General features: G+C 61.0%; 58 protein-coding genes (2 of these 58 only partly in view). 24 read left to right on the top strand and 34 right to left on the bottom strand.

The genetic code is table 11. The features are described from left to right. The 7 genes from B2Y33_RS19610 to B2Y33_RS19580 all read right to left on the bottom strand — a co-directional run. Positions 1 to 268, bottom strand: the beginning of a protein-coding gene (locus B2Y33_RS19610) for a metal ABC transporter ATP-binding protein (protein ID WP_027914695.1). Its footprint begins 479 nt before the window's first position; 268 of the gene's 747 nt are visible here — the first part of the coding sequence; it begins with the start codon at positions 266 to 268; the stop codon falls past the left edge of the window. Continuing rightward, entirely contained in the window at positions 265 to 1,167 is a 903-nt protein-coding gene (locus tag B2Y33_RS19605; protein ID WP_027914696.1) for a metal ABC transporter substrate-binding protein, read from the bottom strand. The genes B2Y33_RS19610 and B2Y33_RS19605 overlap by 4 nt, the downstream gene beginning before the upstream one ends. A gap of 17 nt (positions 1,168 to 1,184) precedes the next feature. Then, on the bottom strand, positions 1,185 to 1,754 hold the full coding sequence (locus B2Y33_RS19600) for a DUF6162 family protein (protein WP_197874134.1): 570 nt from the start codon (positions 1,752 to 1,754) through the stop codon (positions 1,185 to 1,187). Continuing rightward, positions 1,751 to 2,071: a hypothetical protein gene (locus tag B2Y33_RS19595; RefSeq protein WP_027914698.1), complete on the bottom strand. Its 321-nt coding sequence runs from the start codon at positions 2,069 to 2,071 to the stop codon at positions 1,751 to 1,753. The genes B2Y33_RS19600 and B2Y33_RS19595 overlap by 4 nt, the downstream gene beginning before the upstream one ends. After that, positions 2,068 to 2,607: a hypothetical protein gene (locus tag B2Y33_RS19590; RefSeq protein ID WP_027914699.1), complete on the bottom strand. Its 540-nt coding sequence runs from the start codon at positions 2,605 to 2,607 to the stop codon at positions 2,068 to 2,070. The genes B2Y33_RS19595 and B2Y33_RS19590 overlap by 4 nt, the downstream gene beginning before the upstream one ends. Beyond that, positions 2,604 to 3,797, bottom strand: coding sequence for a PepSY-associated TM helix domain-containing protein (locus tag B2Y33_RS19585; protein WP_027914700.1), 1,194 nt, complete (start codon positions 3,795 to 3,797; stop codon positions 2,604 to 2,606). Before B2Y33_RS19585 ends, B2Y33_RS19590 begins: the two co-directional genes overlap by 4 nt. A 166-nt stretch (positions 3,798 to 3,963) precedes the next feature. Next, positions 3,964 to 5,298, bottom strand: coding sequence for a lysine N(6)-hydroxylase/L-ornithine N(5)-oxygenase family protein (locus B2Y33_RS19580; protein WP_028686982.1), 1,335 nt, complete (start codon positions 5,296 to 5,298; stop codon positions 3,964 to 3,966). A 165-nt stretch (positions 5,299 to 5,463) separates the two neighbouring features. Here B2Y33_RS19580 and B2Y33_RS19575 point away from each other — a divergent pair, with 165 nt between their 5' ends. Then, positions 5,464 to 5,910 (top strand): hypothetical protein, encoded by a 447-nt coding sequence (locus tag B2Y33_RS19575; RefSeq protein WP_027914702.1) that lies wholly within the window; start codon positions 5,464 to 5,466, stop codon positions 5,908 to 5,910. Positions 5,911 to 5,934: 24 nt separating this feature from the next. On the opposite strand, the gene pbpG is transcribed toward B2Y33_RS19575, so the two are convergent. Beyond that, entirely contained in the window at positions 5,935 to 6,864 is a 930-nt protein-coding gene (gene pbpG / locus B2Y33_RS19570; RefSeq protein WP_110606797.1) for a D-alanyl-D-alanine endopeptidase, read from the bottom strand. 282 nt (positions 6,865 to 7,146) lie between these two features. On the opposite strand from pbpG, the gene B2Y33_RS19565 reads away from it, so the two are divergent. Continuing rightward, positions 7,147 to 7,335, top strand: a complete 189-nt coding sequence (locus B2Y33_RS19565; protein WP_206405283.1) for a hypothetical protein — start codon at positions 7,147 to 7,149, stop codon at positions 7,333 to 7,335. Positions 7,336 to 7,407: 72 nt separating this feature from the next. Here B2Y33_RS19565 and B2Y33_RS19560 read toward each other — a convergent pair whose 3' ends face one another. The 4 genes from B2Y33_RS19560 to B2Y33_RS19545 form a co-directional block, all read right to left on the bottom strand. After that, positions 7,408 to 8,286 (bottom strand): DMT family transporter, encoded by an 879-nt coding sequence (locus B2Y33_RS19560; RefSeq protein WP_027914705.1) that lies wholly within the window; start codon positions 8,284 to 8,286, stop codon positions 7,408 to 7,410. Between the two features lie 128 nt (positions 8,287 to 8,414). Beyond that, positions 8,415 to 8,792 (bottom strand): response regulator, encoded by a 378-nt coding sequence (locus tag B2Y33_RS19555; protein ID WP_027914706.1) that lies wholly within the window; start codon positions 8,790 to 8,792, stop codon positions 8,415 to 8,417. Between the two features lie 166 nt (positions 8,793 to 8,958). Beyond that, positions 8,959 to 10,029, bottom strand: a complete 1,071-nt coding sequence (locus tag B2Y33_RS19550) for an HWE histidine kinase domain-containing protein (protein WP_260507329.1) — start codon at positions 10,027 to 10,029, stop codon at positions 8,959 to 8,961. Positions 10,030 to 10,250: 221 nt separating this feature from the next. After that, on the bottom strand, positions 10,251 to 10,433 hold the full coding sequence (locus tag B2Y33_RS19545; protein ID WP_206405281.1) for a hypothetical protein: 183 nt from the start codon (positions 10,431 to 10,433) through the stop codon (positions 10,251 to 10,253). Between the two features lie 216 nt (positions 10,434 to 10,649). Between B2Y33_RS19545 and B2Y33_RS19540 the strand changes: the two genes are divergently transcribed. Then, positions 10,650 to 11,471, top strand: coding sequence for a shikimate 5-dehydrogenase (locus B2Y33_RS19540; protein WP_206405280.1), 822 nt, complete (start codon positions 10,650 to 10,652; stop codon positions 11,469 to 11,471). A 60-nt stretch (positions 11,472 to 11,531) separates the two neighbouring features. Here the strand turns inward: B2Y33_RS19540 and B2Y33_RS19535 are convergent, their stop codons facing one another. After that, positions 11,532 to 11,774: a hypothetical protein gene (locus B2Y33_RS19535; RefSeq protein WP_027914709.1), complete on the bottom strand. Its 243-nt coding sequence runs from the start codon at positions 11,772 to 11,774 to the stop codon at positions 11,532 to 11,534. Between the two features lie 93 nt (positions 11,775 to 11,867). Then, positions 11,868 to 12,395, bottom strand: a complete 528-nt coding sequence (gloA, locus tag B2Y33_RS19530; RefSeq protein ID WP_028686986.1) for a lactoylglutathione lyase — start codon at positions 12,393 to 12,395, stop codon at positions 11,868 to 11,870. Positions 12,396 to 12,693: 298 nt separating this feature from the next. On the opposite strand from gloA, the gene cobF reads away from it, so the two are divergent. Beyond that, on the top strand, positions 12,694 to 13,500 hold the full coding sequence (gene cobF, locus B2Y33_RS19525) for a precorrin-6A synthase (deacetylating) (RefSeq protein WP_042139299.1): 807 nt from the start codon (positions 12,694 to 12,696) through the stop codon (positions 13,498 to 13,500). Here cobF and B2Y33_RS19520 read toward each other — a convergent pair. Then, the gene (locus B2Y33_RS19520) at positions 13,472 to 13,831 is read right to left on the bottom strand and encodes a response regulator (RefSeq protein WP_110606795.1); all 360 of its coding nucleotides are present in this window, start codon (positions 13,829 to 13,831) and stop codon (positions 13,472 to 13,474) included. The two genes, cobF and B2Y33_RS19520, sit on opposite strands and share 29 nt — an antisense overlap. 235 nt (positions 13,832 to 14,066) lie before the next feature. On the opposite strand from B2Y33_RS19520, the gene B2Y33_RS19515 reads away from it, so the two are divergent. Genes B2Y33_RS19515 through B2Y33_RS19495 form a run of 5 tightly spaced genes read left to right on the top strand, consistent with a single transcriptional unit; the run spans position 14,067 to position 20,564 of the window. Then, a complete protein-coding gene (locus B2Y33_RS19515) occupies positions 14,067 to 17,531 on the top strand; it encodes a response regulator (protein WP_206405279.1) in 3,465 nt (1,154 codons plus the stop codon). Beyond that, entirely contained in the window at positions 17,528 to 18,349 is an 822-nt protein-coding gene (locus tag B2Y33_RS19510) for a CheR family methyltransferase (protein WP_027914713.1), read from the top strand. Before B2Y33_RS19515 ends, B2Y33_RS19510 begins: the two co-directional genes overlap by 4 nt. Beyond that, a complete protein-coding gene (locus B2Y33_RS19505) occupies positions 18,346 to 18,921 on the top strand; it encodes a chemotaxis protein CheB (protein WP_027914714.1) in 576 nt (191 codons plus the stop codon). The genes B2Y33_RS19510 and B2Y33_RS19505 overlap by 4 nt, the downstream gene beginning before the upstream one ends. After that, the gene (locus B2Y33_RS19500; RefSeq protein WP_110606793.1) at positions 18,915 to 20,141 is read left to right on the top strand and encodes a hybrid sensor histidine kinase/response regulator; all 1,227 of its coding nucleotides are present in this window, start codon (positions 18,915 to 18,917) and stop codon (positions 20,139 to 20,141) included. Before B2Y33_RS19505 ends, B2Y33_RS19500 begins: the two co-directional genes overlap by 7 nt. Positions 20,142 to 20,186: 45 nt before the next feature. Next, positions 20,187 to 20,564 (top strand): response regulator, encoded by a 378-nt coding sequence (locus tag B2Y33_RS19495; RefSeq protein WP_027914716.1) that lies wholly within the window; start codon positions 20,187 to 20,189, stop codon positions 20,562 to 20,564. Positions 20,565 to 20,645: 81 nt separating this feature from the next. On the opposite strand, the gene B2Y33_RS19490 is transcribed toward B2Y33_RS19495, so the two are convergent. Next, positions 20,646 to 21,515 (bottom strand): DMT family transporter, encoded by an 870-nt coding sequence (locus tag B2Y33_RS19490; RefSeq protein WP_028686989.1) that lies wholly within the window; start codon positions 21,513 to 21,515, stop codon positions 20,646 to 20,648. Between the two features lie 124 nt (positions 21,516 to 21,639). On the opposite strand from B2Y33_RS19490, the gene B2Y33_RS19485 reads away from it, so the two are divergent. Then, positions 21,640 to 23,022, top strand: a complete 1,383-nt coding sequence (locus B2Y33_RS19485) for a PLP-dependent aminotransferase family protein (protein ID WP_206405278.1) — start codon at positions 21,640 to 21,642, stop codon at positions 23,020 to 23,022. Positions 23,023 to 23,128: 106 nt separating this feature from the next. Beyond that, entirely contained in the window at positions 23,129 to 24,553 is a 1,425-nt protein-coding gene (locus tag B2Y33_RS19480) for an MBL fold metallo-hydrolase RNA specificity domain-containing protein (RefSeq protein WP_206405277.1), read from the top strand. On the opposite strand, the gene B2Y33_RS19475 is transcribed toward B2Y33_RS19480, so the two are convergent. Next, the gene (locus B2Y33_RS19475) at positions 24,526 to 25,437 is read right to left on the bottom strand and encodes a LysR family transcriptional regulator (protein ID WP_027914720.1); all 912 of its coding nucleotides are present in this window, start codon (positions 25,435 to 25,437) and stop codon (positions 24,526 to 24,528) included. The two genes, B2Y33_RS19480 and B2Y33_RS19475, sit on opposite strands and share 28 nt — an antisense overlap. 94 nt (positions 25,438 to 25,531) lie before the next feature. Here B2Y33_RS19475 and B2Y33_RS19470 point away from each other — a divergent pair, with 94 nt between their 5' ends. After that, complete coding sequence (locus tag B2Y33_RS19470; protein ID WP_206405276.1) at positions 25,532 to 26,701, top strand: MFS transporter; 1,170 nt, start codon at positions 25,532 to 25,534, stop codon at positions 26,699 to 26,701. Between the two features lie 32 nt (positions 26,702 to 26,733). Here B2Y33_RS19470 and B2Y33_RS19465 read toward each other — a convergent pair whose 3' ends face one another. Continuing rightward, positions 26,734 to 27,357: a glutathione S-transferase family protein gene (locus B2Y33_RS19465; RefSeq protein WP_027914722.1), complete on the bottom strand. Its 624-nt coding sequence runs from the start codon at positions 27,355 to 27,357 to the stop codon at positions 26,734 to 26,736. Positions 27,358 to 27,524: 167 nt separating this feature from the next. Between B2Y33_RS19465 and B2Y33_RS19460 the strand changes: the two genes are divergently transcribed. Beyond that, on the top strand, positions 27,525 to 27,827 hold the full coding sequence (locus B2Y33_RS19460) for a DUF3077 domain-containing protein (protein WP_027914723.1): 303 nt from the start codon (positions 27,525 to 27,527) through the stop codon (positions 27,825 to 27,827). Between the two features lie 83 nt (positions 27,828 to 27,910). Then, positions 27,911 to 28,633: a hypothetical protein gene (locus B2Y33_RS19455; RefSeq protein WP_206405275.1), complete on the top strand. Its 723-nt coding sequence runs from the start codon at positions 27,911 to 27,913 to the stop codon at positions 28,631 to 28,633. Between the two features lie 7 nt (positions 28,634 to 28,640). Here B2Y33_RS19455 and B2Y33_RS19450 read toward each other — a convergent pair whose 3' ends face one another. From B2Y33_RS19450 to B2Y33_RS19440, 3 genes are all read right to left on the bottom strand, one after another. Next, positions 28,641 to 29,177 carry a WYL domain-containing protein gene (locus B2Y33_RS19450; protein ID WP_027914725.1) on the bottom strand — a complete coding sequence of 179 codons (537 nt, stop codon included), beginning with the start codon at positions 29,175 to 29,177 and terminating at the stop codon, positions 28,641 to 28,643. Positions 29,178 to 29,405: 228 nt separating this feature from the next. Beyond that, positions 29,406 to 31,259 (bottom strand): ABC transporter ATP-binding protein, encoded by a 1,854-nt coding sequence (locus tag B2Y33_RS19445; protein ID WP_027914726.1) that lies wholly within the window; start codon positions 31,257 to 31,259, stop codon positions 29,406 to 29,408. A 126-nt stretch (positions 31,260 to 31,385) separates the two neighbouring features. Beyond that, positions 31,386 to 31,835, bottom strand: coding sequence for a GNAT family N-acetyltransferase (locus tag B2Y33_RS19440; protein WP_206405274.1), 450 nt, complete (start codon positions 31,833 to 31,835; stop codon positions 31,386 to 31,388). A 219-nt stretch (positions 31,836 to 32,054) separates the two neighbouring features. Between B2Y33_RS19440 and B2Y33_RS19435 the strand changes: the two genes are divergently transcribed. The 5 genes from B2Y33_RS19435 (at position 32,055) to B2Y33_RS19415 (ending at position 35,358) form a co-directional block, all read left to right on the top strand. Beyond that, on the top strand, positions 32,055 to 32,960 hold the full coding sequence (locus B2Y33_RS19435) for a LysR substrate-binding domain-containing protein (protein ID WP_206405273.1): 906 nt from the start codon (positions 32,055 to 32,057) through the stop codon (positions 32,958 to 32,960). 84 nt (positions 32,961 to 33,044) lie between these two features. Beyond that, positions 33,045 to 33,749: an SDR family oxidoreductase gene (locus B2Y33_RS19430; protein ID WP_027914729.1), complete on the top strand. Its 705-nt coding sequence runs from the start codon at positions 33,045 to 33,047 to the stop codon at positions 33,747 to 33,749. Between the two features lie 59 nt (positions 33,750 to 33,808). Then, on the top strand, positions 33,809 to 34,051 hold the full coding sequence (locus B2Y33_RS19425; protein ID WP_023536082.1) for a hypothetical protein: 243 nt from the start codon (positions 33,809 to 33,811) through the stop codon (positions 34,049 to 34,051). Then, entirely contained in the window at positions 34,048 to 34,860 is an 813-nt protein-coding gene (xth, locus tag B2Y33_RS19420; protein WP_206405272.1) for an exodeoxyribonuclease III, read from the top strand. The genes B2Y33_RS19425 and xth overlap by 4 nt, the downstream gene beginning before the upstream one ends. Before the next feature lie 270 nt (positions 34,861 to 35,130). Continuing rightward, entirely contained in the window at positions 35,131 to 35,358 is a 228-nt protein-coding gene (locus tag B2Y33_RS19415; protein WP_049696160.1) for a hypothetical protein, read from the top strand. 17 nt (positions 35,359 to 35,375) lie between these two features. Here the strand turns inward: B2Y33_RS19415 and uvsE are convergent, their stop codons facing one another. The 8 genes from uvsE to B2Y33_RS19375 form a co-directional block, all read right to left on the bottom strand. Further along, positions 35,376 to 36,389: a UV DNA damage repair endonuclease UvsE gene (gene uvsE / locus B2Y33_RS19410; RefSeq protein WP_028686993.1), complete on the bottom strand. Its 1,014-nt coding sequence runs from the start codon at positions 36,387 to 36,389 to the stop codon at positions 35,376 to 35,378. A gap of 27 nt (positions 36,390 to 36,416) precedes the next feature. Beyond that, entirely contained in the window at positions 36,417 to 38,609 is a 2,193-nt protein-coding gene (locus B2Y33_RS19405) for a xanthine dehydrogenase family protein molybdopterin-binding subunit (protein WP_206405271.1), read from the bottom strand. Then, positions 38,606 to 39,607 carry an FAD binding domain-containing protein gene (locus B2Y33_RS19400; protein ID WP_110606787.1) on the bottom strand — a complete coding sequence of 334 codons (1,002 nt, stop codon included), beginning with the start codon at positions 39,605 to 39,607 and terminating at the stop codon, positions 38,606 to 38,608. Before B2Y33_RS19400 ends, B2Y33_RS19405 begins: the two co-directional genes overlap by 4 nt. Further along, complete coding sequence (locus B2Y33_RS19395; protein WP_023536023.1) at positions 39,604 to 40,110, bottom strand: (2Fe-2S)-binding protein; 507 nt, start codon at positions 40,108 to 40,110, stop codon at positions 39,604 to 39,606. Before B2Y33_RS19395 ends, B2Y33_RS19400 begins: the two co-directional genes overlap by 4 nt. A gap of 97 nt (positions 40,111 to 40,207) precedes the next feature. After that, entirely contained in the window at positions 40,208 to 41,995 is a 1,788-nt protein-coding gene (locus B2Y33_RS19390) for a thiamine pyrophosphate-requiring protein (protein ID WP_132578774.1), read from the bottom strand. Positions 41,996 to 42,102: 107 nt separating this feature from the next. Beyond that, positions 42,103 to 42,483, bottom strand: coding sequence for a hypothetical protein (locus B2Y33_RS19385; RefSeq protein WP_027914736.1), 381 nt, complete (start codon positions 42,481 to 42,483; stop codon positions 42,103 to 42,105). An 82-nt stretch (positions 42,484 to 42,565) separates the two neighbouring features. Then, positions 42,566 to 44,044, bottom strand: coding sequence for an MFS transporter (locus tag B2Y33_RS19380; protein ID WP_028686997.1), 1,479 nt, complete (start codon positions 44,042 to 44,044; stop codon positions 42,566 to 42,568). Between the two features lie 111 nt (positions 44,045 to 44,155). Then, positions 44,156 to 44,599 carry a hypothetical protein gene (locus tag B2Y33_RS19375; RefSeq protein ID WP_027914738.1) on the bottom strand — a complete coding sequence of 148 codons (444 nt, stop codon included), beginning with the start codon at positions 44,597 to 44,599 and terminating at the stop codon, positions 44,156 to 44,158. Positions 44,600 to 44,815: 216 nt separating this feature from the next. On the opposite strand from B2Y33_RS19375, the gene B2Y33_RS19370 reads away from it, so the two are divergent. Then, complete coding sequence (locus B2Y33_RS19370; protein WP_206405270.1) at positions 44,816 to 48,472, top strand: CheR family methyltransferase; 3,657 nt, start codon at positions 44,816 to 44,818, stop codon at positions 48,470 to 48,472. Positions 48,473 to 48,865: 393 nt separating this feature from the next. Continuing rightward, positions 48,866 to 49,744: a manganese catalase family protein gene (locus B2Y33_RS19365; protein ID WP_110606782.1), complete on the top strand. Its 879-nt coding sequence runs from the start codon at positions 48,866 to 48,868 to the stop codon at positions 49,742 to 49,744. Positions 49,745 to 49,804: 60 nt separating this feature from the next. On the opposite strand, the gene B2Y33_RS19360 is transcribed toward B2Y33_RS19365, so the two are convergent. From B2Y33_RS19360 to B2Y33_RS19350, 3 genes are all read right to left on the bottom strand, one after another. After that, positions 49,805 to 50,929, bottom strand: coding sequence for a mechanosensitive ion channel family protein (locus tag B2Y33_RS19360; protein ID WP_028687000.1), 1,125 nt, complete (start codon positions 50,927 to 50,929; stop codon positions 49,805 to 49,807). 210 nt (positions 50,930 to 51,139) lie between these two features. After that, positions 51,140 to 51,523 carry a low affinity iron permease family protein gene (locus tag B2Y33_RS19355; protein ID WP_042139293.1) on the bottom strand — a complete coding sequence of 128 codons (384 nt, stop codon included), beginning with the start codon at positions 51,521 to 51,523 and terminating at the stop codon, positions 51,140 to 51,142. Between the two features lie 65 nt (positions 51,524 to 51,588). Next, the gene (locus B2Y33_RS19350) at positions 51,589 to 51,738 is read right to left on the bottom strand and encodes a hypothetical protein (protein ID WP_154665190.1); all 150 of its coding nucleotides are present in this window, start codon (positions 51,736 to 51,738) and stop codon (positions 51,589 to 51,591) included. A 127-nt stretch (positions 51,739 to 51,865) separates the two neighbouring features. On the opposite strand from B2Y33_RS19350, the gene B2Y33_RS19345 reads away from it, so the two are divergent. Both B2Y33_RS19345 and B2Y33_RS19340 read left to right on the top strand, forming a co-directional pair. Further along, positions 51,866 to 52,579 (top strand): DUF72 domain-containing protein, encoded by a 714-nt coding sequence (locus B2Y33_RS19345; protein ID WP_110606781.1) that lies wholly within the window; start codon positions 51,866 to 51,868, stop codon positions 52,577 to 52,579. A gap of 73 nt (positions 52,580 to 52,652) precedes the next feature. Then, positions 52,653 to 52,877: a hypothetical protein gene (locus tag B2Y33_RS19340; protein ID WP_027914742.1), complete on the top strand. Its 225-nt coding sequence runs from the start codon at positions 52,653 to 52,655 to the stop codon at positions 52,875 to 52,877. 182 nt (positions 52,878 to 53,059) lie between these two features. On the opposite strand, the gene B2Y33_RS19335 is transcribed toward B2Y33_RS19340, so the two are convergent. After that, complete coding sequence (locus B2Y33_RS19335) at positions 53,060 to 53,305, bottom strand: hypothetical protein (RefSeq protein ID WP_027914743.1); 246 nt, start codon at positions 53,303 to 53,305, stop codon at positions 53,060 to 53,062. Between the two features lie 185 nt (positions 53,306 to 53,490). Between B2Y33_RS19335 and B2Y33_RS19330 the strand changes: the two genes are divergently transcribed. Then, positions 53,491 to 54,600, top strand: coding sequence for a Gfo/Idh/MocA family protein (locus B2Y33_RS19330; protein ID WP_028687002.1), 1,110 nt, complete (start codon positions 53,491 to 53,493; stop codon positions 54,598 to 54,600). Positions 54,601 to 54,642: 42 nt separating this feature from the next. Here B2Y33_RS19330 and B2Y33_RS19325 read toward each other — a convergent pair whose 3' ends face one another. Then, positions 54,643 to 54,768, bottom strand: the end of a protein-coding gene (locus tag B2Y33_RS19325; RefSeq protein WP_027914745.1) for a hemerythrin domain-containing protein. 345 nt of this gene lie beyond the right edge of the window; the window shows 126 of its 471 coding nt (coding positions 346-471); its start codon lies off the right edge, out of view; the stop codon is at positions 54,643 to 54,645.

Genomic DNA, 54,768 nt, shown 5'->3' with positions numbered 1-54,768 from the left:
ACTCCAGCGCCTGAGGCACGTAGCCGATCACCTCCCGCTCGCTGGGCCAGTGCATAGCCAATCGGCCCTGATGAGGCATCTGCCCCAGCAGTGTCTTGATCAGCGAGCTCTTGCCGCCCCCATTGGGTCCGACGATGGCATGCACCGAGCCGGCCGCGACGCTGAAACTGACCTGTTCGAGAATGCGCGTACGGCCCAGTTCGAGGTTGACCGCCTCGAACTCGATGCGAGGTCCACAAACCGGCAGCACCTGAGTGGCGGCGGTCATGCGCGGTTCTCCTCGATGGCGCGCACCACTGTGTCGAGGTTGCGCTTCATTTCGACCTCATACTTGTCCTTGGTGTATTCGCCGTAGGAAATATGCGTCAACGGGTACAAGCGCACGCCGGATTCACGCTGGATCGTTTCCACATAGGCCGAGGGGAAGTCCATTTCCGAGAAGATGACGCGCACATCCAGCGCTTTGAGTTGGTCGATGGTTTTCTTCAGCTGAGCGGGACTGGGCTCGATGCCATGGGCAGGCTCCACCACGGCGGTGACTTCCAGGCCAAAATCACGCACCAGATAATCGTAGGCAGCGTGGATCGTGGCCACCCGGAAGGTGGCACCAGGCGCTTGGCTCACCTTGGCCAAGGCCTCTGCACGCAGGGCACGCAGACGCTTGGCATAGGCCCGCGCATTTTGCGTGTAGAGTTTCGCGTTTTCCGGGTCCAGCTTGCCCAGCTCCCGGGCAATGTTATTGACCTGCGCAATGGTGGTGCTGATGGACAGGAATGTATGCGGATTGACGACCTTACCAGCGCCGCGTGCGGCAATGCCGGTTGCCGCGAGCAGAGGCACGTTCTGGTTCGATTCGATGGTGGCGATGTTCGGTTTTTCGCTGGCCGCGATCATGCGGTCGGCGAAGTCGTCATGACCGACGCCGTTGAGCACGACCACATCGAGCGTGCCGATGCGCTTGATGTCCTCGGCGCGAGGCTCGTAGGCATGCGGGTTGAAGCCAGCCGGAATCAACGGCACCACCTCGGCTTTGTCGCCAACGATGTTGCTCACATAGCTGTAGTAAGGGTGCAGGGTGATGCCGATACGCAGCGGTTTGCCGGCGTCGGCCAGGGCAAAGGCGGGTAGGGCGCAGGCCAGGAGCAGGGCGAGGGCGGAGCGAAGCATGGAACATTCCTTTGGAGTCAGTGACGGTGTTCGCGGGTGACACCGGCGTCGTAGTGGCTGACGACCTGGCGCCAGCCGGCGACGATCAGGCTTGCCGGGGCAAGGTCATCGACCGATGAGCTGGGGCTGTCTCTAAGGAGCCAGACCTCGGCCTCGGCGCCAGCTTCGGCGGGCAGGATCATCAGCAGGTCGCCGGCGATTTCCGGCGCCTGGCTGCGGCCCAGGTAGGCGCCGTCGGCCAGCAACGACCAGTGGTGATTGCCACGGCCCTGGCTACCGGCATCAACGACGAAAGGCGGCAGACCCTCGGCCGCCAGTGTTTGCACGTCGGGCACGGCGCCCTCTTCCTCGCGAAGGTACTGGATTTCGTCGAAGGCCACCCGCAGGTCGGTGTAGAGGCCTTGCTCAGCCGGCGTCAGGTCCCGCCGAGCGTCAATTTGATGGCTGGCGATCGGCTGATCGTCCACACGCTCCCCACGCACCAGCACGACGCTGGCTGCCAGGGCTACGATCAATGCACTGACCATCAGCACATACAGCGTTTCATGCCCGGCGCCGGCCGGGCGAATCACCTGAACCCGGCTCATGGTTGCGAAATGTCGGCGTAGTCGACTTCGACCACATGGCCAGGGCCTGCGTCGAACAACACGTAGAATTCACCATCCGGGCGCTTGAAGGTGAGGGTGGAGTCATCCCCGAGCTTGCCGCCGACCAGCACCTGTTCGTCGTAGCCGATCACGTCCAGGGTTACACCAGGTGCACCGCTACCGTCAGAAAAGCCGCCAGTGCATTTGATCTGACTGCCTGGCACTTCCTCACATTCACACATGGGGTTGTGTGCCATGGCAGCCGTCGCGGTCAACAGCAGTGATGGGAGCATGAGCCTACGCATGAGGTGTTTCATTTGTTGCCTCCTTGTTTCTTGAGCCAGGCCACGGTGGCTGGCGATGCCTGGGCCAAGGGCACCGAGGCTTGATGCATGCTGCCGTCCCAGCCTTCAAGGGTGATCCACACTTGGGCATCTGGCCGAGTACGCGGCGCAATTGGAAGGGAGGTACCCATGTGGTAGGGGGCCCCGAAGAAAATGGTGCCGGCGGCGCGCAGGCTGCGCGGCTTGCCGATGCGCAGGTAGGTGGCTTTCACCTCTTGGGCGCAGCCTTTGCAGAGCGAGGCATTGAACACCTTGAAGTAGCCGGCCGGACCATCGGCCTGGGGCACTTCGTCACGCATTTCAGCCAGGTCCAGGCTGTAGGGCCCTACTTTGATATCACGTATCACGTTCGCGCCCAGCCCGGCTTCGCCGCGAAACAGCTTGGCGTCGGCAAAGTACTGGGGCATGAAGCCCAGCGGGATCAGGACCAGCAGAATGTTCAGGTGAAACCGCCACTTCAACCAGATCTGCTTCAATGGCCGTTGCTCAAGGGTGTGTGCCTGGCTCATGGTTGGGTCTCCAGGGTAGGCTCGCGCTGTGCGACGCGCGGGGCGCGCTCGCTGCGCTTGAGGGCGGCGGCGGTAGCCTGGGCGGTGCGCTTGGTCCAGATGAGCAGGCCGCTGAACACCATCAAGGTCAATACCAGGCCGAAGAAGAACCACACCAGTTTGATCGGCAGCCCGCCGAAGTCGCCGGTGTGCAGCGGACGCATGGATTCGGTGACGAACTCCAGGGGCGTGCGGTCGCTGATGCGGAACTGGCTGTCGACCTGGCGGGTGTAGGGGTTGACCGAGGCATTCTGGAACATCAACGGGTACCACCCCGGCCCCGAAAGGCTGATATGGCTGTACGCCGTGGCGGGCAATATCACGAAGCTGACCTCAAGGCCCGGTACCGCTTGCCCGGCAATGCGCACGGCTTCGTCCAGGTCGATGCGTGGTGCCGGGGTGCCGTCGGTGGTCTGCGGCACGTCCTCGCGTGCAATCACCGGCACGATGGGGCGTGTGGAAATCGTGACGTGGTTATCGCCCAGAATGGCCTGGATCAGGAACCAGGTACCGGTAATGGAAATGACGGCGATGAACCAGATGGACCAGACGCCGGCCAGGCGATGCACGTCCCCCCAGAAAATCCGCGAGCCGTGACCGGTGCGCACCGGCTTGAAGAACCCCCTCCAGAATTTCTTGTACACCACCAGCCCTGTGACCAGGGACGCCAGCATGGGCAGGCCCAGTAGTGAAACAAGGTACCAGCCCCAGCTGTAACCGTTGGTGAATGGCACCAGCCACCACCCATGCAAGGCGCGGGTGAAGGCTTCGAAGTCGAAGTCGGGCGTCTTGCCCTGGATGGCCCCGGTGTAGGGGTTTACATACAGCGTGGGGCTGGTGCCGTCGGGCAGGGTAACGTTGGCAATGACCGCGAAGTGCGAGCCGTCGGGCTGGCGAAGCATGTCCACGATCATCTCGGGCTCGGCCTTGTGCAGCGCATCGAGCACTTGCTGGAAACTCAGGCGGTCCACGTCGGCATCGGGCTTGTTGGCGCGGACCGCAGGGTCGGCCAGCCATACGATTTCCTGGCTGACCACCGCGAGCATGCCGGTGAAACACACGATAAGGACAAAGAACCAGATCGGCAGCGCGAGCCAGCTGTGGACCAGGAACCAGAGCCTGGACTTGGATTTTTTCGGAGTTTTGGCCATCAGACGATCTTCACAATAAGGGGTCGAGCTTAAGCCCAACCCTGGAGAGCTGTATTGATAAGGACGAATGAGAATCGAAATTCCGTCGATTTAAATGCAAGGAAATGTTTCAGGCTGAGGAGCCGGCCCCCGCACCTGAAACGGGGGGGCGGTGGCGAAGCGTCTGTCAGGCGCGGGACAGGACCGCTTCTGGCAGTGGCAGGGTGCGCAACGATGGCAGGTCTTGATAGAGCGCACGGCCAATCTCGGCGGCCCGCGAGGGCAGAACCGACAGCAGCGTGTCGCTCAGACCATGGCTGTTCTCGCAGAAGCCTTGCAGGTACACCGACGCCTTGAGGTCGGGGCTGGTCAGTACGCGGTAGTTGCGATCGACGTTGAAGTCCTCCAGGTAGCCAGCCAGGGGGGCCAGCAAGTCGCGGTGCGAACGGCGCTCGTAGCCGGTGGCCAGGATGACGGCATCGTAGCGGTGGGTCTGTTGCTGGCCGGTGGCCAGGTCGCTGAGGGTCAACTCGATGCCTTCTGAGGTGCCCACCACCGCTTCTACCTGGCGCCGGCACAGCACGTTGTGGCGGAACTGATGGGCCACTTTTTGCCGATAGAGAATGGCGTAGATGCGCTCGATCAGGTTCAGGTCGACCACCGAGTAATTGGTGTTGTGGTATTCATCGAGCAACTTGCTGCGTTGATCGGCCGGTTCGTTGTAGACCAGGTCGGTGTAGTCGGGTGCGAAAATCTCGTTGACGAACGGGCTGTCGTCGGCTGGCTTGAGCGCCGAGGCGCGCAGGATCATGTCCACCTTCACCGACGGGTAGCTGTCGTTGAGATCGATGAACGCCTCGGCTGCGCTCTGGCCTGAGCCGATGACCGCGATGCGCATTGGTTTTCCGGCATTGCAGGGCAGCTGGCTGAGGCTGCTTAGGTAGCGGGAATGGTGGAACACGCGCGGGTCGTTCTTGAAGGCCGCGAACGTTTCCGGAATCTTCGGTGTTCCGCCGCTGCCCACCACGACCGAACGGGCCCTGCGGGTGTATTCCCGGCCTTCGGCATCACGGGACACCAGGCGCAGGTGCTCGACGCGGCCTTGGGTGATTTCAGGTTCGATACGCAGCACTTCTTCACCGTATACCGCCTGGGTCGCGAAATGTTCGGCAGCCCAGCGCAGGTAGTCGTTGTATTCCAGTCGGCAGGGATAGAAGGTGCCCAGGTTGATGAAGTCGGCCAGGCGCTGTTTCTGGTGCAGGTAGTTGACGAAGCTGTAGGGGCTGGTGGGGTTGCGCAGGGACACCAGGTCCTTGAGGAAGGAGATCTGCAACTCGCTCTGGGTGGCGAGGGTTTCACCGTGCCAGCGATAGTCCTGCTGCTTCTCGATAAATAGCGCGTCAAGGGCGCGCCCCTGGCTTTCGGCCAGCTCTTCGAGGGCGATTGCCAGCGCAAGGTTGGACGGGCCGAAGCCTACGCCGATCAGATCTTTGATGGTTTCCTGCTGTGTGGCTTGGGTCATGGCCGCGATTCCATAAGGTCGATGTGGACGCTCACCGGTGATCCGGCTACCGCGCTGGTACATCTTCTGGAACGAGCCAACCGACAGGGAATTTAGCAGGGCTCAAGACAAGCCCATTTGTGCCGATAAATGGGGCACGGACCGGTTTTGGAGCAAGGAATCATCATGGTCGCAATCAACTCGAGCAATCTGTTGATCAACGGCGTCTCAGCCCAGACGCTGAGCGTTGACGCTGCCGCCGAGCGTGAACGGCGTGTGCAGGCGGGCGAAGCGCCCGGCCCGTTGAGCATCACCAGTGACAGCCTCAACGCCACGGCTACGGGCCAGGCACAATCTGCCCAGAGCGACGACAGCGACGAGCCAGAGGCCGTCAAGCAGCTGCGCGAGTTGATCAAGACGTTGCAGAAACAGCTGGCAGAGGAGCAGAAACAACTTTCAGCGCTGATGAACAGCGACATGGAAGAGACCGCGAAGATGGCTGCCATCAGCACCAAGCAAAGCAGCATTGCCACGCTCAGCAGCCAGATCATCGCGGCCTCGGCACAGTTGCTCGAACTGTTGCAGCAAAGCGGTGGTGGCAGTGCCGGTGGCCTGGTCAGCACCCGTGCCTAGCCGGCGCTGACCAAACCGAGAGGGTCAATCGGCGGCCAACCGCGCTTTGTTGTGACGATCGGCCTTGTACTGCATGGCCACCGCTGGGGCTGGCTTGGCCGCGCCCGTCTCCAGCCACTGGCGCATACGGCTGGCATCGGCGAAGTGGGTGTACTTGCCGAATGCATCGAGAATGACCATGGCGACCGGACGGTTGTCCATGCGTGTCAACAGTACCAAGCAGTGTCCAGCCTCGTTGGTGAAGCCGGTCTTGGTCAGCTTGATGTCCCAGTTGCTCTTGTTCACCAGGTGATCAGTGTTGCGAAACCCGAGTGTGTAATTGGGTTTGCTGAACGCTACGGTTTTCTCACGGGTGGTCGACAACGTACTCAACATAGGGTACTTGCGCGACGCCATCAACAGCTTGGTCAGGTCGCGGGCAGTGGAGACGTTCTGAGTCGAAAGACCGGTGGGTTCGATGTAGCGGGTATGGCTCATGCCCAGGCTGCGTGCCTTGGCGTTCATCGCCTTGATGAAAGCCGGGTAACCGCCAGGGTAGTGGTTGGCCAGGGTGGTTGCGGCGCGGTTTTCCGAGGACATCAGGGTGATCAGCAACGTCTCGCGTCGGTTCAACTGGCTGCCGAGCCGAACCCTGGAGTAGACGCCTTTCATGTCCGGGTTGTTGGCAATGGTCATGGTCAGCATTTCGTCCATGGGCAGCTTGGCATCGAGCACGACCATGGCCGTCATCAGTTTGGTCACCGACGCAATGGGCAGCACGCGGTCAGGGTGACTGGCGTACAGCTCCTTGTTGGTGTTGAGGTCGATCAACAAGGCGCTGCCGGAGGCCAAGTGCAGCTTGGCGGGGTCACGTTGCAACTGGGCAGCGGGCTGTGCAGCGACAGCGCCGGTAATAGGGGTCAGGGTACCTGTGAGCAACAACACAAGGCTGAGGGTGGACAGGATCGTTTTCACGTTGAGGCTCACTAAAGAGGGCTATGTCGTTGGCATTGCGAGGGTTTTCCCCAAGCCGGCGCATTCTGGAGTATGGCTCAAGCCGTGTCGATTGCCTTATCACCAATGGGCGCAAGGTGAAGGAAATTTAATCCTGCGGGTACGGCTTCAGCGCGTTGAGTAGGCCAACTCCCCATCCTTTGGTCGTCCCCTCTCACTGAACCGCTTGGGCTGATTTACTGATTCGAGGTGAACTCCGTGGGACTCGGCCCTGTCACCTTTGAACATACGGAGGATCCAGGCATGGTTGTGAAATTGAGAACGTATCGCGGAGATGACATCCCGGAGTGGTACCAGCGTGACGATCTCGATGAACTCTACGAGGTCGAGGACCAGGAGGGGAGTGTACAATTGCTCGAAGATGATGAAGATGCAGTGAAGCTCGTCGTAGACCTTACCTATGAAGATGACACGGCCCCCAAGCCAGAGTGATGGGAAGCAAATGAAGCCTCGCAGCGGGCCTAGCCCCCACGGGCCTGCTGGCACTTTCGGATCGTAAAATACCTATGCCCTGCGCCAGGCACGCGAGGCGATGCGCGTGAGTCGCAGCTCGGTGATGGTCAACCCGACCAATATCAAGCCTGCGCCGGCCAGACGCTCTGCAGGCAAACGATCACCGGCAAGGAAGTAGCCGAACAGGCCGCCGAAAATTGGCTCGCATATGAGTATCAATGCAACCTTTTCCGGGGGCAACACCGCTTGGGCACGGTTCTGGATGGCGTAAGCCAAGGCTGTTGCCAGCAGCGCCAATACCAGGAGGGTGGTGGTGACAGGTAGCGTGGTGGGTACGAAGAACTCGTTGTTCGACCAACTCCATATCAGCGAAAGCACGCCGACGACGCTTAATTGAATCGAAGCCGATGCCAAAGCGAGCGCAGGCGTGGTGAACGTCGATACCATCACGATATGCAACGCGAAGCACACGGCACACCCCAGCACCAGCAAATCGCCGTAGTGCAGGGTAAATCCATCCAGGCTCAGCAGGCCGAGCCCGACTACCGCGATACCGGTTCCGACCCCTTGCTTCAGGCTGGGGCGACCCTTGCCCATGAGGTAGATCAGCACCGGCGTGAACACAGTACACAGGCCCGTGATGAAACCAGCATTGGAGGGCGTCGTCAGGGCAGTACCGGAGGTCTGCAGCGAAAAAGCCAAAAACAGCACGATCCCGGCCAAGCCAGCACTCAACCAAGTGCGTGGGCCCATCAGTCGAAACGAGCGAATCGAGAAGGGGAGCAACGCCAATGCGGCCAGGCTGAACATCCACGCATTCAAAGTGGAGGCAGCCATGATGCTCAGCGTGTCGTGCTTGGCCACGAAGCTCCAGCCCCATACCGCGGTGACAGCCAGAAGCGAAATCGACCAGAGGGTGTTTTTAGACATGACGAATCCTTGGGCAGGCATTTATACCGAATGCCTTGCCGAGAAATGTCTGTCAGCGGTACCTAAGAACGCAAAGATAAAGCGTTGCCTGCCCACTGGCAATTACCAGGTTGGTAGCGCCCTGCGGCCTAGTTGTCGGATGAGTGGTCCGTACCGGTGCACCCCACCAGCAGCATGATCATCGCCTCGATCGACCACGGCTTGGCAATGAATGCAGCGGTGGGTGGTAATGGCACGTCGAGCCTGCTGTGCCCGCCACTGGTCACGATCACAGGCAAGCGCGGCCATTTTTCGTAAGCCGTCCAGGCCAGATCCCAGCCATCGGAAAGCCCCGGTGTGCGCACGTCGGTCACCACCGCCGCCCAGGGCTGCTTATCGAGTTGGCGAATACCCTCTTCGGCGGTATCCACAGAGACGACCGTCGCGCCTGTATCTTCTATGATCATGGCCAAGAATTCCCGCAGGGCAGGCTCGTCCTCGACCACTAAGATCCGTTTTCCCTTCATGAGCGCAGACCATCGTTTCCATCATGTGCTTCCGAGGGCGTGGTCAGCACCGCGTTGCTTCGAATGGATAAGCGGTGCAATTTGTACAGCTATTGGCATGAAACTCGACGGCTGTACAACAGTGGCATGCATGCCATCACCGGTTTCAGCTGCTCGTCCAGGTCGCTCAATAGATGCGTTTGCCTAGCTTTTGGGTAAACGGGGCGGTGATCTGGCAACTGAATCCAGCAGGCTCGTAGTTGAACGTCACCTTGCCGTTGAACGCGTTGCGTAAGCTGCCTTGCATCATCAGAGTGCCATAGCCTCGCCTGGTGGGCGGCGCAACCGCTGGACCGCCGGTTTCATGCCAGTTGAAGGTGAAATGTGGCGGTGAGTCCATTTGCTCTTCAAGCTGCCAGCTGAAGGCCACAACGCCGCCGCATTGGGAAAAGGCTCCATATTTCGCGGCATTGGTCGCCAGCTCGTGCAGGACCAACGCCAATGCAGAAGCCGCCTCGGGCGCCAGGATTATGTGCGGCCCGCTTTTGTCGTCGTGCATGTCCGTCACATAGGGGGCCAAGGTTTCAGTCACCAGGCTGTGCAAGCTGATCGGGACCTTCGCGAGCGCCAGCGTATGAGCCTTCTGCATCGTCACCAGGCGGTTTTGCAGAACACTGCGGAACTCGGTGATTTCTGGATGATGCTTCGCCGTCAGGATGGCAACAGCGCCAATGGTACTGAACAGGTTGCGCATACGATGATCAAGTTCGGTCACGAGTATCGCCGCCGCTTCCTGGGTACGGCTGTAGGCGCAGAGCTGCGCGCACAAACGCAAGGCGCTGGGCATCTGTGCGCGAAAAGCCTTGGTAATCGGGCGTTGCGGGTCATAAATCAGGGCGATCGTGCCTTGTACGGCGCCGTCCTTGTCCTGGGCCGGAAACGACGTCAATGCTTTGAGCCCATGCTCACGAAACAGGCCCTTCCACGCTGCTGCGAAACGTGGATCGGTAGCCACGTCAGGCACATCAATGGCCGCGCCGCTGAGAATGGCCAAACCGCATGAGCCGCGGTTTGTCGAAATGGGGTTGCCAGTGAGCTTGCTGCTGAATGCTTCAGGCAGGCTCGGAAAGACAGAGTGCCTGAAGGTTTTGCCTGGATGGTCCAGGATATTGATGCCGACGTGACTACCCGGCAGTTGCGCAGCCAGTGCAGTGACGAAGGCGCTCAGCAAAGGGAGGATGGATTCACCGTTGGCCATGATCTCGATGGCCTCGTCCCGAAAGCTGTCGACCAGTGCCGTCATGAGCCAGGAAGCCTTGCAGGGAATGGCAACGACGTCTCCTTGGACGAAGTGTCTCGGTGTTTTAAAACGGCAAGGTTACAGCGTTTCGCGGATGCGCGCAGCCTGGCGAGTGACAGGGCACTTAAAAAAAAGCCCGCACGATGGCGGGCAACAGGGAGCAGCACTAAATGTTCGTGTCAGGCGAGTAGGCTGAGGGGTTGCAGCTGTTCGATCAGGGCGCGCGCACTGGCCAGGCTCGGCATCGGCCCGCTGACCGGCTCGCCATTACTGACCAGGTACCAGCAAGCCAGCAGGCCCTGATTGCGCAAGGAGGCCGGTACTGCCGAGCCGATCACGGACATGATCTCGATAGTGGACATCTACAGCCCTCCGCTAAGACATGGCGTTACTGTACCGACGCCTTGGGCGGGACTGAAATCAATGTGCTCAATAGTGCTTATCAGTTTTGCCTAATGTGCTGGCGTCATTGTGCATGGTCGATTCGTAGGGCGTTGCGAGCAGCCTCGAGTCGGTATGCGTGGGGCATCCGCTCTGCTAGGCTCACTCACCGTCTGTACACCGCAAAAGGATCGTGTATGTCCCTTATACCCAGCCGGGATACCGTGCTGTGCATTTCCCTGGCAGGCCGTCCAGGGACCTTCGGTGTCCGCTTCCACAACCACCTCTATGAGCAGCTTGGCCTGGATTTCTATTACAAGGCCATGCGCACCGATGACTTGCCGGCTGCTGTAGCGGGCATCCGGGCGCTTGGCATTCGTGGTTGTGGTGTCTCGATGCCGTACAAGGAAGCGTGCATGGCGTTGGTCGATGAAATTGACCCCTCGGCTGCGGCAATCGACTCCGTCAACACCTTGGTCAATACCGAGGGCCACCTCAAAGCCTATAACACTGACTACCTGGCAGTCCGGCAGTTGCTGACGCAGCACAAGGTGGACCCGGCTACGGCGTTCGCCTTGCGCGGCAGCGGTGGCATGGCCAAGGCGGTGGCCAGTGCGTTGCGTGACGCAGGTTTTGGCGAAGGCATGATTGTCGCCCGTAACGAGCAGGCCGGGCGGGAACTGGCCGATGTGTGCGGCTACCGCTGGCTGCCCGAGCTTGGCGACCTTTGCCCGCCGATGCTGATCAACGTCACCCCGGTGGGCATGGCAGGTGGGCCGGAGGCGCAGCAGTTGGCGTTCAGCGAGATGGCAATTGCTGCGTCCGAGCGCGTATTCGATGTGGTGGCCATGCCCGCGCAAACACCGCTGAACAAGCTCGCAGAGCAGCTCGGCAAGCAGGTGATCACCGGGCTTGAAGTCATCGCACTGCAAGCGTTGGAGCAATTTGTCCTGTACACCGGGATCAGGCCAACGGCTGAACAGGTACAAGCTGCCGTGACCTACGCGCGTCAAGGCTGAGCCAGCTGCAGAGCCTGCGACATGCAGCGACCAGCAAGCAAAGCCGGGTCGCTGCAGCGATCAGCGCACCTGGGTGACTTGATCCAACTGCTTGTCAACCAGCGCACGGCCATACGCCAGCGACACATGCTGGGCATTGTCCAAGTCGCTGAAGAACTTCATGGGCATCGATAGCCGGCGGCTGACATGGCCGTCGGGCGCTGTGATCAGGCAGCCTGCCGCAAAGGGGAGCGGCGAGTCAGGATGAGGCATGACGCTGGCGGTGATGACGTGCTTGCGGTATTCACACTGGAGCGATTGCATGATCGGTACCTCGCTGTGGCAATGAAGCCTCTACTTCATATACCACAGCAAAGGGTATGCGGGCGGTCACCCGACAAGCGTGGCCTGTGAGCCTTAGGCTTTCACCTCGCCAGGCTGGATGACCTCGACCCAGTAACCATCCGGATCCTTGATGAAGGCCAGGTGGTTCATGCGTCCGTCTTGCAGGCGTTTCTGGAACGGCACGCCCAGGGCTTCGAAGCGGGCGCAGGCTTCACGTACGTCCGGCACCGAGACACAGATGTGGCCGAAGCCGCGTGGATCGGTATTGCCATCGTGGTAGGCGAAGTCGGCATCCTGTTCGGTGCCATGGTTGTGTGTGAGTTCGAGCACGCCCGGGATCGACTTCATCCACTGGTGGCGGGCATGGTCGTCCTCTGGGATCTGGGCAGGGTCGACCAGGGCCAGGAAGTACAGGCTGAAAGCAGCTTCCGGGAAATCACGCTTGTCCACCAGGCGGAAACCCAGTACGCGGGTATAGAAATCCAGCGACTTCTGGATGTCCTTGACCCGCAGCATGGTGTGGTTGAAGACGAATTGGGCAGTGGCAGCGTCAGGCTGTGCGGTGACGCCCGGAACGGTTTGCAGATCGTGCAAGCTCATGGAAACTCCTGAGACGGGGCCGGGTGCAAGGACCCGGCGAAACGGACAGGCTGCTCATGATACGGCAGTGAAACGATTGCGCAAATGAAAGCGCCCTGCTGAAGGCAGGGCGCTGGAATTAGAGGCCCGCGTGTGCGGGCGCGTGATGGGGTCGCTAGTCCGTTAGCTGTGTTTATGATGCCTATGGCGCTGTGAAAAAAGTGTGAAGCAAGTGTTGAGGTTTCATCATTGCGCCAACGCGAGCACATTCATGGCCAGTCGCCTTTTAGCGAGTGGGCGAAATGGCACGGGAGGGGAAATGATACAGGTACTGCTGATCGGCATTGGTGCTGGCGATCCTCGTCAGTTGACCTACGAAGCGGTCGAGGCGTTACGCTGCGTAGACGTGTTTTTCGTCATGGACAAAGGTCCCGAGGTCCAGGACCTTCTGGAGGTGCGCAAGGCGATCCTGCAGCGCTACCTACCCGACGACAGCTATCGCATCGTGCAGATTACCGACCCGCGACGCGCCAGGCAGGCTCCAGGGTATGCCGAGTCGGTCGATGTCTGGCACCGTCAGAGGGCCATGGCGTATGCCTCGCTGCTGCAGGCGCAACTGCACCCAGGGCAGACCGGCGCATTTTTACTATGGGGTGAACCAGGCTTGTACGACAGCACGCTACGTGTGATGGAATTGGTCCGCGAGCAGGGCGTGTCGCTTGCTTTGAAGGTTGTACCAGGAATAAGCAGCATGCAGCTGTTGGCCGCCCGTCACCAGATCGCGCTCACACGTGCCGGTGAGCCATTGATCGTGCTGCCAGGACGGCGGCTGGCGGATCTCGAGCAAGTCGACAATGTTGTGGTGATGCTCGACAGTGCCTGCGTCTTTGCTGAGCTGTCCGATCCGGCGCTCACGATCTTCTGGGGGGCCTACCTGGGAACCGCAGACGAGATGGTGATCGCCGGGCCACTTGACGCGGTCAAGGCACGTATTGTGGAGGCCCGGTCAACTCTACGCAGGCGCAAGGGCTGGATAATGGACATCTACCTGCTGCGCCGTGAAGCACGCCCGACAACGGATTATCAAGCCGAACCAACTACCCCGCTTGATGGGCATCAAGGATAGAGGCCACCTTGTCTCGCAATTGGTCAATGGAGTAAGGCTTGCCAATTCTGTACATGCCTTCAGGCACTTCGACGTTGTCGCCATAGCCACTGGCGAACAGCACAGGAAGCCCTGGACGCAGTGCGCGTGCACGCTTGGCCAGGTCATGGCCATCCATGTCCGGCAAGCCAACATCGGTTATCATGAGTTCGAGCGTTTGGTCAGGATTTTCGAGTACTTTCTTTGCGGTCGTGGCGTCTTGCGCCTCGATCACGTCATATTTCAATTCGTCGAGGACCTCGACCATGAGCATGCGTACGATGTCGTCGTCCTCGACTACCAGAAGGGACATGGTTCAGATCCTGTCTTGTTGAATGTCTTTTGTTCTGTGCGTCGCCAGGGCCCAGAAGTTCCCGAAGAATACCTATCTGATCGATCCGATGGAACGATTGGAGCAGGTATGTTTCAAATGCTGGCTAAATGCCGGGCACGCTGATCAGGGCGTGCGCCAGGCCAGGGGCTGCCGCTTACTATAAGGAAAGATTGACCATGCTGTTCATGGACCTCATTTGCTCGGGCGTTTTCAGATGATACAAGCTGCCTCGATGGATCAACGTAGCTTTCGCAAGCTGTTGAGCCGCAACATCGGCCTGCCCCTGGGGCTCGGCCTGCTCGGTGCCGTGGCGTTCGTCGCCGTTATCAACTACCTGCTGTCTGCCATGCAGTGGGTGGAACATACCGACCAGGTGATCGGTAACGCCAACGAAACGCTCAAGCTCTCGATCGACATGGAAACCGGGATGCGCGGTTTTCTGATCACAGGCGATGAGCGTTTCCTAGACCCGTACGAGGTGGCCAAGCCCAGGATCTTCAACAGCCTGCAAAGCCTGCGAAGCATGGTCGAGGACAATCCCCAGCAGGTCGAGCGCATCGATCGGCTGATCGCGCTGCAGGGCGCGTGGAACGACTTCGGCAGCCAGATGATCGACCTGCGCCGCGCCGAAGGGGGATACCGAGAACTGATCGGTAACGGCCGTGGCAAACGCCTGACCGACGAAATCCGCAAGGAATTCGAGGACCTGATCGGCGCCGAGCAACAGCTGCGCATGACCCGTAACGAGACGGTCAGCACTGTCACCGTCGCGGGCATCATCACGTTCATTGTGTTGCTGGTCGGGCTCAGCGCATTGCTCGCCTACCTCGGACGCCGAGACCTGCTGGCCTTGTCCGACAGCTACACCAAGAACTTGCAGGCCCAGCAGCGCGCTGCAGAGCGACTGGAGCATCAGGCCTGGCTGCGTAACGGCCAGACCCAACTGGCCCAGCAGGTGCTGGGTCAATTGTCCTTGCCCATGCTGGGTGACAAAGTCCTGCGGTTCTTCGCTGCCTACCTGGGCAGCGTGGTTGGCGCCGTGTATGTGCGTGATGAACATGGCCGCCTGGTGCGGGTGGCTAGTTATGGGCTCGAAGCCCAGGAACAGGCCCGCGAGCAGGTGCTGGGTGATCATCACGGCTTGCTGGCACAAGCGGTGCGTGAAGAACGGTTGATCCGCCTCGATGCCTTGCCGGAAGACTATTACCGGTTGGCGTCGGGCCTGGGCAAGGGCCTGCCTCGCAGCGGCCTGATCGTGCCGGCCACCGAGGACGGTCAAGTCAACGGTGTCATCGAGCTGGGCCTGCTGCGCCCCTTGCAGGACCGCGACGCGGAGATGCTCGAGCGTGTGGCGGGCAACCTGGGCATGTCCATCGAAAGCGCCCGCTACCGTCAACGCCTGCAGGAAGTGCTGGCCGAAACCCAGCAGCTCAACGAAGAGCTACAGGTCCAACAGGAAGAGCTGAAAACCGCCAACGAAGAACTCGAAGAGCAGTCCCGGGTGCTCAAGGAGTCCCAGGCTTACCTTGAGACCCAACAGGCGGAGCTTGAGCAGACCAACGAGCAATTGTCCGAGCGCACCGATGCACTGGACCTCAAGAACGAGGAGCTTAGCCGTGCACAGGCCGAGCTTCAGGCTCGTGCCGATGAGCTGCAGCGTTCGAGCAAGTACAAGTCCGAATTCCTTGCCAACATGTCCCATGAGCTGCGCACGCCGCTCAACAGCTCGCTGATCCTGGCCAAGCTGCTTGCCGAGAACGGCGAAGGCAACCTGAGCCAGGAGCAGGTCAAATTCGCCGAGTCCATCTACTCGGCGGGCAATGACCTCCTTAACCTCATCAATGACATTCTGGACATTGCCAAGGTCGAAGCCGGCAAGCTTGAGGTGCGCCCCGAAACGACCCACGTCGATCGGCTGGTCGAGGGCTTGCGTGACATGTTTAAGCCACTGGCCTCTCAGAAGGGGCTGGGCTTCGAGGTTACAGCGGCCGAGCACGTGCCTGCGACCTTGTTCACCGATCGCCAGCGCCTTGAACAGATCCTCAAGAACCTGTTGTCCAACGCCATCAAGTTCACCGAGCGTGGTCAGGTCAGCCTGAATATCGGCTACCAGCCCGAGGCCGGCATCGTGTTCGCGGTGCGCGACACCGGGATTGGCATCGCGCCCGATCAGCAGCAAGCCATTTTCGGTGCATTCCACCAGGTCGATGGCACCAGTAACCGCCGCTATGGGGGCACCGGGCTGGGCCTGTCCATCTCCCGCGACCTGGCCCGCCTGTTGGGCGGGCAGATCACCGTACAGAGCACGCCGGGCCAAGGCAGCGTATTCAGCCTGGTACTGCCAGAGCGCCATGATGTCGACGAACAGCCCGTCGCGCCGCTTACCCTACGCCCTGCGGTGACTGCGTTGCCATCGGTCATCCAGCCGCCAGCAGCGGCGGCCAAACCGCCGATCCTGGCCTTCACCGATGACCGCGAGCGGGCGCCGTTCACCAACCGCTGCATTCTGGTCATTGAGGACGAGCCAAACTTTGCCCGTATTCTCTTCGATCTGGCCCATGAACTGGGCTACAGCTGCCTGGTGGCCCATGGCGCCGACGAGGGCTTCGAGCTGGCTGCTCGGTTCCTGCCCGATGCCGTACTGCTGGACATGCGACTGCCGGACCATTCCGGCCTGACCGTACTGCAGCGCCTGAAGGAACAAGCCGAGACGCGGCACATCCCGGTGCATATCATTTCGGTCGAGGACCGCGTCGAAGCAGCCATGCACATGGGCGCAGTCGGTTATGCGGTCAAACCCACCAGCCGCGAAGAGCTCAAGGAAGTCTTCGCGCGCCTGGAAGCCAAGCTGACCCAGAAGCTCAAGCGTATCCTGCTGGTAGAGGACGATGACCTGCAGCGAGAGAGCATTGCCCGGCTGATCGGCGACGAAGACGTCGAGATCACCGCTGTGGGCCTGGCCCAGGAAGCCTTGGCACTGCTGCGCGAAAACGTCTACGACTGCATGATCATCGACCTCAAGCTGCCTGACATGCTCGGTAACGAGTTGCTCAAGCGCATGACGGCTGAAGATATCCGCGCGTTCCCACCTGTGATCGTCTACACAGGTCGTAACCTGACGCGTGAAGAGGAGGCCGACCTGCTCAAGTATTCGCGCTCGATCATCATCAAGGGCGCACGCTCGCCCGAGCGTCTGCTCGATGAGGTCACCCTGTTCCTGCATAAGGTGGAATCGCAGCTGTCCCATGAGCGTCAGCGTATGCTCAAGACGGCGCGAAGCCGCGACAAGGTATTCGAAGGGCGCAAGATCCTGCTGGTGGACGACGATGTGCGCAACATCTTTGCCCTGACCAGTGCCCTGGAGCACAAGGGGGCCATCGTCGAAATCGGCCGCAACGGCCGCGAAGCCATCGAACGCCTCGAACAGCATGAGGATATCGACCTGGTATTGATGGACGTCATGATGCCGGAAATGGATGGGTTCGAAGCGACCCGGCTGATCCGCCAGCAGCCTCGCTGGCGCAAGCTGCCGATCATCGCCGTGACTGCCAAGGCGATGAAGGACGACCAGCACCGCTGCCTGCAGGCCGGCGCCAATGATTACCTGGCAAAGCCCATCGACCTGGACCGCCTGTTCTCGCTGATACGTGTGTGGTTGCCGCAACTGGAGCGAATTTGATTAGCGAACGCAATACCGACATCGAGATCCGCTTGCTCATCGAGGCCATCTACCTCAAGTACAGCTACGATTTCCGCAATTATTCTGGCGCTTCGATCAAGCGCCGGATCCTGCATGCCCTGCGCCAGTTCGACTGCCAGACCGTGTCTGCGCTTCAGGAGCGGGTACTGCATGACCCTGGCATGTTCATGCAGTTGTTGCAGTACCTGACGATTCCAGTCAGCGAGATGTTTCGCGACCCTGGCCACTTCCTTGCCCTGCGCAACGAAGTGGTTCCGCTGTTGCGCACATGGCCATCGATAAAGATCTGGATCGCCGGCTGCAGCACAGGCGAGGAGGTGTATTCGATGGCCATCTTGCTGCGCGAGGAGGGTCTGCTGGAGCGCACCATCATCTACGCCACCGACATCAACCCGCACTCGCTGGAAAAAGCCAAGCAAGGCATCTATTCCATGCCAAGCATGCGCGAGTATGAAGAAAACTACAGGTTGGCCGGTGGGCGACGCGACTTCTCCGACTACTACACTGCTGCTTACGGCAACGCCATCATGGACAGCACCTTGCGTGAGCAGGTGACCTTCGCCGATCACAGCCTGGCCACCGACAGTGTGTTCTCGGAAACCCAGCTCGTCTCGTGCCGCAACGTGCTCATCTATTTCGACAAGGTCCTGCAGGACCGCGCCCTGGGCCTGTTCCATGAGTCCCTTTGCCACCGGGGTTTTCTGGTGCTGGGCAGCAAGGAGTCGGTTGATTTCTCGGCCTACAGCCAGCGCTTCGAGCCCTGGGTCAAGCCTGAACGGATCTACCGCAAGTCATGAAGGGCATACAAGCTGTCGTGATCGGCGCCTCGGCGGGCGGTGTGACTGCCTTGTTCAAGGTGCTCGGCGGGTTGCCAGGGGCGTGCAAGGTGCCTGTGGTGTGCCTGTTGCATCTGCCCGAGGACCGGCATAGTCATCTGGCTGAAGTGCTGCAACGTCGCTTGGGCCGACCAGTGCTCGAGGCACGCGACAAGCAGCCTTTGCAAGACGGCGGTATCTTCGTGGCGGGCCCTGGTTACCACCTCTCGGTAGAATGCGACTTCACCCTTTCTCTGAGCCAGGAGCCGGCGCAGCACTTTTCCAGGCCTTCGATCGACTACCTGTTCATGTCGGCAGCCGATGCCTATGGCGCGGCACTGCTGGGCATACTGCTCACTGGCGCAAATGAAGATGGCGCCCAAGGCCTTGCGTACATCAAGAACAGCGGCGGCCGGACCATTGTCCAGGACCCTCGCGATGCACAGGTCGCGCTGATGCCGGAGGCCGCTTTGGCCCTGCATCGTCCCGACCATATTCTTCCTTTGAGTGGTATCGAGCAGTTGCTTGGTACTCTGGAATCCAGCGCATGTTAAGCCAGACCATCGCCAAACTGCTGATCGTCGACGATCTGCCAGAAAATCTCCTGGCCCTCGATGCCCTCATACAGGGTGACGATCGCGAGGTGCATCAAGCCCAGTCCGCCGAAGCGGCGTTGTCACTGCTGCTTGAGCACGAATTCGCCTTGGCCATCCTGGATGTGCAGATGCCTGGCATGAACGGTTTCGAGCTGGCCGAGCTGATGCGCGGTACCGAAAAAACCCGCAACATCCCTATCGTGTTCGTGACCGCGGCTGGGCGCGAAATGAACTATGCCTTCAAGGGCTACGAAAGCGGCGCCGTGGATTTTCTCTACAAACCGCTCGATACCATGGCGGTCAAAAGCAAGGTGTCGGTTTTCGTGGATCTCTACCGACAACGCAAAGTGCTCGACCAGCAACTGCAAGCGCTCGAGCGCAGCCGGCAGGAGCAGGAGGCCTTGCTGGATAAGCTGCAAAGCGCGCGCTGCGAGCTGGAGCACGCCGTGCGGATGCGTGACGATTTCATGTCCATCGTTTCCCATGAGGTGAGAACGCCTCTGAACGGTTTGATCCTGGAAACGCAACTGCGCAAGCTGAACCTGGCCAGGGGCAATCTGGAGGCTTTCAGTGAGGAAAAGCTCAAGGCCATGGTCGAGCGCGACGAGCGTCAGATCAACAGCCTGATACGGCTGATCGAAGACATGCTCGACGTGTCACGCATCCGCACCGGTAAACTCTCACTGCGCCCGAAGCTGTTTGACCTCAGCCAACTGGTACGGGGGCTGGTGGAGAACTTCACGGCGCAAGCGATCGCGCTGGATACCCGAATCGACCTGCACTGTGACGGGTGCCTGGCTGGCGAGTGGGACGAATTTCGCATCGAGCAAGTGCTGGCGAACCTGCTGTCCAACGCCCTGCGCTATGGGGAGCGCAAGCCTGTACACGTACGGGTGTTCGAGCTGGACGGCATGGCATGCGTGCAGGTGCAAGACAATGGCATTGGCATTGGTGCGGCCAACCAGCAGCGTATCTTCCAGCAGTTCGAGCGGGTCTCGAACCATAAGGCGACGGGTGGCCTGGGGCTTGGGCTCTATATCTCCGAGCAGATCGTACAGGCCCACCGCGGGCGTATTCTGGTCGAAAGCGAGGAGGGCCAAGGTGCCACGTTCACCCTGCAATTGCCGTTGGGCGTGTGCGAACAACAAAACGATCAGGCGCGGGCAACCTCTGCGTGAGCCCGGGGTCTGATGGCAAACTGCAAGAATTTCCAAGGTTTCGATATGAGTGAAGATGCACAAGATGTGGTGCTGGTCGTCGAGGATGAACCGGCTATTCGCATGATTTTGCGGGACTACCTGGCCGGGGAGGGGTACCACGTGCTGGTAGCCGAAGATGGCGAGCAGGCGTTTGCCATCCTGGCCAGCAAGCCGCACCTAGACCTGATGGTGACCGACTTCCGCTTGCCCGGTGGCATCTCAGGCGTGGAAATCGCTGAACCCGCAGTCAAGTTGCGGCCAGACCTCAAGGTGATCTTCATCAGCGGCTATCCAGCGGAGATCCTGGAGTCCGGTAGCCCGATCACCCGCAAGGCGCCCATCCTGGCCAAGCCGTTCGACCTCGACACATTGCATGACAAGATCCAGACCCTGCTGCGCTGACAGCGGCAGGTTAAACCAAAGCGGGTGGCCACTGGTTCAGCAATCAGTGGCCTGGTTCCAGTTCCACCGCAGGATTGAGCGTCAATGGGCGAACCGCTTGGCCCCGGCAACACACAGCACCGCACCCACCGTCACCGACACCATTGCCCAGCTCACCTGCTCGTGCAGCAAAACTGCTGCCAAACCCAGCCCAATGAAGGGCTGTACCAACTGCAATTGGCCGACCGCCGCAATCCCGCCCTGGACGAGCCCGCGGTACCAGAACACGAATCCGATGAACATGCTGAACAACGAGACATAACCGAAGCTGAACCAGGCAGAGGCGCCGACTTGCGTCAGGTTCGCCATCGTGGGCATGGTGATGACCGCCAACACCAGCATCGCGGGCAGCGCGAGCAACAACGACCAGCTGATGACCTGCCAGCCGCCCAATGTGCGAGACAGTCGTGCACCTTCTGCATACCCCAATCCGCATACCACGACTGCCGCGACCATCAACCCATCACCCACTATCGAAGCCTGCCCTGCATAGGCCGATGCATAGCCCGCCACCAACCCGGCACCAGCCAACGAAAATGCCCAGAACAGCGGCCTAGGACGCTCGCCGCCGCGCAGCACGGCAAAGCCGGCGGTGCACAGCGGCAATAGCCCCACAAATACGATGGAGTGGGCGGAGCTGACGTGCTGCAAGGCCAATGCAGTCAGTAGCGGAAACCCGACCACGACGCCGAGCGCTGTCACGGCCAGGGATGGCCAATCGCCTCGTCGGGGCTGGGGCTGACGCAGCAAGATCAGGCAACAAGCACCCACCAACGCGGCAATGGTTGCCCTTGCGCAGGTCAGAAAGGTGGGTTCGAACGCTGCCACTGCCACGCGCGTTGCGGGCAAGGAGCCTGCGAAAATGACCACGCCGATAAAACCGTTGATCCAGCCGCTTGCTGTTCTCTGCATCTCGCACTCCTTGTCGTCAATGAAGCCAGTACAACACCGATGTGCGCGCAGATGCCATGTACAATCCAGTACAGTTTGGCGGAACTGTTAGGTATTGATGGGCAGTACAGGTGGGAGGAATCCGGTGAAAGAGCACAGCACGCGCATTGCAAAGGTCATGGCTGAAATCCATGCCCGCATCGCGGCCCGTACCTATTTGCCCGGTGCGCGGATACCTTCAGTACGGGCAATGGCGCAGAGCATGCAGATCTCGGTGTCGACCGTGGTCGAAGCCTACGAACGACTGGTGGCCGGAGGGGTACTCCATGCCCGCCGTGGCGCCGGGTTTTATGTGGCAGGGGGCGTGGCGCCCTTGGTGCTGACCGAGCTGGGACCCAAGCTTGAGCATGAGGTCGATCCACTGTGGATCTCTCGCCAGGCGCTCGAACCCGCTGGCGCCCTGTTGAAACCTGGCTGCGGCTGGCTTCCTGCGCACTGGATGTTCGAGGCTGGAGTGCGCAAGGCGCTCCGGGCTACGGCGCGCTCGCAAGCCGAGCAGGTGGTTGAGTACGCATCGCCGCAGGGCCATCGGCCGCTGCGCGATTTTCTGTCGCGGCGACTGGCCGGCTTTGGCATCGACGCACCGGCGGAGCAGGTCATGCTCACCGAGTCCGGCACGCACGCCATCGACCTGATCTGCCGTTTTCTGCTCCAACCCGGTGACACCGTACTGCTCGACGATCCCTGTTATTTCAACTTCCATGCCTTGCTCAGGGCCCACAGTGTCAACATCGTCGGTGTGCGTCAGACCCCTACCGGCCCGGATATCGATGCATTCGGTGCTGCCCTGGCGGCGCATTCGCCACGGCTCTACATCACCAATTCCGGCATTCACAACCCAACAGGTGCCTCCCTGTCACCGGGCACTGCGCACCGGCTGCTCAAGCTCGCTGAGGCCTCGGGCCTGTTGATCGTCGAGGACGACGTTTTCGCCGATTTCGAGCATACGCCAGCGCCCAGGCTCGCAGCCTTCGATGGTCTGGCCCGGGTCATCCAGATTGGCAGTTTCTCCAAGACCGTCTCCGCTTCGGTCAGGTGTGGGTATATCGCCGCACGTCATGACTGGATCCAGAGCCTGGTCGACCTGAAGATCGCCACCATCTTCGGAGGCGGTCGTCTGGCAGCGGACATCGTTCACCATGCGATCACCAGCAGCGGCTACCGCAAGCACATGGAGACCGTGAGGATGCGCCTTGCCATCGAAAGGGACAGAACGGCTGAAAAGCTCAAAGCGCTCGGCATCATTCCCTGGCTGATGCCACAGGCAGGGCTGTACCTGTGGTGCCGTCTGCCGCAGGGCAAGGACGCGGCCGCGTTGGCCAAGGTGTGCTTGAACAATGGCGTGGTGTTGGCGCCTGGGAACGCGTTCAGCCAGTCCCAGACGGCAGGCGATTATGTGCGTTTCAATGTTGCGCAGTCAGCCGACGGGAAAATCTACGAGGTACTGGCGCGGGCTCTGAATGCCTGAGCCTTGCGCCTGGGTAGGCCCGCGAACCCTGACGCCCGAGCTTTTCTGAACCCTCGTCAATCGGGCAGTGCCCAACGTTACTCCAGGCTCAAGCAGGCTAGCCATCATGGACCACCCAGAAATCATTCACCACGGCGCCCGTGAGGGCGTGACCGGCTCCTGCCATCAAGTCTGGATGGACCAGACGGCCAGCTTGCTGATCGACTGCGGGGCCTTTCAAGGCGAGGACGAAGATCAAGGCGGGGAGGGCTTGGCCCTCGACTTCGCCATCGATGGCGTCAAGGCCCTGATCGTGACGCATGTACACCTGGATCACGTTGGGCGAATCCCTCATCTGCTGGCTGCGGGTTTCGAGGGACCGATCCTGTGTAGCGAACCGTCAGCTCAGTTGTTGCCCATCGTACTCGAAGACGCGTTCCGGCTCGGTATCAGTGACGATCCCGAGCAACTGGAACGCTATCTCAAGGTTGTGGAGCAGCGCACCATCGCATTGCCCGACGGCAACTGGTTCACGCTCCACGAAACCGAGGCTGCCCACTGCAAGGTCAGGCTGCAACCGGCCGGCCATGTGCTGGGTTCGGCGTATGTGGAACTCGACATGCAAAGGCCAGGCGCGACTGCCCAACGGGTGGTCTTCAGTGGTGATCTGGGGGCGCCGCATTCGCCACTGTTGCCAGACCTGACGCCTCCCGAGCGCGCTGACCTGCTGATTCTGGAAAGCACCTACGGTGACCGTCGGCATGCCGACCGGAGGCACCGGCGTGAACGCTTGCAGGCCGTCATCGAGCGCGCGCTGAAAGACCAGGGTACGGTGCTGATCCCTTCTTTCTGCATCGGCCGCACCCAGGACTTGCTCTACGAGCTAGAAGAAATCCTCCACGAGCACGAATTGGCGGGAAACGATCAGGCCAACAGCGGCCCGGAAGTGGATTGGCCACACTTGCCGATTATTCTCGATTCACCGCTGGCTAGCCGCTTCACGCAGGTCTACAAGGGCTTGCAAGGGTATTGGGACGAATCGGCCCAGGACCGTATCAAGGAAGGGCGCAAACCCCTGTCCTTCAAGCAGCTGATCACCATCGACAGCCATGAGGAGCACCAACGCATCGTTCAGCACCTGGCCGAAACGGCTCGGCCGGCGATCGTCATCGCGGGCAATGGCATGTGCTCGGGCGGGCGTATCGTCAACTACCTCAAGGCGATGCTAGGTGATGCCCGGCACGATGTGGTCTTCGTCGGTTACCAGGCCCATGGCACACCTGGCCGGGACATCCTGACCCACGGCCCGGAAGGCGGGTACGTCATGCTGGACGGCGAACGCATAGACATTCGTGCCGGGATCGAGCGTGTGGAGGGCTACTCAGCCCATGCCGACCAGGCGGATCTGGTCGGTTTCGTCACGCGAATGCAGGTTTGGCCGTCGCATATTCGCCTGATACACGGAGAGCCTGAGGCCAAGCAGTGCCTGGCCGGCGTTCTGCAAGCGCGCTATCGCGAGAGCGGTCACGAGGGACGTGTGCACATCCCCTGATGGTTAGCGACTAGAAAGTCCACGAACACCCGCACGCGTGCGGGCATGTTCGGTCCACCGGCGAAAACGGCGTGGATGGGCTCTCGGTCACCTGGATTGAAGGCCTCGAACAGTGACACCAGGCGGCCGCTGGCCAGGTCATCGGCGACGGTGAAGGTGCCTATCCGCGCGATGCCTGCGCCCAGCCTGGCCAACTGGGCCAGGGCTTCGCCACTGCTGCACTCGATGTTGCCGCTTACCTTCAGTGCGAACTCGCGACCGTCACGCACGAACGGCCAGTCCGACGTGGCTCGCCTGAAGTTGAATCGCAGGCAGTTGTGCTTTGCCAGGTCCTCGGGTAGCAAAGGGGTGCCCCACCGGCTCAGATAGTCTGGCGAGGCCACGACCACCTGGCCCGTTTCATCGATTTGCCGAGCATTCAGAGAGCTGTCTGGCAGCGTGCCGAAGCGCACAGCCACATCGGCCTGGCCACCGAGCACATCAACGACTTCGTCACTCAGGGTCAGGTCGACCAATACCTGCGGGTACTGCACGCTGAACGCCGCCACCAAGGGGACGATGCGCAGTCGGCCGTGCCCAAGTGCAGCGCTGACGCGAACTCGACCACGGGGCACGCCCTGGTCCGTAATGGCCTGCTCCACCTCCTGAAGGTCGGTCAGCACGCGGCGTGCCCCGCGTAGATAAGTCTCGCCTTCGGGTGTGAGGGTAATCGCGCGCGTGGTACGCAGCATCAGCCGTGTTCCAAGACGCTGCTCGGTGCGCGCCAGTATGCGGCTGACGGCAGAGGGTGTCAGGCCCAATGCACGGGCGGCTGCCGACAGGCTGCCTGCTTGCGCCACCTGGGTGAACACCTCCATCTCACCTGATCGTCCTGTCAGATCCATTTGTGCCTCGTACGCAAAGGTGGTTCGCACAATCGCTATCTAGTGCCTTGGTGAAACAGATCGTAGCATTCACGGCACAGATAAGGAGTTAGCCATGCGTATCAATCCACCCCTTGTAGCACTCGCCATGGGCGCGTTCGGTATCGGGGTTACCGAGTTTGCTCCCATGGGCATGCTGCCCAGCATTGCCACTGACCTGGGTGTGTCCATTCCGGCCGCTGGTCTGCTGGTCAGCGCCTATGCACTGGGTGTGCTGATCGGCGCCCCGCTCATGACCCTGGCAACCGTACGCGTACCGCGCCGATACCTGCTGATCGGGCTGATGGCCATCTTCACCTTGGGCAACCTTATGTCGGCCTTGGCCAGCGATTACGCCAGCCTGTTGGTCGCACGGGTAGTGACCTCCCTCAACCACGGCGCCTTCTTCGGTATAGGTGCCATCGTCGCGGCCAGCGTGGTGCCCGCCGAGAAACGTGCCGGCGCCGTGGCCGCGATGTTCATGGGCCTGACGCTGGCCACCATCGGCGGTGTCCCCCTGGCAACCTGGTTCGGCGAGTTGCTCGGCTGGCGCACGGCGTTCTGGGGCATAGCCGGGCTCGGCCTCGTGGCGATGACCACGCTGTGGTATGCCTTGCCCAATGTGCCATCGCCCAAGGGCGACGGTGCGCTGGCCGAGATACGCGTGCTGACACGTGGGCCTGTGTTGGCAGCCTTGCTCCTGACCGTGGTGGGCTCCAGCGCGATGTTCACGGTGTTTACCTACATTGCGCCCATCCTGCAAAACGAAGCCGGCGCGTCTACCGCATTCGTCACCTCCATGCTGGTGCTGTTTGGTGTTGGCCTGACCCTGGGTAACGTCTGGGGCGGCAAAGCGGCGGACCGTTCCGTGGATCGAACCCTGATTGTCTCGCTCGCCATATTGATCGCGGTACTGCTGGTGTTCCCACTCGTAATGGGCTCATCCCTGCTTACTGCCGGCGCCATCCTGGTCTGGGGCGCAGCCAGTTTCGCCCTGGTTCCGCCCCTGCAGATGCGCGTGATGGAGGCGGCCAAGGATGCACCCAACCTGGCCTCGGCCGTGAACATCGGTGCTTTCAACCTGGGCAACGCCATCGGCGCTGCATTGGGGGGCGCCGTGATCAATGGCGGCCTCGGTTACTCGGCCATCGCGTTGGCGGGCGCAGGCACCGCAGTGCTGGGCTTGATAATGGTGCTGACGTTCGCCTGGCGTGGTCGTCACCAGGTTACCCAGGTCGCGGCCTGAGGCATGCGCCTTCGCGAAGGCTGTGCTAGCTGTCAAGGCGTGCCGTTACGCCCATGTTCGTGATAGGCCGGGCGCTCGCTCAGGCGCTCGTAATAATCGCGTAGGGCAGGCAGGTGAGGGTGTTCGAGCGGCGTTTCGAACCAGCGGTTGACCGACAGGCCTATGGGAATGTCGGCCAGGGTGAAGTCACGCCCGGCTATATAGGCGCCGGTGCGTGCCAACTGGCGCTCGAGAATGAGCATATTGCGCCCCCAGTCGGCACAGGCGTTGGCCAGGGCATGCGGGTCTTGATGGGCGGGGGAGTGTCTGACCAGCGACAGGAACGCGTAGCGCCAGGATGCGTTCAGGTCCGAAGCCTGCCAGTCGATCCATTGGTCGATCCTGGCCCGAGTACGGGCCTCCCCCGGGTAGAAGGCTGCTGGGCCATAGCAATTGGCCAGGTAGCGAATGATGCTGTTGGACTCCCACAAGGTGAAGTCGCCGTCCTGGATGACCGGCACCATGGCATTGGGGTTGAGCGCCAGAAACGCTTCGCTGTCGGTAGCCTGGAAGCCCGTTCCCCAGTCCTCCCGCACGAATGGGACCTGGAACTCCGCGCACGCCCACAGTACCTTGCGTACGTTGATCGATGAGGCTTTGCCCAGTATGCGCAGCATGTTGACATCCTTGTAGGCGGAGCTTCGATCCTCGATGACCGACGGCAAACGGTCAAGAGGTAGCGATCGTGTAGGCCCTTTCTGAAATTGCGCGCAGGTACTTGCTGCTCGTTGTGCTCAGGGAAGCACCTGCCTAGTCTCGGCTCTCCAGACAGGGAGCAAACAGCATGGACAATGACATCACCAGACCCCCCCAAGGCCCCACCGTGGTCAACGCAACCCGTCGATTCGCGAGCGCCGGTACCGACCTGGTCCAGATGAAGCCAGCGTTGCCCTTGCGTACTGCCTTAGTGGAAGCATCCGTCATCATGGGTTGCATCACCGAGCTTACCCGCAAGGCCATCGACAAGCCTGCAGACCGCAAGAACGCAATGCTCGCCACCTGCTACCTGGCCGCAATGGCCAAGGCCCTCATCGACGGGCAATTACAGGCGTTGCGCCATGTTCGTGAGGACGATGTCGAACGATAGCGGTCAGGCGCTTGCTTGGGGGCCGCGAACTTGGCACCCTTGGCGGCGCGTATCGCCTGTAACTCGACAAAAGGAAGAGTGCATTGAGCTGGGACAAGGTGGGGAAACTCCTCGTAGTCGTTCTGATCGGGCTGGCGGCCCTGTTGTTCGTCTACAAGGCAGTGATGGGCAACCCGCGCCTGGAAGCGTCGCTGACCTACGCGTACCTGACCTATCCGGGACAGTTCAGCGAGCGTATCAGCAAAGCCAGCGAGCAGCTCAAGTACGAGCAGTTGAGTGCACGCATAAACACGATCGGCCAAGGTCAACTGAGCCGCGACCAGGTCGACCGGCTGGTGGAGATGGCACAGGCGCCTTATGCCCAGCTGTTTGCAAAACCTTTCGAGGCCGGCCTGGTAGACCACCGGACCGGCTTGCTCATCGAGTTGCAGAACACCGGCAATGCCCCCGTGGATCAGGTAAGGATCCGCTTGCCCTCCAAAGGCCTGGTGCAGGTCCGGGATTCGGCCGGCAATGACACCTTGCTCGAGGCGGCCACCGCTCAGCTCGAGATCCCGGCGATCGAGGCCGGCGGCTCCAGCAAGGTCTGGGTGTATTTCGATGCTGACTATTCGCAGATTCGCCAGAGTGGGGTAGGCATCAGCTATGCCGAGGGGACGGCGGATGTGCAGGTGTATCAGTCGGTCGCCGGCTTCCCGGCCTGGGCTGCCCGCTACAGCACAGAGCTGATGGGGCTGTTGATTGTAATGGGGTTGAGCGTGTTGGCACTGGGTTACGCCTGCCTGTCCCGCCGGCGGCCGGCCTAGGCATTGCTCAAGCGCCGGTGTCGTGCAGTGCCAGGCTCTGACGCAAGTGCTCCAGCAAGGCCAGGCGCACCGATTGCGGCCCCTGAACGCGGATCGCTCCGGCCTGGGACAGCAGCCAGCCCATCAACGCTCGATCATCCGCTACCGTTGTGACCAGGATGGCACCGCCGTTGGGCAGGCATGTGAGGCGCATACCTGTGCCCAGCGGATGCATCTCCAGATGATGGTAGAGCGACTCGTCCACCCAGGCGTGCAATTCCACTTGAGCGGGCGCATCCCCTGGCGCGGGCGGTGCCCCATCGCGCAATTTGCGTCCGGGCTGCCAGTGCCAGCTATACGGCATGCACGCGCTGTTGCACTGCAACGGGAACAGCCCTGCCAGCTCCACCAGGTCACGCTCGACCGTACGCTTGGTCGTGGCATGGCCCGCGCTCGACAGTGCCGCCTGTAACTGCGTGCAGCTCATGCCGGGATCGCGGCCCGGAAGGAGCTTGAGGAGTTCCCACTGGCGGGCGATGGTGTGACGCGATGACTGACTGGGCAAAGGCTCTTCCTTGAGGGGCAGACAATGAATGCCTAACTGGTGGCTTTAAGCTACCGGAGGATACCGTTTCGCAGGTTTTGAACCAAGTCATTCATACCCGTGAGGCAAGCGACGAGCGCAAACGGTGTCTTCGTACTTGCAACGCCATCGCCCCCGATCAACGACACAGGGGCGATGGGTTAACGCTCGAACATCATCTGTCCAGGCAACGGGTCAGCGTGCGCCCACTCAGTTGAGCGCGTGCGCCATACCCTGGTCTTCGCCAAGGAAACCACCGCTCTGGTGCTGCCACAGGCGCGCGTAGGTGCCGTTTTTCTCGAGCAGCTGGGCGTGGGTGCCTTGCTCGATGATGCGCCCTTCATCCATCACGATCAGACGATCCATGGCGGCGATCGTAGACAGTCGATGGGCAATCGCAATTACAGTCTTGCCCTCCATCATCTCGTCCAGGCTTTCCTGGATGGCGACCTCTACCTCCGAATCCAGTGCACTGGTTGCCTCGTCAAGCAGCAGGATAGGTGCGTTCTTGAGCATCACCCGGGCGATGGCGATGCGCTGACGTTGCCCACCGGACAGCTTGATACCGCGCTCACCGACCATGGTGTCGTAACCGGTGCGGCCCTGTTGGTCGCTGAGCTGGCTGATGAACCCGTCGGCTTGCGCATCGCGGGCGGCGGCCTGGATTTGCGCGTCGGTGGCGTCCGGCCGTCCATAGGCGATGTTCTCGCGTATGGTGCGATGCAGCAGTGACGTATCCTGTGTCACCATGCCGATGGCGCTGCGCAGGCTGTCCTGGGTGACCTTGGCTACATCCTGGCCATCGATACGGATCTGGCCACTGTCCACGTCGTAAAAGCGCAGCAGCAGGTTGATCAGCGTCGACTTGCCAGCACCGGAGCGGCCGACCAGGCCCACTTTCTCACCCGGCTTGATGTCCAGGCTGAGGTCGGTTAGTACCTGGCGCTCACCGTTGTAGTTGAAACTGACCTTGTCGAATGTCACTGCGCCACCACGGGTCACCAGAGCGGTGGCGTCCGGGGCGTCCTGCACTTTCGGACCGCGCGTCAGGGTGGCCATGCCGTCCTGCAGTGTGCCGATATTTTCGAACAGTGAGGTCATCTGCCACATGATCCAGTGCGACATGCCATTGATGCGCAGGGCCATGGCAGTGATGGCCGCCACAGCGCCGGTGCCCACTTGGCCCTGGTGCCACAGCCACAGCGCATAACCGCCTGCACCAAGGATAAGCCCTACCACCAACGCCTGGTTGACGATCTCGAACTGGCTCACCAGACGCATCTGCCGGAAACCGGTCTGCTTGAAGTCCTCCATGGCCGCTCGGGCGAAATGGGCTTCGCGCTTGGAGTGTGAGAACAACTTGACTGTAGTGATGTTGGTGTAGGCGTCGGAAATGCGCCCGGTCATCGACGACCGCGCGTGGGCCTGCTCTTCGCCTACTGCGCCCAGGCGTGGAACGAAATAAACCATCGCCAGCCCGAATAGCACCAGCCAGGCAATGAACGGCAGCATGAGTTTCAAGGCAAAGCCGCCGGCCAGGGCGATGATGGCGATGAAATAAACGCCAATGCCGGGCAGGATCTCGATGACCGTGAACAGCACCTCGCGCACGGCCAGTGCAGTCTGCATGACCTTGGTGGTGACGCGCCCTGAAAACTCGTCGGAGAAGAACGACAGGCTCTGGCGCAGCATCAGCCGGTGAAAATCCCAGCGCAGTCGCAGCGGCAGGTTGATGGCCAGCACCTGGTGCTGGACCATGGTGCGTAGCGCCACCAGGCCGATGCTGATCACCAGCACGATGCCAATGCCCCACAACACGTGGCTTTCCTGGGCGGCAGCGGTGTCGCCGGCCTGCCAGGCTGACAGCAGGTCCACCACCTGGCCGAGGAAGCTGAACAGCCAGGCTTCGTAGAGGGACACGCTAGCGCTGAGCAGGGCCAGCGCAAGAATGTAGCCGCGCGCCCCACGGGTGCACGCCCACAGGAAAGGCATGAGGCCAACGGGGGGCGGCGGCACCTCATCGGGAGGGAAAGGGTCGAGCCTACGCTCAAAGATACGAAGCATGCAGTGTCTCCGGAAAAACGAATGGCGTGGCTGCCCTGGTACTTCACCAGCAGTGCCCGCCTTTACATAGACACAATGAGTGTCCACCTGATCAAAAACTTCAGCGCCATGGGCCTGCGTGAGGCTTCACATGCTCAAGACCTTTTGCATTGGCTGGTAAATCAGCCCCGCGTGCTCCCCAACTTCACCTGCCTGGCTGAAGCCATAACGCTGATAGGCCGCCACCGATGGCAGCGACGCGCTTACCGTAACCGTCTGGCTGCGGGCATGGCCGAGAGCGGCCTCGATCAAGCGTCGGCCGATACCCTGGCGCTGACGAGCGGGGCATACGAAGAGCATTGCCACATGACGGCCTTGCTTGAGTTCGACCAGCCCCGCAAGCCTTCCTTGGACCTCGCACACCAGCATGAGGTTGTCACCTTGCAATCGCTCTGCAAAGGCGTTCACGCTCGCCACTTCGGTGAATGTCGTGATGGCCTGCACAGGCAAAAGTGGCGCTACCGAATGCATGAACGAAGCCATGCACAGAGCATTGGCCTGGTCGAGTTCATCGCGAGAGAGGGTGCGTATTTGCATGCTGACGGTCCGTGTGGGCAAGCGGTGAGCTAATAGTACCAGCGCTTCTTTCTGGCAATTGCAAAGGAGTGTATTCGTGCCTGCTTGAGCGTACAGCCGGAGAGTTGCTGATCGATTCCATATCACCAGGCGAGTACCCAGTCCTGGACGCTCATCGACTTCCTGCACGGATGGGGCTAGCCTCGTGCCAATCTGCCCAGCCTGGATCGCCTACCCCCTATGCCTGCCGTTTTTTCCGAGTTGCCGTCCCTTGGCGCCCTGCGGGTGTTCGAGGTCGTGGCGCGGCATCTCAATTTTGGCCTGGCCGCCGAAGAGCTGGGTGTCACCCAGCCCGCCGTGGCCCAGCAGATTCGGGGGTTGGAACGCGCCTTGGAGGTACGCCTGTTCGAACGCCTGCCTCGAGGCCTGGCATTGACCGACGCTGGCCGCGGGTATAGCGAGACCGTGCGTACGGCAATGGCCATGCTCGATGAGGCAACGCGCCGGCTGCGCCCTGCGCCTTCTCATATCACCGTCAGCGTGACACCCACTTTCGCCGCCAAGTGGCTGATCCCCAGGCTCGGTGGACTGGCCGAGCGCTACCCGACATTGGATGTGCGAGTATTGGCCACCGATCGTCTGTCGCATTTTCATACCGACGGCGTCGACCTTGCCGTGCGTTACGGGCGGCCACCTTTCGGGCCAGGGCTTGAGCAGGCACTGTTGATGGGTTCGGAGATCATCGCGGTGGCGAGCCCCACCCTGGTAGCGGCGCTTGGCCCGCCTGAAGACTTCGCAACACTGGAGCGCTATGTAGCTCTGTGTGATGCCCACGACTCGTGGCCGTCTTATCGCGCGCAGGTCTATCCCGGTCACCCCGCCGTTGGTGCAAGGTCAGTCCAGTTCAACCAGACATCACTGGCCATTGACGCGGCCATTGGCGGGCAGGGCATTGCGCTGGCAGAACGCGCCTTCGTGGCTCAGGAGATCGACGCAGGGCGCCTGGTCCAGGTTGCCGAATCGCATCTGCGCCCAGACAAGGCGTTCTACCTGGTGTGGCCACGCAAAGCTCGAGACGCGCAGCAGCTGCAGTGGGTCATCGACTGGCTCAGGTCAGACGCAGGCGATAGAAAAACTACTGGCTGACGCGTTGGGAGCTATCTCCCTCGCTTCTCTGCCCCTTGGTAGCCTGGTTCCTGTACCCACTCGATGCCCATCACAGGAGGCAGCATGACAAACGAAAAGGTTGCAATCATTACCGCAGGTGGCAGCGGTATGGGCGCGGCGGCGGCCAGGCGCCTGGCCGCCGATGGCTACAAGGTCGCGATTCTTTCGTCCTCTGGCAAGGGAGAGGCCTTGGCCATGACGCTGGGCGGGCTGGGCGTGACGGGGAGCAACCAGTGCATGGAGGACCTCGAGCGGCTGGTCGAGGCAGTCATGCAGCGGTGGGGCCGCATCGACGTCCTGGTCAACAGTGCTGGCCACGGGCCTCGGGGGCCTGTGCTGGAACTGAGCGACGCCGACTGGCATGCCGGCATGGAGACCTACCTGCTCAACGTCATCCGGCCGACACGCCTGGTCACGCCGGTGATGCAGCGCCAGGGCGGCGGGGTCATCGTGAATATTTCCAGTGCCTGGGCCTTCGAACCCAGTGATCTGTTTCCCACTTCCGCCGTGATGCGTGCCGGGCTCGCTGCGTTCAGCAAACTTTTCGCCGATACGTATGCACGTGACAATGTGCGCATGAACAACGTGCTGCCGGGGTGGATAGACAGCTTGCCGGCCCTTGAGCAGCGTCGCGACAGCGTGCCGCTCAAGCGCTATGGCAGCAGCGACGAAATTGCCGCCACGGTCGCGTTTCTGGCAAGTGACGGCGCCGCCTACATCACCGGGCAGAATATCCGGGTCGACGGTGGCGTGACGCGAAGCGTCTGAGTTGAACGATGCGCTCAAGGCAGGCTCACAACCCCAAAGGGTTTCACAGGAGCAGTGCGATGAGTATCGAACGCAGTATCCCTGAACTCGCGGCCTGGTACGCGCAGTACGACGACATCAGCTACCGCCGTGAGTCACCCGATGCCTACCACCATGAACTGGTGCGTACCGCCGAAGCGTTGCGTGACGATGGCATCATCGATTGGGACGATTGGCTGGCGCTCAAGGCCTTGGCCGACCAGGCGCATGTGCATGCCCTCGAAGATGCCGTGCGCGCCCATGTAATCGACCCTGACACATGAAAGCGCTCAGGATTGCCACATTCAACATCAACGGCATTCGCAGCCGGCTGCCTGCGCTGCTGGCCTGGCTCGAACGTGAAAAGCCCGATGTGGTCTGCCTTCAGGAGCTCAAGGCACCCGACCATCAGTTCCCGGGTGAGGCTCTGGAAGCCGCTGGCTACGGGTATCTGCACCTGGGCCAACCTGCCTGGAACGGAGTGGCGATCCTGGCGCGCGGCAGCGAGCCGCTCGAGGTACGGCGAGGCTTGCCGGGCATGGAGGACGACACCCAGAGCCGCTATCTGGAGGCAGCGGTGCATGGGGTGTTGATAGGGTGTTTGTACCTCCCCAACGGCAACCCGCAACCAGGGCCGAAGTTCGACTACAAGCTGCGTTGGTTCGAATGCCTGATCGAGCATGCCCGGCAGTTGCAGGGCAGTGGTCACCCCACCGTCCTGGCCGGTGACTTCAATGTCGTGCCCACGGACCTGGATATCTACGACTCCAAGTCCTGGCAAAAGGATGCGCTGCTGCAACCCGAATCGCGCGATTGCTTCGAGCGTTTACTGGCCAGCGGCTGGGCCGATGCTATCCGGCACCTGCATCCGCAAGAGCAGGTGTTCACGTTCTGGGACTACTTCCGCAACCATTGGGCGCGCAATGCGGGTCTGCGCATCGATCACCTGCTGCTCAACCGGGACCTGGCGCCGTACCTCAAGCGAGCGGGCGTCGATGCCTGGGTGCGCAATGAGCCCAAGGCCAGTGACCATGCCCCGACCTGGATCGAGTTGGGGAGTCGGCGCAGCCGCAAGTCGGCTGGAGTCAGCTAATAAGGTCAGGAGCTCAAGCGCCTGATTGCACGATCCTATACGCATCTTTCCAGCTGCCCTGTACCCCATCCATCATCTCTTGAGTTCCCCTATGGGAGCGGTCCGATGCCCCGGCAAGGCCGCTCCCACAGGGGGAGCGCTGGCCAGGCGTCAAAGCTGCGCTTACAGCCAGTTACCTGCGCGTACGACTTAATGAACGTCATAAACATGCATGAGTCTACTTGATGCTTTCTCTTAGCGTGACTAATACTAAGGAACGGCCGGTGAGGGATGATCATGCAGATGCGATTCGTTGTGGTTCCAGCTGTACCGCAAACAAAAGAATGGCTGCCACGGCGACTCGGCTTTCCATCATCACTGGGGGAGGGCTACGACCTGTACGACACGCAGGACAAGGTCAGGCTGAGCCTGAACCTGCCTACTCGCGCACAGGCCGAGTACGAGTGCAGCTGTCGCAACGGCTGCGAAGTGGCCGGTGACCTGACCGGAAGCGGCTGAGGGCCTGCCCGGCCCGATCAAGCCAGGTAGTCGTTGAAGTAGTCAAGCGTGGCCAGGTTCTTGTCCTTGGACTCGAACATGATGTCGAACCTGTCGAGAAACTGAAGTGCGTAGCGGTTCGTCCAGCGGTTCCACATGCGAGCGCTGTGGGCGTACAGATCGCGTTTGTTCACCTGTTCCAGCAACTCACCGATCACCAGCTTGCGATCAGGCCCGAACCCCAGCGCCTGCAGGTGCTCCGGGGGCTGAGAGTAGTGCATGGTGGGGCGTACGCCGCGCCAGCTCTCGATCACCCGCTCAACTCGCGTATCGCCCGGGTCGATGTAGTCACCCTCATGAATCCAGCAATGGTGGATATCCAGCACCACCGGCGCCAGGTCAGCCAACGCCAGGCAGTCGTCGAGCCCATAGGTCTTCTCGTCATTCTCGAAGGTGATCACATTGCGGGCCACCTCGGACAGGCGTGGCCATACGGTGCGAATCCCCGCACCGCCCAGCCGGCCGGCAATGTGCACATTGCATTTGAAGTCCTGGAAGACCTGCCCGTAACCCATCATGCGGATCATGTCGGCATGGTATTCGAATTCGGCCAGGCTGTTCTCCACCACCTCGGGGCGGTCCGAGCCCAACACGCAGTACTGTCCAGGGTGAAATGACAGGCGTATCTGCCTGGCGCGCGCGAAAGCACCGATGGCGGCGAAACGTTCGGCCATCAGCGCTTGAAAGTCGGCCTCGCGGTACACGTGGGCCACGCTAGGGTGGCTGTACAGCGGCAGCAGGTCGCTGCTCAGGCGCAGCATGCGCAGCGCCTGGGGCAGCTGGGCCACATAGTCGAGCAAGCGCAGCTGGGCCTGGAGGTTGTGTTCCACCAGTTCAAGCAACTTGTTCCGAGCCGCCTCGCGGGAGGCGCCCGAAACCCAACGCAGCGTCGTGCTGCGCGGGTTGAACGTACGCTCGATGGTCTCCAGCTCCTTGACCGACAAGCTGCGGTGCGGGTGTCGGTACATGCAGGCGAAACCCAGGCGTGGCATGCGATTACTCCAGAGGGCAGGGCCCGTTTACAGCAGCTTGTCCAAGGTGATCGGGAACTCGCGGACCCGCTTGCCGGTGGCGTGATAAATGGCATTGGCCACGGCCGCAGCGACACCTACCACGCCGATCTCGCCCACGCCCTTGGAGCCCAGCTCGTTGACCACATCATCGTGCTCTTCCACAAAGATCACCTCGATATCATCAATGTCGGCATTCACCGGCACGTGGTACTCGGCCAGGTTGTGGTTGAGGATGCGGCCCAGCGCATGGTCGGTCTGGGTTTCTTCGTGTAGCGCCATGCCGATGCCCCACACCACGCCCCCCAGGATCTGGCTGCGCGCTGTCTTGGGGTTGACGACCCGGCCTGCAGCCACCGCACTGACCACGCGCTTGACGCGCACGGTCCCCAGGTCTTCGTCCACCGATACCTCGACGAAGACCGCCGAATGGGTGGCAGTGGAGTAGGGCTTGCGCTTGTCGTCAGGGCCCGCCTCGACCTGCACCTCGAAGCAGGCCTGCTGGGCACTGGGCAGCAGGTCGGCGAGGGCGAACGAATGCTCACCGGCGCTCACCTGGCCACCTGCGATCAAGAAGTCGGAATCGTCCAGGCTGGCCAGGCTCTGGTGCTGTTGCCTGGCTTGCTCGACAACCTGCTTGCGCAGCTCCAGGCACGCTTTGCGCACGGCAGAACCGACGGAGGACACGGTGAACGACCCACCTTGCAACGGCGCCTTTGGCAAGGAGGAGTCGCCAAGCAGGAACGTGACATCGGCCATGTCGAGGCCCGCGGCATCGGCAGCGATCTGCGTCATGACGGTATAGGTGCCGGTGCCGATGTCCGTGGTGGCGCTGCTGACAGTCAAGTGCCCGTCACAGCCCAGACGCGCCTTGGCGCTGGCTTGCATCTGCATGGCTTCCCATACACCGCCGGCCATGCCCCAGCCTATGCGTTGATTGCCGTCCCGCATCGAGCCGGGCGCAGCCTGGCGCTTGGCCCAACCAAAACGCTCGGCCCCTTGTGCGTAACAGGCTAGCAGTTCCTTGCTCGAGTAAGGCTTACCCTCATTGCCATTGTGGCTGGCGAAGTTTCGTCGCCGCAACTCGACCGGGTCCAGCCCTGTTGCGCAGGCCAGTTCGTCCATAGCGCACTCCAGCGCCAGCATGCCCGAACCTGCACCCGGCGCGCGCATGTCCAATGGGGTGTAGACGTCCAGTGGGGCCAAGCGGTAGCTCAACGCGACGTTGTCGCATTGGTACAGCATGCCGCTCCACTCGACGACGTGCTCGGCAAAGTCTTCAAACCGTGACGTCTGGCCGATGGCGTCATGCCCAATGGCAGACAGGCGGCCTTGCTCATCGGCCGCCAGGCGCAGGCGTTGCTGTGTGCGTGGGCGGTAGCCAAAGGTGAACATCTGCTGGCGGGTCAAGGTCACGCGCACCGAGCGCATCAGGTGCAGGGCAGCCATGACCGCCAGGGGCAGCTGGTACTGGGGACGCAGGCCGGAACCAAAGGCGCCACCGACGAAGGCTGCCTTGACGCGCAATTTTTCCTTGGGCAGTCCGAATACGTTGTGCACGTATTCCTGGCAATTCTGCGTGCCTTGGGTCTTGTCGTGGATGACCAGGCTACCATCGAGCTGGTAGCACACGGTGGAGGCGTGGGGCTCCATCGGGTTGTGGTGTTCGTTGGCCGTCCAGTAGGTGGCGTCCACGCGGGTAGGGGCGCTGGCATACCGGCCTGGGAAGTCACCACGGGGCTCAGGTGTTTCAGCCGGCGCCTCGTGTGCTTGACCCAGTACCTTTTCCAGGTCGGATTCATGGCTTTCCTGGCTGTAATCGATCTCGACCAGCGAGCCCGCATGCCGAGCGATTTCCAGCGTCTGTGCGACGACCAGTGCGACGGGCTGACCGCTGTAGAACACGCGGTCATTGAACAACGGCCTGAAGGGTGAGCCCTCGGCTGCATCATCGTCACTGTAGTCATCGTCGTAGCTGGAAATGCGCGGACGGTTGATGTGGTCCAGTACTGCCACCACGCCTGGCACCTGTAGCGCTTTGTCGCTGTTGACCTTGACCACCCGGCCGCGGGCGATGGTGCTGGAAACGACGCTGCCGTGCAGCAGGCCTTCTTCCGGGTAATCGGCGGCATAACGTGCCTGGCCGGTGACCTTCGCTGCGCCGTCGACGCGGTCCGCTGGGGTTCCTACTACCTTGCTCATTGCGCGTCCCCCTCGAGGCTGCCGCCGGCGGCGGCCTCGTTCAATGCCCGAATGATGGCTTGTTGTGCCAGTTGCACCTTGAAGCCGTTCTGGCTCAGGGGTTGTGCCCCTTGCAGCAGGGCAGTGGCCACTTGCGTGAAGAGCTCGGTGCTGGGCGCCTTTGCTTGCAACATCGCTTCGACAGCTTCGTTGCGCCATGGCTTGTGGGCCACGCCACCCAAGGCGATGCGGGCCTCCTGAATAACCCCGCCTTCGATGTGCAGGGCAGCGGCGACCGAGACCAGCGCGAAGGCATAGGAGGCACGATCACGTACTTTCACGTAGCGGAAATGCTCGGCGAAGCCTTGATCAGGCAGCTCGATGGCGGTAATCAGCTCATCAGGCGCCAGGTGGTTGTCCTGCTGCGGCGTATCGCCGGGCAGGCGATGGAACTCGGCGAACGGAATCTGGCGTTTGGCGGCGGGCCCTTGCACATGCACCACGGCCTTCAGGGCAGCCAATGCCACGCACATGTCCGAAGGATGAGTCGCCACGCAAGCCTCGCTGGCGCCGAGAATCGCATGAATGCGATTCAAGCCGCTGCGTGCCGGGCAACCGCTGCCGGGTTCGCGTTTGTTGCAAGGCGTACCGGTGTCGTAGAAGTAGTAGCAGCGCGTACGTTGCAGCAGGTTGCCGCCGGTGCTTGCCATGTTGCGCAACTGAGGCGATGCACCGGCCAGGATCGCTTGCGACAGCAGTGGGTAACGCTGGCGGATGAGCGGGTCCCAGGCCAGGTCCGCGTTGCTGACCAACGCGCCGATCATTACACCGCCCGCGTTGGAGGACTCGATACGGTCAAGTTCCAGTCCTGTGATATCGATCAGTCGCTCGGGCCGTTCGACATTTTCCTTCATCAGGTCGACCAGGTTGGTCCCGCCTGCAATAAAACGCGAGGACGCATCGGTCAGGCGCAGTGCCTCGTCCAGCGAGGCAGGCTTGTGGTAGCTGAAAGGGGTCATGTGCGTGCCCTCTTGATCAGCGGCAGGGCCTGTTCGACGGCGGCCACGATGTTGCTGTAAGCGCCGCAGCGGCAAAGGTTGCCGCTCATCTGCTCGCGGATGTCGGCACGGGTATGGGCGTGACCTTCATTGGCGAGGCCCACGGCCGAGCAGATCTGGCCAGGGGTGCAGTAACCGCACTGGAAGGCGTCCTGACTGATGAATGCCTGCTGCATGGGGTGCAGTTGGTCACCCTCGGCCAGGCCTTCGATGGTGACGAGGTCGGCACCTTCGCACATCACGGCCAGGGTCAGGCAAGCGTTCACCCGGCGGCCGTCGCGCAGCACGGTGCAGGCGCCGCATTGGCCATGGTCGCAACCTTTCTTGGTGCCCACCAGGTCCAGCTGCTCACGCAACAGGTCGAGCAGGGTGGTCCAGGGTTGTACCGTCAGGGCCTGGGGTTGGCCATTGAGGGTGAAGTTCAGGGTCTGCTGTGCAGCGCCCTGTTCAGGGAGTGCAGTCATGGTAGGTCCTCACGGTTCGATTGCGCACAGTAGGCTGTGTCTATGGAGTGCGACTGGTCAGGCGCCCGGAACGTTCATCCCAAGCGCCAAGCCCTTGTCATTTCTTGCCTGGAAGCACCGCGCTCAGCACTTGCTTGGCGGTCTGCACGATCACGCCGGCTTCATCCGGGTCACCCTTGAGCAAGGTGGTCGCAAACTTCCTGGCCTGCTCAAGTTTCAGGTGCGGCGGCAGTGGCGCTACGTTGGGGTCCGTCTTGAACTCGATCAGGACTGGGCGATCGGCCGCCAAGGCACGCTCCCAAGCGGGAGCGACATCTTCTTCACGCTCGACGTAGATACCCTCAAGACCAATCGAGATGGCGAACAAGTGATAAGGCACATCAGGGATCGACTGAGAGGCTTCGAACTTCGGATCGCCCTCCATCACGCGCTGCTCCCAGGTCACCTGGTTGAGGTCTTCGTTGTTGAACACCGCGCAGATCCACGTGGGGTTTTCCCACTGCTGCCAGTATTTGGCCACTGTGATCAGTTCGGCGAGGTTGTTCATCTGCATGGCGCCGTCGCCCACCAGGGCGATCACCGGCCGGGTCGGATGGGCGAACTTGGCAGCAATGGCGTAAGGTACGGCCGCACCCATGCAGGCCAGGCCCCCCGACAAGGAACACTGCATCCCTTCGCGGATCATCAGATCACGGGCGTACCAGTTGGCGCACGAACCTGAATCACTGGATATGATCGCTTGGTCCGGCAGGCGCGGGGACAGCTCATGCACCACTCGCTGCGGGTTGATCGGGTCGGCCTTGACCAAAGCGCGTTTGGTCAATGTCTTGTCCCAGCTGGCGCGCCACTTCTCGATTTTCTTGCGCCAGCTGTGATCAGGGCGCGGGTGCAGCAAAGGTAGTAATGCCTGCAACGTCTGCGCCGCGTCACCGACCAGGTTCACCTCCATGGGATAACGCAGGCTGAGCATGTCGGGTTGCAGGTCGATTTGCACGCCGCGCGCCTGACCTTCCTTGGGTAGGAATTCGGAATACGGGAAGCCAGAACCAATCATCAGCAGCGTGTCACATTCGGCCATCAACTTGTAACTCGGCTCCGTCCCGAGCAGGCCGATGGCGCCAGTCACCCACGGCAGCTCATCGGGCAGCACGCCCTTGCCCAGTAAGGCCTTGGCAACGCCAGCACCCAGTTGCTCGGCCACTGCGGCTACCTCGTCACTGGCACCCAGCGCGCCGGCCCCGACCAGGATGGCGACCTTGCGTCCGGCGTTGAGCACATCGGCGGCGCGTTGCAGGTCGGCATCGAAGGGGACCACCTTGGGTTTACTGTAACCAACGCCCGAATGAACGGTGCCATGGGCGCGGGGCGGGTCTTCGTAGGGCAGGTCCTGCAGATCGTTGGGCAGAATCACGGCAGTCACACGTCGCTCTCCAACGGCCGTGCGCACGGCGCGGTCTACCAGATGACGTACCTGTTCAGGCGTGGATGCCTGTTGCACGAACGCGCCAGCGACGTCCTTGAACATCGAGACCAGGTCCAGCTCCTGCTGATAGTGACCGCCCAAGGCTGCGCGCGCCTGCTGGCCCACGATGGCCAGCACCGGCTGATGGTCCATGCGCGCGTCGTACAAACCGGTCAGCAGATGCGAAGCACCCGGGCCGGACGTCGCGATGCAGACGCCCAGCTCGCCAGTGAACTTGGCGTGGGCACTGGCCATAAAGGCAGCCATCTCTTCGTGCCGGGCCTGGATGAATTCGATCTTGCCGCCCGCGCGGTTCAGGGCGCCGAACACACCGTTGATCCCGTCGCCTGGGTAACCAAAGATGCGGCGTACGCCCCATTGGTACAGCCGCTCGACCAGAAAATCGCCTACAGTGCCGCTCATTGTCTTCTCCTGCCGCGTCTCGGATAAGTTCTGGACTTGACAGGGAATACTAAAGTTTCAACGGACTTGAAGCGGTTCAGCCGACCGGAATAACCCGTTCGTGCAAATCAACCGTGCTTGCGCAGCGCTTCGATCAACTCGGCCTTGGTCATGGTCGAGCGGCCCTTGATGTCCTTGCTGCGTGCCTCCTTGAGCAGACTTTCCTTGGTCTGCGATTCGAGGGACGCCGAGCTGTTGCGCGCGTGCCCCTCACGGGTCTTGGCAGCTCGTTTGGCAGAGTCCGAACGTGCGCTTTCCTTGTCTGTACTGCTGGTCTTGCTGCCAGAGCCACCTTGCTTGTCGCCCCCACCGGATTGCTTGTTCACCGTAGCCCAGGCGCGCGCCTCGGCTTTGTCCTTGGAGAGCCCTTTGTCCTCGTAACTTTGCTCGATGTGCTCGGCTTTGCGCTTTTGCTCTTGGGTGTACTTGTCCTTGTCGCCGCGTGCCATGGTCGCCGCTCCTCTCTGATGGATATAGGGTTGAAGGCCAGCACGCGCTCAAGTGCCGGTTGGCGGACGGGCGGTGGCCCTTTTAATCGGCGGACTCCACCTGAGAAAGGGGACGGGCAACGTGCTCCAGTGACCGGCGCTCTGCGGCTACGCCGTAAACGGCCTGAACGAATGCCGCTACCAGCATGAGCGCGGCGCCGAGCAGATACCCATACCAGACCTGGGTGCGCTCGCCCGATTCGATCAAGGCACCGAACAACGTCGGCCCCACCATGCCACCGAGCCCTGTGCCGAATGCATAGAACACGGCAATGGCCAGAGCGCGGATCTCCAGCGGGAAGGTTTCTGCGACAGTAAGGTAGGCAGAGCTGGCCGCAGCCGATGCGAAGAAAAAGATCACCATCCAGGCGATCGTTTGCTCGATGGCATCGATCATCCCCTGTTCGAACAGGTAGCCGCTCAGGGTCAGCAATATGCCCGACAGGGCATACGTGGCGCTGATCATGATGCGCCGCCCCAGCACATCGAACAGCCGCCCGAGCAACAGCGGGCCACAGAAGTTGCCGAGCGCGAACGGCAGGACATACCAGCCAACGCTGGAGGAGGGCACATCGTAGAAATCGGTCAGCACCAGGGCATAGGTGAAGAAGATGGCATTGTAGAAAAACGCCTGCGCCGTGAGCAGCGTCAGGCCTACCATGGCCCGGCGTCTGTGGACCACGAACAGGCTGTGAAATATCTCGGGCAAAGGCGTGTGATGCCTGGCACGCAATTGCAGGGGCGGAACATCTACCGCAGGCAGTCTCAAGCCTTGAGCGCGGCACTTGCGCTCGATATCGGCCACTATACGCTCAGCAGCTTCGGGCTGATCGTGAATCATCAGCCACCGCGGGCTCTCCGGCACCCACAGCCGCATCAGCATGATCAGCAATCCCAACGCGGCGCCGGTGCCGAAACAGAGGCGCCATCCGAGGTCGCCGTTCGCGATCGACGGGTCCAGAAGCACAATGGCGCCCACTGCACCCAGCGCAGCGCCGAGCCAGAATGTGCCGTTGATGGTCAGATCGACCCAGCCCCTGTAGCGCGCTGGGGTGAACTCCTGGATGGTCGAATTGATGGCCGTATATTCCCCACCAATGCCCGCGCCTGTGAGAAAGCGAAATGCCAGAAAGCTCCACAGGTTCCAGGAAAATGCCGTGGCTGCGGTGGCCCCGATGTAGAGCGCCAGGGTGATGAAGAACAGTTTGCGCCGGCCCAGGCGGTCGGTCAGCCATCCGAAAAAGAGTGCGCCGAGCACCGCCCCTGCGATGTAGATGGCGCCAGCCAGACCAACGTCGCGGTTGCTCATGGCCAGAGCAGGGCTGTCCTTCAGGGCGCCGGCCAGTGACCCGGCAAGGGTGACTTCCAGACCGTCCAGTAGCCACGTGATGCCAAGCGCCACCACCAGCAACGTGTGAAACCGGGTCCATGGCAGTCGATCAAGGCGGGCAGGAATATCCGTGCTGTAGAGCCGCTGATCGGGGCTGCTGGCATGTGTGCCGTGTCTAGGTTTAGTCGTCACGCCAGCCTCGAGCCTCTATCGCTGCCGTTTACAGGAAGGGCTGCGAAGCAGCCCTTAGATTCCAGGTATCAGGCTCGGTGAGCCTTTGCGATGATCAAGTACCCCTGATGATCAGCTACCACCACCCGAGCCGCCTGCGCCGCCCGTACCGCCACCTGTACCGCCGCTCCCGGTCCCACTGCCCATACCGGTACCTCCGCTGCCGCCCATGTCGCCTCTACCGCCCATGTCGCCGCTCCCGGTACCGCCCATGCCTGAGCCACTCCCGGTGCCGCCGGGACCCGTGTTCGCCCCACTACCGGTACCCGAGCCTGAGGTTGTGCCATCGCCACCCGTGGCGTCCGTACCATTGCTTCCGGTGCCACTGCCGGTACCCATGCCGTCCCCTGGGGTGCCGGAACCGGTAGCGCCGCCGGTGCCATTCATGGTCCCGTGATCACCCGACTGCATGCTGGGGGTGTGCTGATCGTTCATGTTGGTAGCTGCCATGACCATTGGCGCGGACGCACCCAGGCAGAGTGCAAGCAGCAAGGAAGAAGGTTTTAGCATTGTCATGATGAAGCTCCTTTTATGAGGTGTCCTCGTAGTGTTCGTCAGGCTGCACTACCACGCCGTGCCCTGTAGGCGACGAACGGGCCTTTCCCTAGGGCGATGAAGTGCCAACCGACCGCCTGGCAGGGCATGCGGTTTTTTGCGGGTGTTCCGGCGCTTGACGGGGGTCATACAGGAAAACCACGTCACTTCGTGGATGTTTTCAGACAGGAACCAACGATGAACAGCCCGTCCAGCACCGCCGCCAACACAGATCGAACCGTACCCAGCCAGCTTGGGTTTCCGGTGGTAGGCATTGGTGCCTCGGCAGGCGGTATCGCCGCGCTCAAGGTTTTCTTCGAACACATGCCGGCTGAGAGCGGCATGGCATTCGTCATCGTGCTGCACCTCTCGCCCGATCATCAGCGCGTCGCGGACGGGATCATTCGGGCCGCGACTTCCATGCCGGTCGTACAGGTAAACAGCTGCGTGCCCATCGAGCCCGATCACGTCTATGTCATTTCACCTGCCTGGCAACTGATCATGACTGACGGCCACCTCAAGGTCGTTCCCTCTTCGCGGCCTTTGGGAAAGCATGTCGCCATCGATTTGTTCTTCCGTGATCTGGCCGATGTGCACAAGCAGCGAAGTTTCTGTGTAGTGCTTTCCGGTGCAGGCAGTGATGGTGCAGTGGGCTTGTCGCGTATCAAGGAGCAAGGTGGCATCACCTTGGTGCAGAGCCCGGCCGATGCCGAATTCGACGGGATGCCGCTGGCTGCCATTGCCACCGGACTGGTCGATGCGGTACTGCCGGTAGCCGACATACCGCAAAAACTGCTCGGTTTCTGGATGGGCATGCGCAGCATCCGTGTCGCCGATGCAGAGGCCGGAATCCAAGCCAACGCTGCGCAAGCGGGAGAGGATAGCGAGCAGGCGTTGCAGGACATTCTCATGACCCTGCGCAACTGTACCGGGTACGATTTTCAGCACTACAAACGCGCGACGGTCATACGGCGCATCGAACGCCGCTTGCAGATCACTGGCCGGGCCGACCTGCCGAGCTACCTGCGTCATCTTGAGCAGCACCCTGATGAGGCAAAGAACCTGCTCGAAGACCTGCTGATCGGTGTGACGAACTATTTTCGCGACCGGGAAGCCTTCGAGGCGCTCGAGCGCTTGGTATTGAGCGTTGTCTTGAACCCAGGTGGCCCTGAGGACAAGCGTGAAGACGTGCGAATCTGGTCCGCTGGCTGCTCAACGGGAGAAGAGGCCTACAGCCTGGCGATACTGTGTGCCGAACACCGCAAACTTGAGCCTGCTCTGCTCAAGCTGCAGGTATTTGCCACCGACATCGACGAGCGCGCGATTGCCATAGGTCGCGCGGGGATCTACCCGGAGGCGATCATCACCGATGTATCGACCACGCGCCTGCGCCAGTACTTCGCCAAGGAGAATGATCACTACCGGGTAAGGAAGGAAATTCGTGAGAAGGTTCTGTTCGCCAGGCACAGCTTGCTTTGCGACCCGCCTTTCTCACAGGTAGACCTGATCGTGTGTCGCAACGTGCTCATCTATCTGGATCGCGAGATCCAGAAACAAATGCTGGAGATGTTCTATTTCGCGCTACGCCCTGGCGGCTACCTGTTCATGGGCTCCTCGGAGTCTGCTGACCTGTGCCCGGAGCTGTTCAAGGCGGTCGATAAACGCAACCGGATTTTCCGCGCCAATGTCGCCGCCAACATCCCCGTCGAGCAAAATCAAAATCAGGTGATGACGAGCCTGGAGAGCGAGCTGCATCGCACCAAGCTGCACCTGCAGGAAACCATCGAAAAGTCGGAAGTCTCCAGCGAAGAGCTAGAAGCTTCCAACGAAGAAATGCAAGCCATCAACCAAGAGCTGCGCTTGGCTACCGAAGAGCTGGAAACCAGCAAGGAAGAGCTTCAGTCGATCAACGAAGAATTGCTCACGGTCAATTTCGAGCTCAAGAGCAAGGTCGAAGAAACCGACAAGATCAACGACTACCTGGCCAACCTGATCGCTTCTACCGACATCGCCACAGTGTTCGTGGATCGCAATATGCATATCCGCTGGTTCACGCCGCGAGCGCAGGACATCTTCAGCATGCGCCAGACGGACACGGGCCGTTCGCTGCTGGATATCACCCATCGGCTCGATTATCCGAAAATGACCGAGGACGCTGCTGCGGTTCATCAATCGCTGACCGTCAGGGAACGAGAGGTCAGTAGTAGTGACCGACGCTGGTACATCGCTCGTCTGTTGCCTTATCGCTCGAGCGAGGACCACATCGACGGTACGGTGCTCACGTTCATCGACATCACCAAACGGCGTGAAGCTGAACAGGACCTGCGCCTGGGACAGGAGCGCATGCGACTGGTAGCGGAAAGCACCCAGGACTTTGCCATCATCATCCTGGACGGCAACGGCGTCATCTGTGAGTGGAATCGCGGTGCGGAGTCTATCTTCGGCCACAGTGCCGAGCAGATTGCCGGCAGCCATTTCGACGTGCTGTTCACGGACCAGGATCGAGCTGCTGGTGTACCTGAAGCCGAATTGCGCAAAGCCCAGGTAAATGGGCGTGCCGAAGACGAGCGCTGGCATTTGCGTCGCGACGGGAGCCGCTTGTACTGCAGCGGGGAAACGGCGCGCTTGCGTGGTGATACCCCGGGGTACGTGAAGATTGCCCGTGATATGACGGGGCAGAAGCACCTGCAGGATGAACAGGGCAAGCGCCTGGCTGAGACACGTACCAGCAGCTTGCTCAAGGATGAGTTCTTCGCCTTCATGTCGCACGAGCTCAAGCATCCGCTGAACCTCATTCAGCTCAATGCCGAGATATTGCGCCGACTGCCTGCCGTGCAGTACACGGCCAAGGGTGGCAAGGCGCTTGCCGTGATCAACGACGCAGTGACCAGCCAGACCCGCATCATCGATGATTTGCTAGACGTCGCTCGCCTGCGGACCGGAAAGCTCATGCTCAAGAAAGAGCTTCTGGATCTGGCCGATATGCTCAAGTCGATACATGCCATGGCCATTGAGGAGTACCCCACGGCCCGGATCCTCCTCGTACTGCCCGAACCGCGCGGTCCGATGGTGGTTCATGGTGATGCGACGCGTCTTGAGCAGATCATCTGGAACCTGATCAACAATGCCCTGAAGTTCAGCGGCCCGCAGGCATGGGTCACGGTCGAGCTCTCACTTACCGAAAAAAACGTGCGTTTGGCTGTCAGCGACAACGGCCCTGGCCTGTCTGCAGATGATGTGACAGACATCTTCGAGCTGTTTCGGCAGCCCCACCACACCCGTCATCACGGTGACGGCCTGGGCATCGGGTTGTCACTGGTCAAGCAACTGGTGCAGGCCCATGGCGGTACTGTGAGCGCACACTCGGCGGGGCTGGGGCTTGGTTCAACATTCAGTGTTCAGCTGCCGCTGTCGCAGCGCACCCTTGGGAAGGGCGCAGCCAACCCAGACGCTGGGCCCAGTGAAGGCAGGCTCAAGGGCGTTCATGTCTTGCTGGTAGACGATTCTGCGGACGTTGTGGACGTCATGCGGATGCTGCTGGAAATGGAAGACGCCCACGTTACTACGTTCCTCAATCCGGTTGAGGCGCTGGAGAATGTGGGAGGGCACCGGTTCGATGTGATACTGACCGATATCGGCATGCCTGAAATGGACGGGCACGCATTCATCACGGCGATTCGTGAACAAGCTCAGTATCAGGCGACGCCTGCAATCGCGTTGAGTGGCTATGGGGTCAGCCCGCCAAGCCGGGAGGGTCGGGTCGCGCACTTCGACCTGCAACTGACCAAGCCCGTGCACTACGACGAGCTGGTAGGCGCCATTGAGTCACTCTGTCGTGCCTCGCAAACGCTTTGAAAGGAAATCGGTGGGCAGTGCAGCTCACCGGCTTAGCGGCACATTCGAGGGCCACCTGCCGAGAGTCTCGCCAGTAAGCCATATCTTGGACAACTTGCGCCCGGCACGTTCGCGCGCCATTGAACGTGCCTTGGGTTATTGCCGCCATGGACTTTTCCCCATCCACTACTTGCACGCCATTGCTTGGCGCGTTTCGTCAGCCTGATGTGAATTACTTGCGCGATAGGCCGTGGGGCGTCGGTCCCTTGAGAACACAGGGCTCACTTGTGTGACCCCGAGAGGGGCAAACGACCAGGCCAAACGGCTGGCCGACCTAGCGATGAGAATCGTTGATCAACGTTGAAACGACCGGTGTGGCGCCCGCTGCGTCGGCACGATGATGAGGATTTACCGATGTTCATGCACAACAAACGATTGCAGTACACCGTCCGTGTCTCCCGGCCCGACCCCGGCCTTGCGAACCTGTTGCTCGAACAGTTTGGCGGGCCCCAGGGTGAACTTGCCGCCGCGATGCGTTATTTCACCCAGGCCGTGACCGAGGATGATCCAGGGCGCAAGGACATGTTGTTCGATATCGCCACCGAAGAACTCAGCCACCTCGAGATCATTGGGTCGATTGTGGTGATGCTCAACAAAGGTGCCAAAGGCCGTTTGGCCGAGGGTGTGGAAGCCGAGGGTGAACTGTATCGATCACTCACGGGCGCGGGTAACGACTCGCATGTCACCAGCCTTTTGTATGGTGGTGGCGCTGCGCTGGTGAACTCTGGAGGCATTCCCTGGACGGCTGCCTACATCGACACCATTGGAGAGCCTACGGCAGACCTGCGTTCGAACATTGCCGCCGAGGCCCGCGCCAAGATCGTGTACGAGCGTCTGATCAACGTGACCGATGATCCCGGCATCAAAGATGCGCTCGGTTTTCTGATGAGCCGAGAAATCGCCCATCAGATGTCTTTCGAGAAGGCGCTGCATTCCATTCAGCCCAACTTCCCGCAAGGCAAAATGCCGGGTGATCCCGAGTTCAACCGCACTTACTTCAACATGTCCCACGGCGGTGAGGTGCGCGGATCGTGGAACGAAGGTCAGGATTGGGTCTATGTAGATCAACCGCAGCCGGCTGTGGATGGCGGTAACGGTATGGCTTCGGTGGAGTTGGATGGAGCCAGTGCGGACGCAGTGGAGGCCATGAAGCTAAGGACCATGTCCGATCCCGACCTCCAACCGATGACCGGTGCCGAACTGGGCAAGGTCAATGGTGATGAGCCTATGTGAGACGGCAGGGCAGCGGACCGCCGGGTCCGCTGCCACGTTCAAGCGTCACAGGTGACGCTCTCAAGCCCCCCGCATACCCAGGTTGTCTCGCCCTTGCGCATGCACGTTCGCCTCCTGCGGCAGCGCCGTGACCTTGATGGCCCGCACCGGTACGGCGAACTTGGCGCCGATTTTCGAGAACCGCTCAAGCAGCTTGAAGTTGATGGCCTGTTGAATGTCCATGTACAGGTTGTAGCCTGGGTCCTGCACGATATAGACACATTCGAACTCAAGCGCTTCCTTGCCGAAGCCCCGCAGGTGCGCGCGGTCGAAGCGTGCTTGCGTTTGCGCCTTGATCGCTTCCTCTACGATCCCGGGTGCCTTCTTCACCGCCTCGGTAGGCGTGTCATAGGAAAGACCAAATTCGAACACGATGCGTCGTTCTTGCAGGCGCTTGTAGTTCTGGATGGTGCTGCTGATCATGCTGGCATTGGCCATGACGATCTGCTCGCCGCCCAGGCTGCGGATGCGCGTGGTTTTCAGGCCCACATGTTCGACGGTACCGGCCAATGGGCCAATGACGATGAAGTCGCCCACCTCGAACGGCTTGTCCACGGCGATGGACAGCGAGGCGAACAGGTCACCCAGAATGTTCTGCACAGCCAGGGCGACCGCAATACCGCCCACACCCAAGCTGGCGACGAAGGCGGTGATGTTCACGCCCAGGTTCGACAGCATGGCCAGTAGCACGATCGACCACAACAATACCCGCGCACCCCAGGCCGACAACGTGGCAAGGGCACTGCTCTGCTGGGAACCGTCCGGATTATGGCGGGTGAAGTAGCGGTCCAGGCCCAGACCGATGGCACGGTTGACCCACAGGCCGATCTGCAACGCGGCGACGACGAACCAGAGGCTGCCGACCCGGCTCAACCAACGCTCCGGCAGGTCGAGCATGCTCAACCCCACCAACAGTGAAGCCAGGAACAGTAGCGAGTTGCTGGTGCCTGACAGTACTTTCTCAACCACATGGCTCAAGGCACCGGAGTGAGATGACCAGTGCTTGACGCGCCGCTGTACGAAGCTTATGGCGGCCCTGGCCACCAGGAACGTCAGGACGGCCACAGTGACGGCGAGTAACAGGTTCAGAATGGAAATACCGAAGAACGTGGTATCGGTGAAGAGTGTAATGATGCGATCGCTCATGAAGGCTTGCCTCCTCTAGCAAAGATTTCGAGGTGTCAGGCGTCGAGCAAAACAATTGCCCTGCGAGTGGTTATCAGAGGGTGGGTGCACATCGATCATAAGAAGATGAACAGTGCAGACCGGGTAAGGGGCCGTGCGCCCGTAGGCCATTGATTGGCCCACGATTGACAACAGGTGGGGCCCCGTCCAGCGATGCGCTGAGAGGGCTCCTCATGGATGCGGCACATCGTCTTCAAGCGTTGCGCCGGTACGCGCAGCCAGCGCACGGTATTCCTTGCGCAGCTCGCGCAGGGTCTTGCTGTCCATGGCCTCCAGGTCCAGCACCGAACGTTGCGCCGATTGAGTGGCGCGGATCAGCTCATCGAGCTTGACGTGAATGATGTCGTTGTCCCGGTTCTGGGTGTTTTGGATCAGAAACACCATCAGGAATGTGATGATGGTGGTCGAGGTGTTGATGATCAGTTGCCAGGTATCGTTGTAGTGGAACCATGGGCCGGAAACCGCCCACATGATGATGAGCACGATGGCCATCAGGAATGTGCTGGGGCGGCCAGCCTGGTTGGATAGCCACTGACAGAACTGCGCGAACTTCATCGGATCCCTCCTGGTGATTGCAGTGGTTTGCGGCGGCGCAGCGTACGCCGCCAGGTGTGAAACGATCAGCCGTCAGATTGTTCTTCAGGTGGCACCTGGCCTTCCGGCCATTCCGGAGCCGGCTCTGTGGGCGCCTGTTCAGGTGTACCAATGGTGTCACCCGGATTGTGGGGTACGTCGTCCACATAAGGGTCTGGATGATTGGGGTCAGTCATGTTGGATTCCTCTGGGATGTGCTGCGTTAGTGCCCAGCCCGTTGCCGGGTGTTCCATCGATCTGCCCAGTGGAACGTCCTGACACAGAAGCGGCTCCATCATTGAGTGAGTTCAACGGACTACTGAGATGATCTACTTAGGCTGTGCAGGCTGGAGTCTGCCCAAGGAGCATGCTCCGGCTTTTCCCGAGGCAGGCAGCCATCTGGAGCGCTACGCTGCGCGCCTGAGCGCTGTGGAAATCAACAGTTCGTTCTACCGGCCCCATCGGCCGCAAACCTACGCGCGCTGGGCCGCATCGACACCTGAGGGCTTTCGCTTCTCAGTCAAGGTACCCAAGGCCATTACCCATGAGATGCGTCTGCAAGGGTGTGAAGCGGCGTTGGACAGCTTTCTGGCCCAATGCGGGGAGTTGGGGGAGAAACTGGGCTGCTTGCTGGTCCAGCTACCACCGTCGCTAAGCTTTGACGAAGCGGTAGCCAGGCGTTTTTTCGAAGCGCTGCGCCGCCGGTCCGACAAGCCGGTCGTCGTCGAACCTAGGCATGCGACATGGCGTTCAGCGCAAACGCTGCTGATTGACCTTCAGGTGGGACAGGTGGCGGCAAGTCCGCCTAGATTCGCGCTAGATGGCCAGCCCTCAGGATGGCCAGGCATAGCGTATTGGCGGTTGCACGGCGTACCGGTTTTGTATCACAGCGCTTATTCCGATCCATGCTTACGGCAGCTTGGCGCGCAGGTGACACGTACCCATGTTCAGGGGGCGATCACCTGGTGCATCTTTGACAACACAGCCAGTGGCGCCGCCGTGGGTGATGCGTTGACGGTTCGCAGTCACCTGGGCTAAGCGAAGCGGATCAAACTTTTCCCCGGCGTTGCGCTCTGCTCATAAAGACACCCTGTTGAAGTTGGAGATGCCCATGAAAGACACTCATACCCACACCGGCGACAAAGTCCCGCGTCCGATCTCCTCTGAGGAAGCGCAAAAAGGCGAGCAGTCACCTGATCCGGTGTTGGAACGCCCTGATCCGGCCACTGAGGCCGTAGACAAGGCGATCACCCCGACATCCATCAAGGAACTGGAAGAGCAGACGCGGGCGATCGAGCAGCAGACTGAAAACGTCGAAAAGCGCCTGGATCGCTAAGCGATGGGGTCGTTTTGCTGCATGCGCTGGGCTTTCCCGAAATTGAAGCCAGCGGCTTAGTGCTGCAATGGGCCGCAAAGCGGCCCCACGATTTGAGCTGGGCGCCTGACATTCAACTTGACACCTTCAGCTACCGGGGCCGGCCCGGCGCTCCGGCAAAGGCACTTACACCTAGATCCACGTCAACCCGGCTCCATCCTCGTATTCTTCTTCCATCCTCGCAGATTCATGACGCACAGCGTGAACTGCAGAATGATCAGCGCCCAGGCCTCGGCGTGCCAGCCCCAGGCCGCCCATAACAGATTGCTTGCAATGAAACAGCAGAAGCCGACTTTGCGGCGGGCGGGTCGCCGCGATCCTATGCACCATGCTGCCACTACCGTCAGCACCATGGCCGGCCATTCCAGCCAATCGATCCAATCCTCCATCGCGCTGTCCTCGGTCTTGGTTTGTTCGTGGGACAGGCCAGCTGAGGACGGGTTCAGATCGATCCTCTACCTGGATACGCATGGCCATGACAGGGCGGGCACACACGTTTTTTTGAACCTCACCCAGCCTTGGCTTGCCCACTTGAGAGGTACTGCTTTGAATCGTGATCAAGAGGAGGGATGTCATGCCCAGTACAGCACGCAAGGTTCGTTATGGTGTAGTGGCCGGGGGCTCGATTTCCCAGGGTGCGTTCATGCCTGGTATCGGGCAGACCGACAACTCGGAAATTACCGTCCTGGTCACCGGGGATGAGGAAAAAGCCCGACAGTTGGGCGAGCGTTATGCCCTGCGCACCTACCATTACGACCAGTATGCTCAGATGCTTGCTGCGCGGGAGGTGGATGCGCTCTACATCGCAACGCCTAATTTCCGTCACCGTGAATTCGTGGTGCCGGCGCTCGAAGCCGGTATTCATGTATTGCTCGAAAAGCCCATGGGCATCAGCGAAGCCGACTGCAAGGCCATGATCGAGGCCTCGAAACGCACTGGGGCGAAGCTGATGGTTGCCTACCGTCTGCACTGCGAGCCTGGCACGCTGGACATGATCGAGCGGGTGCACAAGGGCGATTTCGGTGATCCCAGGTTGTTCACCTCTATCTTCACGCAGCGGGTCAAGCCCAATAACCACCGTGCCCAGAATGGTTTCGAGGCCGGGCCGGTGCCCGACATGGGCCCCTATCCCCTGAACATGGTTCGCCAGTTGTTCAACGCCGAACCCATCGAAGTCTCGGCCATGGGAGTTCGCTCGCCTGGCAGCACCATGGACACCTGGGACACGGTCACCGTGAGCCTGCGCTTCGAAGACGAACGACTGGCCCAGTTCACCGTCAGCTATACCTTGCCGTCTACCGAGCGGTTCCAGCTATTGGGCACCAAGGGCGAGATCGAGGCTTCACCGTGCTTTGGTTATGGGGAAGGGGTGGCGATCAGCTACAGGGCCACCATCGATGGCGAGACGCGTGTGCACGTTAACCCTGTGGTGGATCAATTTGCTGGGGAAACTGCTTATTTCTCCGACTGCATCCTCAACAACGTAGCGCCCGAACCCGACGGGGAGGAGGGGTGGCGCGATGTACGGGTAGTCGAGGCGATCAAGCGAGCGCTTGAAACCGGTACGCCACAACAGTTGGAACCGCTGCCCGCTCGCCCGTTCGCGCGGCGATCCGAACAACGCAGGGCCTTTGCCCTGGCCCCAGTACCGCCGATGGTCGATGCCGAATCGCCGGCAGAATAGCGGGTGAGCTGCGCGCTCCCTTGAGGGGGCGCGCAGGCTTGATCACGCGGCTCGCTGCTCCGACTTGCCCTTGAGCAGTTTCTTCTGCGCCATCATCGTCTTGCCCATCTCCTCGAGTTGCTGCTTACCCAGCAGCTTGCGTGCCGTAGGGAACAGCTCGCTTTCTTC

The organism is Pseudomonas sp. UBA5666 (assembly GCF_002420785.1).
In the GTDB taxonomy this organism is placed as follows: domain Bacteria; phylum Pseudomonadota; class Gammaproteobacteria; order Pseudomonadales; family Pseudomonadaceae; genus Aquipseudomonas; species Aquipseudomonas fulva.
This window is presented reverse-complemented; position numbering and strand designations above follow the sequence as displayed.

What these genes read in the sequence shown, in the direction of transcription:
- B2Y33_RS19345 (WP_110606781.1), top strand. Translation starts at nt 51,866, where the DNA reads ATGATCTACTTAGGCTGTGCAGGCTGGAGTCTGCCCAAGGAGCATGCT.
- B2Y33_RS19385 (WP_027914736.1), bottom strand. Translation starts at nt 42,483, where the DNA reads ATGGCACGCGGCGACAAGGACAAGTACACCCAAGAGCAAAAGCGCAAA.
- B2Y33_RS19425 (WP_023536082.1), top strand. Translation starts at nt 33,809, where the DNA reads ATGAGTATCGAACGCAGTATCCCTGAACTCGCGGCCTGGTACGCGCAG.
- B2Y33_RS19520 (WP_110606795.1), bottom strand. Translation starts at nt 13,831, where the DNA reads ATGTCCCTTCTGGTAGTCGAGGACGACGACATCGTACGCATGCTCATG.
- B2Y33_RS19340 (WP_027914742.1), top strand. Translation starts at nt 52,653, where the DNA reads ATGAAAGACACTCATACCCACACCGGCGACAAAGTCCCGCGTCCGATC.
- B2Y33_RS19540 (WP_206405280.1), top strand. Translation starts at nt 10,650, where the DNA reads ATGTCCCTTATACCCAGCCGGGATACCGTGCTGTGCATTTCCCTGGCA.
- B2Y33_RS19400 (WP_110606787.1), bottom strand. Translation starts at nt 39,607, where the DNA reads ATGACCCCTTTCAGCTACCACAAGCCTGCCTCGCTGGACGAGGCACTG.
- B2Y33_RS19555 (WP_027914706.1), bottom strand. Translation starts at nt 8,792, where the DNA reads ATGAAGGGAAAACGGATCTTAGTGGTCGAGGACGAGCCTGCCCTGCGG.
- B2Y33_RS19440 (WP_206405274.1), bottom strand. Translation starts at nt 31,835, where the DNA reads ATGCAAATACGCACCCTCTCTCGCGATGAACTCGACCAGGCCAATGCT.
- B2Y33_RS19515 (WP_206405279.1), top strand. Translation starts at nt 14,067, where the DNA reads ATGATACAAGCTGCCTCGATGGATCAACGTAGCTTTCGCAAGCTGTTG.
- B2Y33_RS19535 (WP_027914709.1), bottom strand. Translation starts at nt 11,774, where the DNA reads ATGCAATCGCTCCAGTGTGAATACCGCAAGCACGTCATCACCGCCAGC.
- xth (WP_206405272.1), top strand. Translation starts at nt 34,048, where the DNA reads ATGAAAGCGCTCAGGATTGCCACATTCAACATCAACGGCATTCGCAGC.
- cobF (WP_042139299.1), top strand. Translation starts at nt 12,694, where the DNA reads ATGATACAGGTACTGCTGATCGGCATTGGTGCTGGCGATCCTCGTCAG.
- B2Y33_RS19460 (WP_027914723.1), top strand. Translation starts at nt 27,525, where the DNA reads ATGGACAATGACATCACCAGACCCCCCCAAGGCCCCACCGTGGTCAAC.
- B2Y33_RS19550 (WP_260507329.1), bottom strand. Translation starts at nt 10,029, where the DNA reads ATGGCCAACGGTGAATCCATCCTCCCTTTGCTGAGCGCCTTCGTCACT.
- B2Y33_RS19605 (WP_027914696.1), bottom strand. Translation starts at nt 1,167, where the DNA reads ATGCTTCGCTCCGCCCTCGCCCTGCTCCTGGCCTGCGCCCTACCCGCC.
- B2Y33_RS19480 (WP_206405277.1), top strand. Translation starts at nt 23,129, where the DNA reads ATGGACCACCCAGAAATCATTCACCACGGCGCCCGTGAGGGCGTGACC.
- B2Y33_RS19495 (WP_027914716.1), top strand. Translation starts at nt 20,187, where the DNA reads ATGAGTGAAGATGCACAAGATGTGGTGCTGGTCGTCGAGGATGAACCG.
- B2Y33_RS19545 (WP_206405281.1), bottom strand. Translation starts at nt 10,433, where the DNA reads ATGTCCACTATCGAGATCATGTCCGTGATCGGCTCGGCAGTACCGGCC.
- B2Y33_RS19475 (WP_027914720.1), bottom strand. Translation starts at nt 25,437, where the DNA reads ATGGATCTGACAGGACGATCAGGTGAGATGGAGGTGTTCACCCAGGTG.
- B2Y33_RS19590 (WP_027914699.1), bottom strand. Translation starts at nt 2,607, where the DNA reads ATGAGCCAGGCACACACCCTTGAGCAACGGCCATTGAAGCAGATCTGG.
- B2Y33_RS19505 (WP_027914714.1), top strand. Translation starts at nt 18,346, where the DNA reads ATGAAGGGCATACAAGCTGTCGTGATCGGCGCCTCGGCGGGCGGTGTG.
- B2Y33_RS19395 (WP_023536023.1), bottom strand. Translation starts at nt 40,110, where the DNA reads ATGACTGCACTCCCTGAACAGGGCGCTGCACAGCAGACCCTGAACTTC.
- B2Y33_RS19350 (WP_154665190.1), bottom strand. Translation starts at nt 51,738, where the DNA reads ATGACTGACCCCAATCATCCAGACCCTTATGTGGACGACGTACCCCAC.
- B2Y33_RS19390 (WP_132578774.1), bottom strand. Translation starts at nt 41,995, where the DNA reads ATGAGCGGCACTGTAGGCGATTTTCTGGTCGAGCGGCTGTACCAATGG.
- B2Y33_RS19360 (WP_028687000.1), bottom strand. Translation starts at nt 50,929, where the DNA reads ATGAGCGATCGCATCATTACACTCTTCACCGATACCACGTTCTTCGGT.
- B2Y33_RS19405 (WP_206405271.1), bottom strand. Translation starts at nt 38,609, where the DNA reads ATGAGCAAGGTAGTAGGAACCCCAGCGGACCGCGTCGACGGCGCAGCG.
- B2Y33_RS19435 (WP_206405273.1), top strand. Translation starts at nt 32,055, where the DNA reads ATGCCTGCCGTTTTTTCCGAGTTGCCGTCCCTTGGCGCCCTGCGGGTG.
- B2Y33_RS19335 (WP_027914743.1), bottom strand. Translation starts at nt 53,305, where the DNA reads ATGGAGGATTGGATCGATTGGCTGGAATGGCCGGCCATGGTGCTGACG.
- B2Y33_RS19490 (WP_028686989.1), bottom strand. Translation starts at nt 21,515, where the DNA reads ATGCAGAGAACAGCAAGCGGCTGGATCAACGGTTTTATCGGCGTGGTC.
- B2Y33_RS19370 (WP_206405270.1), top strand. Translation starts at nt 44,816, where the DNA reads ATGAACAGCCCGTCCAGCACCGCCGCCAACACAGATCGAACCGTACCC.
- gloA (WP_028686986.1), bottom strand. Translation starts at nt 12,395, where the DNA reads ATGAGCTTGCACGATCTGCAAACCGTTCCGGGCGTCACCGCACAGCCT.
- uvsE (WP_028686993.1), bottom strand. Translation starts at nt 36,389, where the DNA reads ATGCCACGCCTGGGTTTCGCCTGCATGTACCGACACCCGCACCGCAGC.
- B2Y33_RS19355 (WP_042139293.1), bottom strand. Translation starts at nt 51,523, where the DNA reads ATGAAGTTCGCGCAGTTCTGTCAGTGGCTATCCAACCAGGCTGGCCGC.
- B2Y33_RS19375 (WP_027914738.1), bottom strand. Translation starts at nt 44,599, where the DNA reads ATGACAATGCTAAAACCTTCTTCCTTGCTGCTTGCACTCTGCCTGGGT.
- B2Y33_RS19445 (WP_027914726.1), bottom strand. Translation starts at nt 31,259, where the DNA reads ATGCTTCGTATCTTTGAGCGTAGGCTCGACCCTTTCCCTCCCGATGAG.
- B2Y33_RS19580 (WP_028686982.1), bottom strand. Translation starts at nt 5,298, where the DNA reads ATGACCCAAGCCACACAGCAGGAAACCATCAAAGATCTGATCGGCGTA.
- B2Y33_RS19500 (WP_110606793.1), top strand. Translation starts at nt 18,915, where the DNA reads ATGTTAAGCCAGACCATCGCCAAACTGCTGATCGTCGACGATCTGCCA.
- B2Y33_RS19560 (WP_027914705.1), bottom strand. Translation starts at nt 8,286, where the DNA reads ATGTCTAAAAACACCCTCTGGTCGATTTCGCTTCTGGCTGTCACCGCG.
- B2Y33_RS19470 (WP_206405276.1), top strand. Translation starts at nt 25,532, where the DNA reads ATGCGTATCAATCCACCCCTTGTAGCACTCGCCATGGGCGCGTTCGGT.
- B2Y33_RS19465 (WP_027914722.1), bottom strand. Translation starts at nt 27,357, where the DNA reads ATGCTGCGCATACTGGGCAAAGCCTCATCGATCAACGTACGCAAGGTA.
- B2Y33_RS19575 (WP_027914702.1), top strand. Translation starts at nt 5,464, where the DNA reads ATGGTCGCAATCAACTCGAGCAATCTGTTGATCAACGGCGTCTCAGCC.
- B2Y33_RS19600 (WP_197874134.1), bottom strand. Translation starts at nt 1,754, where the DNA reads ATGAGCCGGGTTCAGGTGATTCGCCCGGCCGGCGCCGGGCATGAAACG.
- B2Y33_RS19415 (WP_049696160.1), top strand. Translation starts at nt 35,131, where the DNA reads ATGATCATGCAGATGCGATTCGTTGTGGTTCCAGCTGTACCGCAAACA.
- B2Y33_RS19365 (WP_110606782.1), top strand. Translation starts at nt 48,866, where the DNA reads ATGTTCATGCACAACAAACGATTGCAGTACACCGTCCGTGTCTCCCGG.
- B2Y33_RS19565 (WP_206405283.1), top strand. Translation starts at nt 7,147, where the DNA reads ATGGTTGTGAAATTGAGAACGTATCGCGGAGATGACATCCCGGAGTGG.
- B2Y33_RS19595 (WP_027914698.1), bottom strand. Translation starts at nt 2,071, where the DNA reads ATGAAACACCTCATGCGTAGGCTCATGCTCCCATCACTGCTGTTGACC.
- B2Y33_RS19430 (WP_027914729.1), top strand. Translation starts at nt 33,045, where the DNA reads ATGACAAACGAAAAGGTTGCAATCATTACCGCAGGTGGCAGCGGTATG.
- B2Y33_RS19330 (WP_028687002.1), top strand. Translation starts at nt 53,491, where the DNA reads ATGCCCAGTACAGCACGCAAGGTTCGTTATGGTGTAGTGGCCGGGGGC.
- B2Y33_RS19585 (WP_027914700.1), bottom strand. Translation starts at nt 3,797, where the DNA reads ATGGCCAAAACTCCGAAAAAATCCAAGTCCAGGCTCTGGTTCCTGGTC.